Origin of the sequence: Haloarchaeobius marinus (assembly GCF_051207415.1) — an archaeon.
Classification (GTDB): Archaea; Halobacteriota; Halobacteria; order Halobacteriales; family Natrialbaceae; genus Haloarchaeobius.
In genome coordinates this window covers 111,824-167,597 of record NZ_JBPKGD010000004.1, presented here as the reverse complement: position 1 = coordinate 167,597, position 55,774 = coordinate 111,824, and the positions used below count along the sequence as shown (strand labels likewise).

Genomic DNA, 55,774 nt, shown 5'->3' with positions numbered 1-55,774 from the left:
GTGAACGTCGTCGACCGGGACTACCCGGCCGACCCGCGGTTCACGTCGCTGTTCCCCACACCACAGCTCGAACGGCTGGCAGGCTATCCGTCGTTCACCACGGCCACCGAGGCCGACGTTCGAGAGACGTTCGCGACCGAGACCGAGCTGACGACGCGGCCACTGCACGCCTACTACGCGGCGCTGAGCCGGCGGTTCCTCGGGGTCGGCGCGCGTGCGGCCACGAACCGCCTGTACTTCGGCACCTACCTGGAGGAGGCCGGCGGGACCGGGAGCAACCTCCAGCCGTCGCGGTTCCTCGCGGCGGCGGAGGACGCCTTCGGCCCGTTCGACCGACTCGAACACGACGGCGTCCACAGTCACGGGAGCGCGGTGGAGTTCGCGCTGACGCGGTCGGACCGGGCGCTGGACGAGATCCGGCGGGCGGGCGTCGTCGGCGACCCAGTCGACGTGACGTCGGTCGCGGCGGACTTCGCCACGGTACAGACCCTGCTCGACGGGGACCTCCCGCCGGAGGTCGCAGAGGCCATCCGGACGCGGGTCGACCTCGCACGTGGGGTGGTCCACCGTGAGTGACGGCGTCCGTCGCGTCTCCCCGTCGAGTCTGGCGGTGTACGCGGCCTGCCCGCGCCAGTACCAGTACGACAAGGTCTGGGACGTGGCGTCGCCGGAGGAGTCGCGGCGCTACCTCGACCGGGGCCTCGCGTACCACGGCGCGATCGAGGACACGTGCGCGTGGGCCGCCGGGCAGGACGAACCGGTGACGGACAGCGAGATACAGGAGTACGCCCGGTCCGCCATCGAGGACCGCTGGGTGACCGAGACGGACCGCGGCGAGTACGCGTCGGACGCACAGTACGCGTACGACCGGCGACTCGCGGTGGCCGCGGTCGCGGCGTACTTCCGGGAGGACGGCCTCGAACACGCCCGGAACTCGGTCGAACAGGAGGCGTGGCTCACCTGCGACCGCGGCGACGTGCACCTGCACGGTCGCGTCGACAACGTGGTCGCGACCGACGAGGGCCTGCAGATCATCGACTACAAGGGGTCGCTGACGGGCATCGTCTCCGGCCGGACCGAGGGGAAGATCGAGGAGCACCACGCTGGCGAGGCGTACCACGCCTCGATCCTCAAGAGCGTGTTCCAGGCGGCCGCCTACATCGAGGGGGCGAAGAACACCGACCACTACCGGCCCGGGATGGACGTCGAGTTCACCTTCTACGGGGTGATGCAGGACAGAGAGCGGATTCCCGAACGGGACGGCATCACCGTCGAGGTCAGCGGCCGGGGGCGCGACGTCGGCCGGATCTACGACGAACACGAGGACACCATCTGGGAACTCGTCGCGGACTGTTACCGGGGCATCGTCGACGCCGAGCACGAGCCCGTTCCCTGGGACCGCATCAGGGAGAACGCGTGCGGCGACTGTGCCTACCGCGGCATGTGCGGCGACTACCTCGGCGAGGAGGTGCGCCTGGATGACTGACGAACCGCACGCCCCGACCGACGACCCGGACCCGCGTCCGGCCCAGGAGGACATCATCACGAGCGACGAGTACCCGATGCGCGTCCTCGCGGGCGCCGGGACCGGGAAGACGTTCACGATGGTCCGGAAGATCGAGCGCCTCATCGAGAACGGGACGCCGCCGGACCGGATCCTCGCGCTGACGTTCACCAACAAGGCGGCGGACTCGATGCGCGAGAAACTCGTCGAGACGGTCGGCGACCGCGGCTACGACATCGAGGCGTACACGTACCACGCCATCTGCCACGAACTCCTCCAGGAGTTCGCCTACCACGCCGACCTCGACCCGCGCTACGACATCGCGACGGACGCCGACCGGTTCGCACTCAGCTACGACGTCCTCGACGAGATGCCGTACCGGTTCACGGACCCGGACGTGTACGACGGGGTCGAGTACGCGACCGGCGCACCAGAACGCCTGCTCCAGTTCGTCCCCGCGATGAAGCGGTCGGGCATCGGGCCAGACGACGTCGACGCGTACCTGCCGTCGGTCGACCGACTGTTCGAACTCGGCGACCTCGCCGCCCAGGTCGAGGCGGCGGCGACCGAACACCTGCGCGTCAACTGGCGGAAGATCACCGAAGAGCGACTCGACGAGCTCTGCGAGGGCCTCACAGCGATGCAGGCCGTGCTGGCGGACCTGTGCGACGGACTGGCCGACGAGGGCATGGAGGCCCACGTCCGGTCGTACCTCCAGTTGATGATCGAGACCTGTGCCGAACTCGTCGCCTTCTACCGGGCGAACGAGGCGGCGATACTCGACGGCGACCTGCCGTACACCCACAAACTGCCGGCACACCTCTTCGGACTGTACTCCAGTGCCCCGAAGGGGATGCCCGACCTCGACTACTCGCTCCCGGGCCGGCTCGACGAGTTCGTCGAGCAGTGCCAGACCGTCTCGGACCTCGTCCCCGGCTACCGTGCGTACGAGGCCAGACTCGACGAGGAGACCCTGCTCGACTTCAACGACCTCGTCCTCGAGGCGGTGTCGCTGCTGCAGGACGACGCCGTCTCGGCGTGGCTGGGCGAGCGCTACGACTACGTCTTCTGCGACGAGTACCAGGACACGGACACGGTCCAGTTCGACCTCGTTCGCCACCTCGCGGCGAACGCCGACCTGTTCGTCGTGGGCGACGACGACCAGGCCATCTACGAGTGGCGCGGCGCCAACGTCGCGAACATCGGGTCACGGCTCGAGGGGGCGTTCCCGGACCTGCACGACGCGACGCTGGAGGAGAACTTCCGGTCGAGACAGCCCATCCTCGACCTCGCGAACGAGGCCCTCTCGCGACTGGCGTCGCGGGGGAGCACCAAGGAACTCAGGGCGGTCGGCGGAGACGCCGAGGCCGAGGCCGGCGTCGTCACCGTCGAGGCCGACGAAGAACTCGAGGACGAGGCGACCCAGATCGCGAACGCTGTCACCCGACTCGTCAACGGCGAGGCCGACCTCGACGGGGAGTCGTACGGCCCCGGTGACGTCGCCGTCCTCGTCCGGAAGAAACGCCACGCGAGGCCGATACTGGACGAACTCGCCTCGGCGGGCATCCCGTACGAACTCGGCGGCGACCTCGCGTCGCAGGCGCCCGGCGTCGAGACCGTCGTCGCCGCGCTGAAGGCGCTCGCCGACCCCCGCGACGAGGTCAGCCTCAACCGCGTGCTCGCCATGCGCTACCGGCTCTGTACGGCCGACCTGGAACGGCTGAACACGTACGAGACGGCCGACGACGACGAGGACGCGTCGTTGCAGACGGCGTTGCTCCAGTTGCCACTCGACGCGTTCGACGAACCTGACCGGGTCGAGACGGCCAGGACGCAACTCGGCGACCTCTGGGGGAAGCGCGACACGTACTCGCTGTCCCGGCTGTACCAGGAACTCAAGTCGACGATGCGCATCGAGTGGTTCCTGTCCGAACAGGAGCGCCGCGACCTGCGCGCGCTCGACGAGGTCGTCTCCGCCTTCGAGGACGGTGCCGTCCAGCCCGAACTCTCCGCGGAGTTCGTCGACTTCCTCACGCATCACGACGTCATCACGGACGTCTCTGACCGGTCGATGGAGGACCAGCCCGAGACGCAGGACGCGGCGGTCTCCATCATGACCATCCACAAGAGCAAGGGCCTGGAGTTCCCCGTCGTCGTCCTCCCCCAGTTGCAGGCCGGCGAGTGGGAGCCGAACTCGCGGACGTACGACCTCCTCAACCACGTCCTCGACGGCGGGGCACCGACCGACCACGACTTCGCAGAGCGCGACGAGCACGAGGCCCGGCGACTGCTCCACGTCGCCATCACCCGGGCCGAGGACGTCTCGATACTCGTCGGGCGCGACGACGGCGACGACGGCGACGATGCCGCCGACGAGACGCTCCCGGTCGAGGTGATCGCCGACCTCCTGCCGGAGCGCGTCCCCTGGGCGATCGACGGCGTGTCCTTTCCGATCTGGGAGACGGTGCGCGAGAGCCTCCCGCCGACCGCCGTCGACGGCACCGACACGCTCGCCGCACCCGTCGACGTGACCGAACGCGTCGCCGCCGTCGACGGCGACGAATCACTCGTCCGGTCCGCGGCCCAGGAGCGCGTGCTCGACCTCGCCTCCGACTGCCTCTCGGGGGCACTCGACCCGGAACTCGCAGAGACGCTTCCGGAGGACGTCCTCGGCGAACCAGCGTCCCTCGGCGTGCACCGCAGACACAGCTACACGTCGCTCGACACCTTCGAGACGTGCGAACGACGGCACTACCTCACGCACGTCCTCCGGGCGTTCGACGACCCGGTCGAGGGGGCCCACGACGATGGCGGTTCGGGGCCCAGCCAGCGCGAGATCGGCATTCTGTTCCACGACACGGCCGAGCGCGCGGCGAACCGGGGCTACACGACCAGGGCGGAGTGGACGGAACTCGCCGGTCGCCTCGCGACGATCCGGGGCCAGGCGGACGTACTCCCCGCGGTCGAGACCTGCATCGACCGGTACTTCCAGACCGACGCGAGCGACTGGGAGATACTCGCGGCCGAGCGCGGGTTCGAACTCGAGTTCGCCTCCGAGACCGTCGTCGGCATGATCGACGCGCTCTGTCGTCGCCCGGACGGCGACCTCGTCGTCCTCGACTACAAGGCCACCCAGCGTGAGCGCTCGCTGGAGGAGAGCCTGCAACTGCCCATCTACCTGCTCGCCTGCGAGCAGCTGTTCGACGACCCCGTCCGGACGGCCGGGTACGTCTACGTCGGCGACCTCGGCCCCCGACTGGACCTGAAGACGTTCACCGACGCCGAGCTATCGGCCGTGCGGGACCGCCTCGAAGAACAGGTGGCGCTCGCGTCCGAGAGTTCCTTCGAGAACTACTCGGCCGGCGAGCACTGCCAGTGGTGCCCGCACCGGAGCCTCTCGTGCAGCGCGGAGGCCGGACTCGACGAACTGGAGTAGGTCGATGGGGGTTCCCCGCGTCGGGATCACTCCAGTTCGGCGCGCGGGCAACTCACCTCGACCCCGTTCTCTCGGGGGTCGACGGCCTCGATGGCCTGCGCCCGGAGAACGGTCTGGTCGGTGATGAAGTAGTTCGCCGCGTACACCGGTGGGTCGGAGTGGCGAGTCTCCGTCGCGTTCGGGTCAGGGTAGTAGCGGTACGCCGGCCCCCGGACCGCGAACCGTACCAGCCACCCCCCGTCCGTTCGAGTCGCACTCTCCTCCACCAGTACGTCGACCGTGTCCACGTCGATGGAGACGACTCGCTCGTAGCGCTGGAGCACGTCCCGCTCGACGATTGCCTCCTCGAACTCGATGGCAAACGCGAGCGCAGACTCGCTGGTGAACGAGTCCGGTCTCTCGGGGCACGTCGGAACCTCGACGTACGATCCGGTTCCCGTCAGTGCGGAGGTCGTCGAGGACGGCGTGGCGGTCGTCGACTGGTTCGACGGCGCCGCCTGACCGAGGCATCCGGGGAGGGCGAGGGTCCACCCGCCTGCAGCAGCGAGGAATCTCCGGCGGTTCATATCAGTCCACTAGCGTGTCGTGGGTAAGTACGTGAGGCAAGGACAAAGAACCGTTTCACCGGTCCGAGGCAACTCGGTGCGTCCCTCCTCGAGCCATTGCTCGGAGAGCATCCGGAGACGTTTGTACAGTATCGCCAGTGAATCCCCTTCCAGGGCCGCGTGCGAGCATCGGAGCGCAGGCCGAACGGGATTTCTCGCGTTACCCGTGTCGCTCGTCAACTCGTCGTTCGACCCTCGTACGCCGTCACGATCTGCAACTGGCGGTCGACCAGCGGCTCTATCTTCGGACTCCGACAGTCGACCTCGAGCAGTTCCTGCTGCCAGTCGAGTCCCGACTTCCCGTTCCAGACGCCGTAGATCGTCACCTTCGGGAGCACGAGGACGCCGAAGAGCACGCTCAGGAAGTAGAGCAGGTCGGCCACCTCGCGCCAGTTCGCCTCGACCGTCCGCGGTACCACGGGCGCGAACTGGACGTGGTGGGCGAGCAGTCCCGCGTCGTGGGCGTCGTCGACGAAGCCGTAGTCGTTGCTGAGGAGCAGCGGCGTCTTCCGTGACTCCGCCTCGTAGGTCGCGTAGCCGTCGACGATGCTCTCGTCCCCGGTGCCCGTCTCGACCTCGTCGACGTTCCGCGTGGCCATGAGTTTGCGGTACGCGTACAGGCCGAGGAAGCCCTCCCGGTTCGACCCGGCAGGCTGGTCGGACAGTCGCTCGAACTCGGGCCCGAAGGCCGCTTCGAGGGAGCTGGTGTCGTAGTGTTTGAAGTACCAGTCGAGTTCCTCCTTGACGCCCGTCGCGAGGGCGTAGCCGTTCGTCGCCCGACGGCCACTGTCGTCTTTCCGCCCCGTCCTGTGGTCGAACCCGAGGACGCTCGGGAGTTCCCAGGGGAACACGTTGGCGTCGATGCCGAGGACGAGCGGCGGGTGACCGTGTTCGAGGTCCCGGTAACCGTGGCGGTCGAGGTACCCCTCGAGGTCGTCCTGGTTCGTCGGCGGAACCAGGCCGGCGGCGGTCAGCGCCCGCACGTAGGTCGAGTGGTCGGGGAGGTCCTCGTAGGCGCTCTCGTCGCAGTCCCGGAAGACCCGCTCTCGCGTCGCCTGGTAGTCGTCGACGTCCTTCGTCAACCGCACCTCGGTCTCGTCGGGGGCGTCGAGCCGAATCTCGAGCAGTTCGCCGACGACGTCTGCCGGGTGGGAGACGGCGATCCTGTCGGTCCCGGTCCGGTGCAGTGCGTTCAACAGGGGGACGAGGTGGGACCGTGGAACCTTCATCAGAACACCTCCGAGAAGTCGACGAGTTCGGCCGCGGTCCGGGGGATGTCGGGGAGCACGGCACCGAAGTACTCGTCCGAATCGAGGTGCAGGTAGAACACGTGGTCCGCCGCGAATCGAATCCCCGCCTGGAACGCGATTGCCGACATGAACTTGCGTCCAGGCGTGACGTCGACTGCGACCGTGTCCGTCTCGGTCGCTGCCGCGATGGGCTCTCGGATGTGGTCGATGATGCCCCGGAAGTCCGTCTCGTCCGCGAGTTCGGTGACGTTGACCGTCGCCGCGCTGTTCCCGTACGCCTCGGTCGTCACCGCAATGAGCGAGGTGACCGCGTCGAGATACGGCTCGACGCCGGGATTGCTCAACAGATGGACGACGTCCGGAACGTATCCCTCGTCGCAGGCCGCGACGAGGGGATTCACCACCGATTCGACGTGTGTGCTCATCGCCGTCACCCACACTGAAACCATGTGACAATCGACGGAGGGCGGTGGGATAAAGATTGGCAGGACGCCCCGCTCTGGGTAGATATTCTCCCGAGCGGTTCGGGGTCGAGAATCAGAACGGGCACTCTCTCACCCGTTCAGCAACTGCGTCGCGAGTTCCTCTAGTTCCCGCCGCTCGTCTATCGCCGAGAGCCAGCGGTCCGGCAGGTCGTCCACGCCGAACCGGGCCCCGGCGACGGCACCGGCGATGGCACCGATGGTGTCCGCGTCGCCGCCGCGGTTGACGGCCGTGACTATCGCCTCCTCGGCGCTGTCGGCCGAGAGGGCGTCGTGCAGCGCGGTCTGGAGCGAGTGGACGACGTAGCCCGACGTCGACAGCGACCCGACGTCCTCCCTGCGAGCGAGAGGGTCGAGTGCGGTCACGAGTTCGTCGGGAGCGTCGGACCGGACGCGAGCCAGCGCCGTCGAGAGTGGGTCGGACTCGTCGCGGAGGAACCCCGCGATGGTCAGGTTCAGGACGGCACAGCCGTGGGTGCAGCGCGGGTCGGCGTGGGTTATCGTCGAGGACTGCCGACTCACCTGCACCAGCGTCTCCAGGTCGGTGGGGTACGCCAGGGCGAGCGGCGGGCACCGCATCACGCTCCCGTTCCCGGCGTTGCTCCCCTCCGCGCTCTCTCGCCAGACCTGCTGGCCGGCCTCGTCCCAGGCTTGCCCGCGCTTCAGCGCCTGGAGAGACTTGCGAGTCATGGTCCCGATGTCGAAGGGGCCGGTGTCGTACCACCCGACGAACCGGTCGGCGACGTCGGCCGGGTCGAACGCCCCCCGTTCGACGAGGCTCCGTGCGATGCACAGCGCCTGCTCCGTGTCGTCGGTTATCGTCCCGGCCGGTTGTCCCCAGGTCCCGTCGCCGCCCATGTCGGTCAGTCGGCCGTGTTCGGCGGCGATGGCGTCGGCCGACCTGAACTCGACGGGTCGGCCGAGGGCGTCTCCGCAGGCCAGTCCGAGGAGACATCCCCGTGCGCTCTCTGTCGTTAGCATCGTTCGATCCGGGCGAGCGCCCACGCTGCTCTGGTCCGTACCTCGACCGTCTCGTCCTGCCGTGCCCGTTCCTTCAGGTTCGCCGTCGCCTCGGGCGCTCGCAGGTGGCCGAGCGCCCAGCAGGCGTTCTCGCGGACGAGCGGTTCGTCGTCCGAGAGCAGGTCGAGGAACGTCGGAATCGCGTGTTCGACCGACGCCGGGAAGTCCTCGGCCACCCGGCTGAGCGTCCCGCTGGCGTTGATGCGCGTGTAGTCGTCGTCGGCCGTCAGCAACGCGGCTATCTCGTCGGCGTACGGTTCGACGACGTCGGTGTGGACGACGGCGACGTCGGCGAGGAGCGCGATGGCGTTGTTCCGGAGTTTGTGGTCGTCGGCGTCGAACAGGGGCACCACGTCGTCGACGATGTCCACCGCGACGCCCGGGTACTCGTCGACGACCTGTCCGAGGGCGCTGGTCGCGTTCAGGCGAACGCTGTCGGACAGCGACTCGTCGAGGATGGACTCGGCGAGCGTCTCGGCGACGGGTTTCACCTCCTCGGGGTACTCCCGGGCGACCCGGGAGAGCGCGTACAACGCGTACTTCAGGCCGTCGGCGTCGTCCTCGACGACGGTCGCGAGCCCCGGGACGGCGTCGACGGCGTCGGCAGGCCACTCCTCGGCGACGGCGGCGATGCACCGGGTCGCCTCGCGACGGGCCGTGACGTTGTTCGAGTCGAGGTACGGGACGAGTTCGCCGGCGAGGTGTGCGACCGCCCCCGGGTCGGCATCGGCGATGGCCCGGAGCACGACCAGCGCGTCCGCTGGGGACTGGAACGTGCCGGTCGCCAGCCCCGACCGCAGGACCGGAACCGCGGGCGTGCACTCCTCCGGTCGTGCGAACGCGACGTGGCGCAGCGCTCGCAGGGCGTTCCGCTGCAGGGTGTCCAGGGGGCCGTCGGCCTCGTGCTCGAACAGGCCGAGGAGCGTCGGGATGTGGACCGCGTCGGGGTCGACACTGGCGAGTCGCTTCAGCCCCGCTGCCGTTTCGGCCGGCGTCTCGGCGTCGGCAGTGTACCGGTCGGGGGGCGGGTCGACGACCGAGAGCAGTTCGATGTCGTCGAGTGGCACGATGAACCGGTCGCCACCGGGCGATACCGGTGTACACTGGATGGCTGGCGCTACCGACGGCCGTTCGAGCCGCACCGCGTCGAGCGAGACGCTGTGGCACAGCCGCGTTCGCTCGGTCCCGTCGTCCACGTAGGTGAGTTCGAACCCCGCCGCGTCGCCGTGCTCGTCGAGGAACGACGAGAGCATCGACGCGTCCATCGGCACGATTCCCGCAGAGGACGGGAGTCCGCCGTCGGTGACGGGTTCGCGGGCCCACGGCAGCGACGGGTCGACGTCGCCCCGTTCGACCGCCGGGACGAACTCCCAGGCGTGGTAGTGGTCCCAGCCGTCCACGTCGCCCAGGTCGAGGTCGTCGACGACGACGTAGCCGTCGGCGTCGGGGTGCAGGTCGGCGACGAGCGACAGGCGCTCGCGCCGGGTCGGGAACCGCTCGTACCGACCGTCGGGCCCCTTCTCGCCGAGCCAGTCGTCCCAGTCGTCGGCGTGGCGGCCGACGACGTCGACGACGCCGGGGATGGCCGCCTCCTCGGCGAGCGACTGGTTGCCGATGGCGTAGACGGCGTGGTCGGTCTCGTGGGCGAGGTGCCGGACCCACGTCAGCGGGACCGCCTCCCTGTTCGGGTGCGGGTTCACGTCGACCGTCCAGTCCCGGTCGAAGGCGAAGACGAGCATCAGTCCCGCACCTCCGTGGTCGACGCGGGTGCCTCCCGACACAGCGTCCCGAGCAGTTCCACCTCCTGCTGGAGCGTCTCGTCGGCGAGCGCCTCCGCCTCGGCTTCGAGGTAGCTCCGGAGGCGGTCGAACCGCTCTGCGTACTCGTCGGGGACGACCAGGGGGACGGACTCGCGCTCGTGCCGGCCGCGCTGGTCCGGGAGCAACCAGTCGTCGACGCCCGACGCCGAGTCGGCACGCTGGTGGACGTCCCTCGCCCACGCCCGGAGTTCGCGGGCGTACCGTGCCAGCGTGACGGCCTTCCGGACGCCGTCGTGAGCGAACGACTCGGGCTCGTCGGGCATCCCGACGTTCACCCGTTCCGTGTACTCGTCGCCGTCCCGTTCCGTCCACGACGCGACCAGTTCGAGGTCGGCGTCCTGGCCCGTCCGTTCCAGCCGGACGAGGACGACGCCACCGCGCGCCTCCCCGTCCTGCTTGGCCGACGGGAACAGCGTCCCGACGTGCATGAGCCGGTCGGTCGCGGCGTCGGCCGACGGTGACCCGTGGACGGCCGCGACCTCGTAGCCGTCGGCGTCGAGTTCGAGGTCCAGGTCGTACACCAGCGGCGTGACCATGTAGTCGAACTCCTCGCCCAGTCTGCGCTCGAACTCCGCCGCCGAGTGGACGAAGTAGTGGTTCGCCCCGCGGACGCCGGACAGCGCGTCGGCCAGTTCGGCGTTCGCGTCGAGGCCCATCCCGACGAACGTCGTGTGGACCCCGTGACTCGCGGCGTCGGCGAAGCGACCGACGAGTTCGTCCTCCCCCGTCGCGCCCGTGTTCGGCATCATGTCGGTCATGAAGACGACGCGCCGTTCGACCTGCGGGTCGGCCGCGTCGTCGACGAGCATGTCGACGGCCGCCTCGAAGCCGTCGGCCACGTTCGTGCTCCCGCCCGCCGCGATTTCGCGGACGTGGCGGCGGATGGCGGGCATGTCCGTCGTCGCGACGTCCCGGAGGGGCTTCGCGACGTGGGCGCGGTGGTTGTAGAGGACCACGCCCAGTCGGTCGTCCGCCCGGAGCTGCTCGGTGAGCGCACACAGCGACTGCGTGGCCGCGTCGAGCTTCGTCGTCGAATCGGACTCGGCCTCGCGCTTCCGGCCGTGTTCGTCGTAGTAGTACGCGTCGAACGGGCTGTCCATCGACCCGGAGACGTCGAGGACGGCGACGAGGTCGAGGCGCGGTCGCTCGAAGTCCGCGACGGACAGCGTCGAGTCCAGCCCGACGGACAGGTAGCGTTCGGTCTCCCCGGTGAGCGGGTGGTCGCTCACGGCGGCGGCGTAGCGGGGTGCGAACAGTGCGTCGGGTTCCGTCCGGGTCCCCGTCTCGAAGTGGTAGTCGTAGAACAGTCCCTCGTCGCTGACCGCCTCGGGCTGTGGCGTGTAGCCGTTCGCGACGTTCTCGCGGAAGTTGGCCGCGTCCTTGGCCCCGCCCGTCGCCAGGCCGACCGACTCCTCCATCGCCATGTCCGCGCTGGGCGCCGGTGACGCGTTCAGTAGCTCGACGGAGTCGGGGCTGCGGTCCGCCCCGTGGCCCGCCCGGAGTTCGTACGCGTCGAGGTGGCGCCCGCAGGACTCGCAGACGTAGTCGGGCGCGTACACCGACTCGCCGTCCTGCATCGGCGTCCAGTCGTCGACGGTGCCGTCCTCCCGGCGGACCAGGCGGACGGACGTCCTGTCGTCCACGATGCCGACCGGTTCGGTGATGCCGAGTTCGGCCTTCGCCTGCGCGAGGACCGGGCCCGCCGCGTCGATGACCTGTCCCGACCGGATGGTCCCCCCACAGTCGGGACAGTCGGCCGCGACCGATTCGCCCGAATCGATGGGCCCGGCCCCGAGCAGTCCCGACAGCCGGTACGTCTCGCCCGTCTTCAGGTCCAGCAACGGGTCGCCGTCGGGCGTGACGAAGACGGAGAACGGCGTCCCCGCCCGGTCGACGACCAGCAATCGCCGGACCCGTTCTCCCGCACAGTCCATCGGCCGCCGCGAGATGAACTCGACCGTCACGTCGAGTCGCTGGCCCTCCGTTACGTCCGCGTGTGTCGTTTCCATGAATTCTGTCTCGACTGCCGTGCCCCGGGCAGTCAACGGGTGTTCGGTGGCGGTGCAGACCAGCTCGCCGACGCGGTGTGAGAAAAAATACACCGCGGTGGGGCTTTCCCAACTCCCCCATCCATCGGATTGTCCCATACCGACATAAATCCTTCGACTAGTTGCAGGATGTAGTACGTTATCCGAACGAAAGGGACATCGGGATGGTCTTTATAGAGAAACCGGCCGCTGTCGGACGTCGGCTCCCCGGTTACCGGTCGATAACCGCCCCCGGACTGTCGTGTACGTAGTCGAAACAATCATTGCGACGGCTCTCGTTGCTGCGCCAACGAGACGATGTCCATCGACGCCGGTGATGCCCTGGTCCGAGCCCTCCACGAGCACAACCCGTGGTGGGAGCGCGGCACGGAGGCGTTCACGCTCCCCGCCCGCCAGAAGAGCGACTTCTACCACCTCGCCCGCCCCGACGACGAGGGGAGCCAGTTCGAGGACCAGCCCCTCCTCGGACTCGTCGGCCGCCGTGGCGTCGGGAAGACGACCCTCCTCCACCAGTTCGTCCACCACCGCATCGACGCCGGCGACGAGCCGGAACGGTTCCTCTACCTCCCCTTCGACGCCGACCCCCTCTACCAGCTCCAGTCGGACGAACAGCTCAGACGTGCGGTCCGGTACTACGAGAGTCGCGTCCTCGGCCGGCTCGAGACCGATACCCCCCACTTCCTGCTGCTCGACGACGTCCACTGGATCGAACACCCGAACAAGCCGACCATCGACGGCTGGGGCGTCCCGGTCGCGGAGTTGCTCGAGAACGTCCCCGACCGACACGTCGTCGTGACTGCGAGCGCCGGCGTCCAGGTCGAGCGCGAACTCGACGGCGTCGGCGTCCCCGACGAGGACTACGACGTCCAGCCCATCCTCCCCGAGAAGTTCCGCGACTACCTCTTCACCCTCTACCCCCAGCTCGAGGAGGGCGAGACGCGCGTCAGCCCGACGTCGATACGTGTCGGCGAGAACAGCCTCCCGGCCGCGATACAGAGCGGCGACGTCGACCCCCTCGTCGCGGAACTGCGACGGAAGCACGGACAGGTCGCGGCCGTCGAGCGCCGCATCCAGTCACAGGTCGTCGACTACCTCGCGATGGGGGGCACCATCAGCTACGCGCGAGACGGCGCCGTCGAGTCGGCCGCCGACCTCGACCCGGCCGACTACACGCGGCTGCGCGAGACCGTCCGCGACGCGCTGTACCAGGAGGTCCCCGGCTTCGAGTCGATACAGACCATCGCCGACCTGGAGCGCCTCTGTGCGCTGGCGGCCCGGAACCGGGCTGCGGAACCGTTCCGGTACCAGGCGCTCGTCGACCTGTTCGACGTCGACCGGCGGACCATCGCGGACAGCTACCTCCCCGCGCTCGGCCAACTGTACCTGTTGACCGGCGTCACCGAGTACGACAACAGCCGCCCGCGGTCGGTGCGCCTCTACCTCCGCGATACCGGGCTGGTGACCGCCCTCGCCGACGGCGACGCCGCGACCGTCCGGAGCGACTTCGACCGCGAGGCCGACCTCGCCCGCGTGGCCGCGTTCGACCACACGATGCGGTTCGCCTACGGCGTCAACGCCATGCAGGGAACCGAGGCCACGCCGTCGGTCCAGTACTGGCGCGGCCGAGCCGGCGAGGTGGACTACGTCTTCGAGGTGGACGACACGCCGGTCCCCATCGGGCTGGCCTACCGGTCGCGGGCCCGCGAGGACTCGATTGCGGCCGTGCGAGAGTTCAAACGGACGTACGACGCCCCCGTCGGGTTCCTCCTCGCCGGCGACACCGTCCGGGGCCGCGAACCGGTCGCGGACCTGGGCGACGGCGTCGTCCAGCTCCCGTACTGGCTGTACCTGCTGCTGTGTTAGGACCGTCGCAGGTGGCTGTTCGGGTCGGCAGTGGGTCACCGGTCCGACCAGCTGCAGACCGACTTGACGTCAGCGCACACGTGAGACCAAAGACTGATGTTGCTAGATACCAGTTAGCGGATATGTTGAGTCAGCGTGACTACGCCCTGCTCGGCGTCGTCCTGGGGACGGTCCTGCTGACTGGCTCGGTGTTCGCCTTCCCGAACGGGTTCTACCCCGAGTACCAGTACGAGGTCGAGCGCGTCACCATGGACGACGAGGTGTTCGTCTACGGTTGGGCGACCCACGCGCCCGAGGTCCGCACCTGTGACGAGACCGACGCCTCCCTGGCCTGCACGTTCGAGCGCCGCGTCAGGGACGATGGACCGGTCGTCAGCGACGAGTACGTCCGCGGGCGGTACGACCTCGTGTTCTTCAGGAACGACACGACCAGTGGCACCTACTACCTGGCGACCGCGACCGAACTCGCCAACGGTTCGTACGCACACGAACTCGAACAGCTCGGACCGCGAGAGGCGCTCTCGGTCGCCTCGCTGGACGCAGACCGTCTCCACCCCGAGTTCCGACGGCTACTCGTCCGCGGCGAGGCCAGGTCGACCACTCCGATTCCCGGCTGGAACGAGTGGGAGGTGTCCGAGTACCACATCGTGGAATACGACGGTCGGTACTACCGGCAGGATGGCTTCACGTACGACGGAACCAAGCGAGGAATCGAAGGACTCGTCCGTTCCCTCGTCGGCGTCGTCGGACTCGGCATTCTCGTGGTCAGCCTCGACCGCGCCCGGGACCCGTAACTCGCTGTACCGTTCCCGTGTGGTCGGCGAGTTCGGACAGGTCGAAGTCGAACGAGCGTGACCGGGTATCGATGGGCCGGACTGGCGACGCTCGGTCGAGATGTGACCGCGAATCTCACGTCCGCCTCCCTGCCCACCGACACAACTGTTAGTACGAGTGCAGTGGTACCATGACACATGGACGCGACCACGCGGCCGACCGAGTCGCCAGTCGACGTGGAGTTTCGGGTCCGTGACCGGGACTGCTTCTTCGTCGAGGCGTCGGACGCCGTCGAGCGCCGAGTGAGCCTCGAACACTTCGTCAATCGGTCGGACGGACAGCTGATGGAGTACTGTACGGTCGAGGACGCGGCCCCCGACCGGGTGCGGTCGATGGCGGCCGACGCGGACACCGTCGCCGACGCCAGACTCGTCAGCCGTGGCGTCGACGGGGTGCTGTTCGAGTTCGAGGTCTCGGGACCGTGCGTCACGACCACGCTCGCCGACGCGGGGGCCATCGTGCAGTCGGTCACGGCGGCGGACGGCGTCGGTCGCGTCGTCGCCAGCGTCCCGCCCCACGTCGAGGTTCGACAGGTGGTCGAGACGTTCCGTCGGCGACACCCACACACCGACCTCGTCGCGCGGCACGACTCCGGGGGGACGTTCCCCGTCCAGACCGAGCAGGGGGTGCAGGTGGCGCTGCTGGACCGACTCACGGAGAAGCAGGCGGAGGTGCTCCGGACCGCCTATCGTGCCGGCTACTTCTCCTGGCCGAGGACGTGTACGGCGACGGACTGTGCCGACGCGCTCGGCATCGCCCAGCCGACCTTCAGCCAGCACGTCCGGGTCGCACAGGAGAAGGTCTTCGGCGGCCTGTTCGACGGGTCCAGCCGGAACCAGTGACCGCTCACCTCGTCACGGCGGCGTGATGACGGCCCGGCCCTCTATCTCCCGGTGTTCGAGTCGCTCGGCGACCGTGTTGATGTCGTCGAGGTCGTACCGCGACGTCCGCAGTTCGACGTCGCCACGGTCGACCAGCGCGACGAGTTCCTGGAGTTCGGAGTACTTGCCGACCAGCGTCCCCCGGTAGGAGAACTCGCCGTTGACGAGCGCCTGGGCGGGCTGGTGGACGTGCCCGCCGTAGCCGACGACGTGGTGGTCGCCCCCGGCGGCGACGATGTCGGGTGCGTACCCGGTCGTGGCGTCGGCACCGACGAAGTCGAGCACCTGGGCGGCGCCCGTCTCGTCGGTCAGTTCCGCGACTCGCTGGCGCAGGTCCTCCTCGTCCGAATTGACCGTGTAGTGTGCCCCGAGGTCGGCCGCCAGGTCGAGCGCCTCGTCCTTGACGTCCACCGCGGTGATGGTCGCGGCGCTCATCGCGTTCAGGCACTGGAGCCCGATGTGGCCGAGTCCGCCGATGCCGATGACGACCGCGTGGTCGCCGGGGTTGAGCTCTCTCGCGGCCTTCTTGACCGCGTGGTACGCCGTGATTCCGGCGTCGGCGTGGGGTGCGATGTCGGTCGGGTCGACGCCCCCCGGGAGTGGGATGACGGCGCGTTCGTTCGTGAGCAGGTACTCCGCGAAGCCGCCGTCCGTGGTGAGGCCGTTGAACGCGTTGTTCTCGCAGTACATGTCCTCCCCCAGCCGACAGGGGCGGCACGTCCCGCAGGTCTGTACCGGGTGGCAGATGACGGGGTCGCCGACGTCCACCAGAGACACCTGGGCACCGGTTTCGGCGACGACGCCCGCGTTCTCGTGCCCGAGCGTCATCGGGAGTTCCTGCGGGACGTACTCGGCCCACATCCCCTCGATGATGTGGTTGTCCGTCTGGCACCACCCTGCGCCCGAGACCTCGACGACCACGTCGTCCGGCTGTGTCGCCACCGGCCGGTCGACGTCCTCGATCTGGAGCGCGTGACTCATGTCGTCCGTGTACTCGTGAAGTCTGGCTGCCTGCATGCTATCTGGTAACACATCGTTGGCCCGGAGAGTAAGCGACGTGCCTATAATCATCGGTACAACCGATATTGCCCATTGTTACCATTGTACATGCACGATGTACACACACGACGGCGAAGAGGTGTTCGTCATCGATAGCCACGTCCACCTCTGGGACGCCAGCGAGGAGAACATCACGCACGACGGGGGAGAACAGTTCATCCAGTGCTTCTACGACTACCACACGGCGTTCACGCCCGAGGAGGAGCAGTGGGACATGGAGACGTACCGGAAGTACGGCCAGGAGAAGATGGTCGAGGACCTGTTCCGCGACGGGTTCGTCGACATGGGCATCTTCCAGCCGACGTACCTCTCGGACTTCTACGACGAGGGGTTCAACACGACCGAACAGAACGCAGAACTCGCCGAACGGTATCCCGAGCGGTTCGTGCTGAACGGGGCCTTCGACCCACGCGACGGCGAGGAGGGCCTCGAGTACCTCGAAGCCCTCGACGACGAGTACGACCTGCAGGGGGTGAAGCTCTACACCGCCGAGTGGCGCGGCGATTCCAAGGGCTGGCGACTCGACAGCGAGGAGTCCTTCGAGTTCCTCGAGAAGTGTGCGGAACTCGGCATCGAGAACATCCATCCCCACAAGGGGCCGACGATTCGGCCGCTGAACAAGGACGCCTTCGACGTCGGCGACGTCGACGACGCGGCCACCTCGTTCCCCGAACTCAACTTCGTCGTGGAACACGTCGGCCTCCCGCGACTGGACGACTTCTGCTGGATCGCTGCCCAGGAGCCGAACGTGTACGGCGGCCTCGCTGTCGCCGCACCCCTCGCGCAGAACCGGCCCCGGAAGTTCGGCGAGATACTCGGCGAACTCCTGTTCTGGCTCGGCGAGGACCGCATCCTGTTCGGCTCCGACTACGCCATCTGGGAACCGGACTGGCTCATCCCGACGGTGATGGAGGCCGAGTTGACCCCCGACCAGCGCGACGAGTACGGCGTCGAACTCACGACCGAGATAAAGAAGAAGTTCATGGGGGAGAACGCCGCGGAACTCTACGACATCGACATCGAGGCGAAGAAGTCGCAGTTCGAGGACGACCAGCTCAGCCAGGAGTTCGGGCTCGGTGCACAGTACGAATCGTCGGCGGCCGACTGACCCATGTCGACGGACCACCCGAACGGCACGGTCGAGGGAGGCCCCGACCGGGACGCCATCACCGAGCGACTGCGCCGCGTCGACGACCCCGAACTGGACCGCTCCATCGTCGAACTGGACTACGTCGAGGCGGTCGCGGTCGACGGCGGCCACGTCCGGGTCTCGTTCGTCTTGCCGACGGCGTGGTGCTCCCCGGCGTTCGCGTGGATGATGGCGACCGGCATCCGGGACGAGGTCGGGTCGCTCCCGGGCGTCGCCGACGTGACGGTCGACCTGCGCGAGCACATGCACGCCGAGGAGATAACCGAGGGCGTCAACGAACGGCGACCGTTCCCGGCCGCGTTCCCCGACTCCGAGGCCGGCGTCGACGCCGTCCGTCGCAAACTCGACGAGAAGGCGCGGCTCGCCCGCCAGTACACCGCCGTCGAGGCCCTGAAGGACGCCGGTCTGGACCCGGAACAGATAGCCGCCCTCAGCCGTGCCCAGGTCGAACGCGACCCCGACGCGAACCGGTCGACCGTCTCGCTCCACGACGGGTCCGTGTTCGTCGTGGTCGACGACGAACCCCTGGCCGACTACCTGGAGAAGGCGCGAGCGACCGGCGTCGTGACGGGCCCGGACGACCCGCTGTTCGCCGACCCCGACGGCGACCCCATCGACCCCGGGGCGTTCGACCTGGTCCAGGCCCGGGCACGGTCCGCGAACGTGAACGTCGGCGGCCAGGGCAGCGTCTGTGCCGCCCTGCACGAATCGCGCAACGGGCCGACGGACGACGACTGATGGGTCGGAGAGCGCCGCCCCGACCCGTCTCGACCGACGGTGGAACAGCCGTCTCTCGCGGTGGCCGGAACGTGGTAGCGTGAAGATAGCCGTCGTCGGTGCGGGGGCGCTCGGGTGTCTGTTCGGCGGCCGACTCGCCGCCGCCGACCACGAGGTCTGGCTCCTCCACCACCGGGAGGAGGTCGCCCGCGTCCTCTCGAACGAGGGGGTGACGGTCCGACGACCCGGGGAAGCACCGCTGACGGTCGCGGTCGACGCGACGACCGACGCCTCCGACGTCGGGCCGGCCGACCTGGTCCTCGTCCTCGTCAGGGCACACCAGACCGGGACGGCACTCGCCGACCACGCCGCCTGCATCGGACCGGACACGCGGGTGCTGTCGGTGCAGAACGGCCTCCGGACCGACGACCACCTCCGCGACGCGGTCGGACGCGACCGGGCCTACTGCGGAGTCACGTACGAGGCGGCGACTGCGGCGGGACCGGGGACCGTCACCCACACCGCGGCGGGACTGACGACGTTCGGCGGCGGAACTGCCCGTGGCCGGTCCGCGATTCGGGACGCGCTGACGGACGCGGGCTTCGACGTCGAGTCGGTCGCCGACCCCCGACCGGTCGTCTGGGAGAAGGGCGTCCTGGTGCTGGCGACGGCACCCGTCCTCACGCTGACTGGCTGTCCCGTCGGACGGCTCACGACCGACCCACTGGCGGGCGTGGTCACCCAACTCCTGACGGAGGCGGCCCACGTCGCCGCCAGCCAAGGGGTCGACGTCGACGTCGCGGAGCGACGGGAGACCGTCGCGTCGATGGCCCGGTCCCACGGCGACCACACGGTGAGCATGGCACAGGACGTTGCCCAGGGCCGACGGACCGAGATAGACGAGTTGAACGGGGTGGTCCTCGACCTGGCCGAGGACGCGGACGTCGACGTCCCCGCGAACGCCCTCGTGACGGCACTCGTCCACGGGCTCGAACGGTGTTCGTGACGCCGTTCCGAGGTCATCGCACGTTCACGCGGGGTCGTCACCGTCGGGACCCGGAGCCGACGGCGATGGCGACGCCGGGAGACGACGTGACCAAACGTCGCCAACTGGACGCAACGGTTTACGACCTGCCTACGGACTGATGTACTACATGTCCTCCTCCAGGCGCTGGGTAGGTCTCGTCCTCGTGCTCGTACTCCTGACGCCGGTGGCGAGTGCCGCCGTTACGACGGCGGAATCGCGTGCAACCGTCGGGCAGGGTCACGCTCCGGCGGTCGTGCAGTCGGGAGCCGAGACGACAGAGACGACGGCAGGGCCGTCGGAAGCGACGACCACGACGACGGAGGAACCGGAGGCGACCACGACGGAGGCGCCGGCGGGACCGGAGGCAGAGACGACGACCGAGTCGACGCCCACGTCGACGGAGACGCCGACGGAACCGACAGCAGATACGACGCCCACGTCGACGGAGACCCCGACCGAGCCGACTGACTCGACCGACACCGTCACCGAACTGGACTCCTGCCAGGTGATTCGGGACCCCGGTCGGTACGAACTCACGACAGACGTCACCGGTGGCCAGGCCGGCATCTGCATCCACGTCCGGGCGAGCGACGTCGTCCTCGACGGGAACGGCAACGCGGTGACGGGTGCGGGCGCGTCCGACTCCGTCGGCGTCTTCGTGTACAACGGCTCCGCCGGGGAGGAAGTCGACAGGGAGGACAGCCTCTCGAACGTCACCGTCCGGGACGTCCGGGTCACGAACTGGGACGACGGCGTGGTCGTCGGCGACATGAACGGCATCGGGACCGAGGTCACTCTCCGGAACGTCGAGGCCCGGAACAACGCGAACGTCGGCGTCTCGTTGACCGAGGTCGGGGGTGCCGAACTCGTGGCCGTCACCGCCTCGGAGAACAGGTTCGGGATGTACCTCTGGGAGACCCACGACAGCACTGCCAGGGGCGTCACCGTCGCCGACAACGACGAGGTGGGACTGTACCTCGCCCAGGAGATTCACGACAACGTCTTCCGGGACGTTCGCGCGACCGGCAACGGACCGGGCGGCCGCGCCGCGGGCATCTACCTGTCGACCGACGTCGAGAACAACAGCCTCTCCGACGTCTACGCGGCGAACAACGCCCACGCCGGCATCCGGTTCTCCGACAGCTACGAGAACACGGTCCGAGACGCCGTCTCCGAGGCGAACGGCGGGCCGGGCATCCTCGGGATTCCGGCGAACGGGGACCGCCTGCAGAACGTGACCGTCCGTGACAACGACGGGCCAGTTCTCTCACAGCGCCGGGGGGGCATGGTCGCGGACGGCCTGCACGTCGGGTCGACGGCGACCCTCTCGTTCGACGAGCAACCGGTCGAGGTCGGGACGGTCGACAGGAACGCACTCCCCGGTGACCTGCCCGGTGACGTGGTTTCCGACCGCGCGATAAACGTGACCGGCGTCCAGACGCAGGTCGACCTCGCCCTCTCCTACGGTGGTGAGGGGTCGACCGTCGAACTCTGGCGCTTCGACGGCAGTTCGTGGCTGCAGGTCGAGGGCGCGACCGTCGACGAGGCGTCGAACGAGGTCTCGGCGACGGTGACCGGGGACGGCATCTTCGTCGCGGTTCGGCAGACGGCGGACGGACAGCCAACGGACGGGACCGGGAGGACTGCGACCGGGCCGACCGCGACGACTTCCACCGAACGGTCCACGTCGACCGGGACGTCCTCGACTGCCACGTCGACCCAGGTCGGGACTGGAGATACCACCGGGACGGCGACGGGTTCAGAACCGACCGCTGCCCCGGGAACGGCGACCGAGGTGGCCGCCCCGACCGGGACGGACGAGGTCGACCCGGCGGACACGACGACGCCGGGGCCGGCGGGTCCGGGAGACGGTGAGCCGGTTCCCACGCCGTCGCTCGTCGTCGTCGCCCTCGTCGTCGGCCTGACGATGTTCGTGGCCGCCCGGGTCGGCGGCGACCGGTAGCGACGCGGGACCATGTCGCTCCGGGAACGTACGCTCCGTCCGCTCCAGTGGCGGGCGGTCGCCCTCGGAAGTGCGGTGGAGGTCGTCGCCGTTGCGGTCGGTCTGTTCGTACCCCTCGCGCCCGGCGTCCTCGATACGGGCGTCGTGCTCCTCCTGAGCATGGGACTCCCCGGCGGGTTCGTGGCCGGCCAGCGCGCCGGGGACGGCTGGCGACGGGGTGCCGTCCACGGTGGTCTCGTCGGCGTCGTCGGTGGCCTCGTCTTCGCGCCGGCCCTCTGGGCGACCTTGTACGGACTGGTCCCCCGGGCCAGGGACAGCGCCTTCTGGGGGCTCAACTACGTCCTCGCCACGAGCGGGGTGGTCCCACCCGGACTCGTCGAGACGTACGGTCGTCTCGTCGTCGTCCTGCTGGCCGCACTCGGAGCGCTCCTCGTCGTCGTCGAGGGGGTCGTCGCCGGCGTCGCTGCCACGCGGTACCCCGCCGTCGTGTTCGAGCGCCGAGGGTGACTCCCGGTTCGGAACGGCCGCGTCACTCGTCGCGCTCGGAATCCGAACCGGGTTTCACGCCCTCGATGGTGGCGGAGACGAGGTACTCGCTCAGGTCGCGCTCGTCGTCCCACTCGCTGATGAACTCCTCGCTCTCGTCCTTCGGCGCGATGTCGACCGAGACGAACCCGACGTCCTCGAGCATCGATTCGAGCCGGTCGACGGTCGACGCGCCGGAGACGCACGCAGCCAGGGATTCCGGGTCGGTGCGGACGTCATCGGGGAACGGTGCCGTCTGTACCACGTCGGAGATGGCGAGTCGTCCGCCCGGTTCGAGCACCCGGAACGCCTCGGCGAACACCTGGCGCTTCTCGGGCGACAGGTTGACCACGCAGTTCGAGATGACGACGTCGACGGTCTCGTCGGCGACCGGGAGGTGTTCGATCTCGCCGAGTCGGAACTCGACGTTCGAGGCGTCGTTCTTCGCGACGTTCTCGCGGGCCTTCGTGACCATCTCCGGGGTCATGTCGACGCCGACGACGGTCCCCGATTCGCCCACCTCGGCCGCGGCGAGGAAGCAGTCGAACCCGGCGCCCGACCCGAGGTCGAGCACCGACTCGCCGGGAGACAGGTCGGCGATGGCCCTGGGGTTGCCACAGCCGAGTCCGAGGTCGGCACCGTCGGCGACCGCGCTCACGTCGTCGGCGTCGTACCCGAGTTGCTCGCTCTCGGTCCCGGAGTCGTCGCAGCAGGAGTCGTCGTCGGAACCGCTACAGCAGGCATCGTCGTCGTCGGCAGTCGCAATCTGGGCGTACCGGTCGCGGACGATGCGTCGGGTCTCGTCCGGGGTTCGCTCCTCCGGCGTGCGCCCGGACCGCGATTCCTCGCTCATCGTTCCCCCCGCAGGGCGTCGAGCGTCGAGAGCATCGCCTCGGCCGGGGTCGTCGTCTCGTAGTACCGCCACGACCCCTCCTTGCGACGCGAGACGAGTCCGGCCGAGTAGAGGCGGGACAGCGCCTGGCTGACCGCGCTCTGGCTCACGCCGACCGCCTCGTGGAGGTCACAGACGCAGACCCCGCCGTCGGCGTTCGCGACCCGCCGGAGCAGTTCGTACCTGGTGTCGTTGCCCATCGCCGAGAGCAACTGCAGGTCCTCGACCAGTGCGTCCTCGTCCACCGGTGGGGACCCGACGCAGCAGGAGTCTGCGGCCGTCTCCTCCGCGTCGGTCGGCGTCTCGGTAGCGTCCGGAGTCATTTCAGCTATTGCTTATACAAGCAGTTACTAATACGTTTTCCTCTGCGACCGACGGCACTCGTTTCGAGGCCGTCCGAGACTGCTGCGTCGACGTCGGCGACGTCCGCCGAATCCAGTCGGACGGGACGAGGCCGAAACGTACAGGACGCGTCCCGGTTCAGGGTACCTATGGCACCGACCGTCGACGACCTCCGGAACGAGATTCGACAGGCAGTGGGGAGATACGAGCGCATCGAGTCGACAGCCTTCACGAAGGAGGCCCTCGCTGCCATCTGTGAGGCCCTGAACTACGACGTCGACACGAACCGGTTGCCCGCCAAATCGCAGATGCGGGCCGGCATCCTCTGGAAGGTCGGCGTGCTGGACGACGACGACCCGGACGACGCCGGGGGTGCCTTCCGGAAGGCAGAACTCGAGGCCATCGCGGCCGCCCTTCGAGACGCGGCGTGAACGCTCTCTCCCTCGACGACTGACCGTCGCCGCCGGGTCCCGGCCGGCGGTACAGTAATACATCCCGCTGCCCTACCAGAGGGATATGTCTGACGGGTTGCAAAAGAATCGGATGGGGTCCCACCTGACCTTGAGCATCTGGCACCCAGACTGCTGGACGCTCCAGGTCACGGAGGACGCCGACGGGGGCATCTTCGGTCACGGCGTGTACAACGTCGACGACGCGGTGAAGGGGCGGTTCACCGTCTACGGCGAGTCCACGGCGGACCTCGAATCGCTGGTCGAGGACATCGAGGCGTCGGAGCTGACCGACTCGGTGTGGCTCCTCGACAACCACTTCGAGTTCGACAAGCGCGTCCCCACGCCGGGGAACGTGTCCCAGAGCCTGCTCGTGATGTACAGCCACGACCGAAGCATCAACGACGCACTCGTCTCGAACGGGTTCATCCCAGACAAGGCCGTCTGGATACACGACGGCCGCGAGTACTGGAACGTCGTCATCGAGGAGGACCGGTCGAGCATCCAGGACAGACTCGACGTCGTCCGCGACGAGATGGACGCCGAGATAGACGTCCAGCACATCACGTCGGACAACCGCGAGACGGGCGGACTCCTCCAGCGTGGCATCCTCTCCGAGCGCCAGCGCGAGGTGTTCGAACTCGCCCGGGAACGCGGCTACTACACGTGGCCCCGCGAGGTGAGCGCGACCGAGATCGCGGACGAACTCGGCGTCTCGAAGGCGACGACGCTGGAGCACCTCCGGAAGGCCGAGGCCAAGGTCATCGACGCACTGCCCTGAGGTCGGGGCCTCGTCGCCCACCCGAACCCGTCTTCTCGTCACCACGTCGTTCGTCACCACGTCGTCCGTCGGCCCCAGAGCCCGTCACGACGCGTCACTGCCTGCCATGCTAGGGGCGGGGATTAGGGTCTCGTCAGGGGTTGAGTAACCTGTACTAGCGAGCCGTCGAACCGCCGGACGTCGACGGCACAGCACCCGGAGACCTAGCATGAACGACGACACATCCACGACCGGTGCGACAGGTGACGCGACCAGGGTGGCGGAGCACGTCGACGAGGACGAGACGGTCGACCTCCTCCGGTCTCTCGTCCAGATAGAGAGCCCGTACTTCCACGAGGACGAGGTCGTCGAGTTCGTCCACGGCTGGCTCGACGACCGCGGTCTCGACCCCGAGTACCACGAGGTCAGCGAACCGGACGTCACCGGGTACGAGGGTCGGAACGTCCTGGCTCGACTCGAGGGGTCCGACCCCGACGCGCCGACGCTCGTGCTGAACGGGCACGTGGACACCGTCGAACTCGTCGACGGCTGGACCGAGGACCCGCTCTCCGGTCGCGTCGAGGACGGGCGGCTCTACGGCCAGGGGGCGGCGGACATGAAGGCCGGGGTCGCGGCGGCGATGGTCGCGTTCGCCGCGCTCGCCGACGCCGACGCGGACCTCGCGGGCGACGTCCTCCTCACCGTCGTCGTCGACGAGGAGGGGCCGTACGGACTCGGCACCGACCAGTTGCTCCTCGACGGCATCGTCGACGAGTGCGACATGGCGGTCGTCACCGAACCCGGCCCGATACTCGACGCCGAGGGCGGCGAGAACCCCGCGCTCTACCTCGGCGCTCGCGGTCGCTTCCTCTACGACATCGAGGTCCGGGGCACCGCCGCGCACGCCTCGGTCCCCGATTCCGGCCGGAACGCGGTCGTCGCGGCCGGACTGCTCGCGGACGCGCTGTCGGACATGCCCGTCGGCTCGCACCCGCGTCTCGGCGAGGGGTCGGTGTGTCCGCTCGCCATCGAGGGCGGGAGCGAGACGCTGTCGGTCCCCGAGTCGTGTCGACTCGTCGTCGACCGGCACGTCGTCCCCGGGGAGACGGCGGAGTCCGTCGTCGCGGACGCCGAGGCCGTCGTCGAGGACCTCGGACTGGACGCCGACGTCTCGGTCGGGCTCAGGGAGACGCCCCACCCCGATGCGCGCTACGGGCCGTACGTGTTCGACGAGACCGAACCGCTCGTGGAGGGACTGGCGTCGGCGACGCGGGCGGTCACGGGCGAGTCGCCGTCGGTCGGCTACTGCCGGAGCGTCGGGGACTTCAACTACCTCGGTCACCGCGCCGAGGTACCGACGGTCATCCTCGGCCCGGACGGCGACAACATCCACGGCGCCGGCGAGTGGGTCGACCTCGACGAGACGGTCGACGTGGCGCGAATCGTCGCCGCGGGCGCGGTCGAACTCCTCTCGTGAGGATGGCGCCGGCACCCACCTGCGGCGTCGACGCACCGACCGTCCACGTCGACCTCGACGCCATCCGGGAGAACGCCAGGGCGGTCTGTGCGCGCTTCGACGGTCGCGTCGTCGGCGTCACGAAGGCCGTCACGGGCGACCCGGCGGTCGCACGGGCGATGCTCGACGGGGGAGTCGACGGCATCGGCGACTCGCGACTGCTGAACCTCGCACGCGTCGGCGGGCACGTGGACGCCGAGTCGACGCTCCTCGTGTCGCCGATGAGCGAGCACGAGGACGTCGTTGCGACCGCCGACCGGTCGCTCCACAGCGAGGTCGCCGTCGTCGAGGCGGTGGCGGCGAGCGCCCGGGACCGCGGCGTCACGCACGACGTGGTCCTCATGGTCGACACCGGCGACCGGCGCGAGGGCGTGCTCCCGGGGGACGTCCTGCCGACGCTCCGGCGTGTGGTCGACCTGGACGGGGTCCGCGTCGTCGGCGTCGGGACGAACGCCGGGTGCTTCGGCGGCGTCCTCCCGATGCCGGAGGCGATGGCGGAGTTCGTCGAACTCGTCGAGGACGCCGAGCAGGCCCTGGACCGCACCTTCCCCGTCGTCTCCGGGGGCAGCTCCGTCACCCTCCCGCTCGTCGAGGACGGGACTCTCCCCGACCGCGTGAACGAACTCCGGGTCGGGGAGGCCATCCTGCTCGGGACCGACGTCACGAGGGACCGCGAGATTCCCTACCTCAGGGGGGACGCGTTCACCCTGCGCGCCGAGGTCGTCGAGTGCAGACGGAAGCCGTCGACGCCGGACGGCCCGACCGGGCACGACGTCGACGGGAACCGCCCCGACTTCGAGGACCGCGGCGTCCGGGAGCGAGCGATCCTCGCCCTCGGCAGGCAGGACGCCGTCATCGAGGACCTCGTCCCCCTCGCGGCGGGCGTGGAGGTCCTCGGCGCGAGCAGCGACCACACCGTCTGCGACGTCACCGACGCGGCCGACACCGTGACGGTCGGCGACACCCTCGAGTTCCGCATGGGCTATCGCGCACTCGTCCAGGCGTTCACGTCCGAGTACGTCGGGCGCACGCTACGCGAGGGAACGGGGGACGACGAGGGGGCGGTGACGGAGTGACCGACGACACCGACCGCGTCGTCGTCGTGGGTGCCGGTATCGCGGGGGCGAGCGCGGCCGACCACCTCGCCCGGGAGACGGCGACCGACGTCGTCGTCCTCGAACGCGGTCGAAACCCACCGGGCGAGACGACGGCGAAGTCGGGTGCGTTCGTCGGTTTCTGGGGGCACGAGTCGCCCGCCTGCGTCCCGCTGCTCCGGTACGGCATCCGTTACTACCAGCGCCTGCTCTCGACGGGGGCGACGCCGGCGCGGTTCGTCCACGGCGGCCGACTGCGACTCGCCACGACGGCGGCCGGCGACGACGCCATCCGGGCGGACTTCGAAGCCACCTTCGACCGGGCGGTCGAGGACGCGACGGCGACGGGGACGAAAGGTGCGCCCGTCCAGTACCTCGCGGGCGACGCCCTCGGCGAGACGCTGGTCCTGCCCGGACTCGCCACCGACGACGTGACCGGCGCGCTCTACAGTCCCGGCGTCGGCTACGTCGACGACCCGGCGGCGCTCGCGCGAGCGCTCCTCGACCGGGCACGGGCGGCGGGCGCGACGGTCGAGACGGACACGACGGTCACGGACGTCCTGACCGAAGACGGACGGGTGACCGGTGTCCGCACCGGTGACGACCGGATAGACGCCGACGCGGTCGTCGCCGCGGCGGGCCCGTGGAACCGCCGTCTCCTCGCGACCGCAGGCGTCGACCTCCCCGTCCGGAACACTCGCGGTCCCATCCTCGTCCTCGACGGCGACGGACACGGCCTGCCCGCGCTCTACCACGAGGAGAGCGACGTGTACACCCGGCAGAACCGCGACGGGAGCCTGTTCGTCGGTCACTTCCCCGGCCAGTACGACGACGCGGCCGTGCTCGACCCGGACGCGATACCCGACGCGGTCCCCCCTGCACGCCGGGAGTCCTGTCTCGACGCCGTGGAGCGCCTCTGTCCCGGCACCCGGGAGCGACACGTCTCGGACGAGTGGGTCGGCGTCCGCACCGTCACGCCCGACGGCGACCCCATCGTCGGCCCGACCGACGTCGACGGCCTCTCGGTCCTCGCGTTCAACGCGAACGGCATCCAGTACGCCCCCGCCGCGGGGCACGTCGTCGCCGCAGCGGTCGGCGGGTCGACGCTCGACCTGCCGACGGCCGGCGTCGCGTTCGACCGGTTCGCGTGAGCCACGACGGGGCCACGAGGGCGGTCAGAGTCGGATCCCGAACTCGCGGGCGAGGACGGCGTGCCACTCGTCGGGAGCGACGTCGGTCGTCGTCGTCTCCGCACCGACGGTACGGGCGAGTGCGTCGGCGTCGAGGCCCACTGAGCCGTCGGCCGTCGACCGCTTGACGATGGGGCCGGAGGTGAACGTGCCGTCAGGCTGGTTGGCGAGGAACTCGCAGGTGGCCTCGAAGAAGGTGAGTTTGCGGGGCGTGGTCTGGAAGCGGTACCGGACGGTCCAGTCCTCGCCGGGTTCGCGCAGTCGAAGGGTGTAGTCCGAGAGCGGCCCGTCGTCGGGCACGACGCGCCAGCGGACGCCGGCAGCGTCCTCGACGACGACGCCGTCGAGGGGGACCGGGGTGCGCAACTGGGGCGTGCCGGTGCCGACGTCCACGAGGAACCGCCGGTCGAGGTGGACGACGTTCGTGTGGTGGTTGGCGGGCGGGCGGCCGATGCTCTCGTCGTCGCCGACGACGCGGGCAGCACAGCGGTCGACGTCGTAGCCGAGTTCGGAGAGCAGCCAGTCGAACAGGCCGTTGACCTCGAAGCAGAAGCCACCGCGTCGCCCCTCGACGAGTTTCTCGTAGAGGTCCGGCAGGAACAGCGAGACGCCGTCGCCCGTGGCTGTCCCGTTCGGGTCGCCGACGATGGCGAGGTTCTCGAAGGGGACGCTCGTGACGTGAGCCGAGACCACGCGACGGAGCGTCTCACGGTCCGGCGTCGCGTCGGCGGCCTGCAGGTTCACGAGGCCGATGCGGTCGAGGTAGGCGTCGGCGTTCATCGGGTCACCATCGATACGGAGGGATTGTGACCCCTTAACCGCACGCTGAACCGTATTTTTGTTCGAGAACGGACCATACGAGGTGGCGGGGCGACGGCGGCCGACGCGCCCCGGTTCGGAAGCCCCCGGTCAGGTGTTCGACAGCCACCGCCGGATGCCGAGGACGAGGAGCGGGACGGCGATGGTCACGACGAGCATCACCGTCGCGAGCGCGTCTATCTGCGGGCTGATGCTCGTCCGGAGCATCGAGAAGATGACGACCGGGACGGTCGTCGTGGTCCGTTTCACCCAGAACTGCGTCGCCGTGAACTCGCCGAACGAGATGACGAAGACGATGACCATCGCGGTGATTATCGAGGGCGAGATGAGCGGCAGGGTGACCTCGCGGAACGTCGTCACCCGGTCGGCACCGAGGGTCTGTGCGGCCTCCTCCAGCGTCTCGTCGAACAGGTAGAGCTGGCTGCGGATGATGAGGAACGCGTAGGGGAGTCCCAGCAGCGTGTGCATCACGATGAGCCACCCGAGCGACCGGCTGATGCCGATCTGGCTGAAGAAGATGGTCGCCGCGACGCCGACGATGATGGGCGGGATGAGCAGCGGCGACAGCAGGACGATGACGAGCGCGTCCTGCATGCGGAAGTCGTTGCGGACGAACCCCATCGCCGTGAGCGTCCCGACGAGGCCGGCCCCGAACGCGGCGGCGATTCCGACCTGGAGGCTGTTCCAGAGCGCCCGGAGCATCCGGGTGTCCGACAGCAGCGCCTCGTACCACGTGAGGCTGAGCGACGACGGCGGGAAGTTCCCGAGCCGCGACGGGTTGAACGAGTTGATGACGATGACCACGAGTGGCAGGAGCATCAGCACGTACACGACGACCGTGACCGCGCGGATGAGGTTCCACTTGGTCTGCGTCCCGAGGGTGATGCCGAAGTAGCCGCGTTCGGCGTCGACGTCCGTCTCGCCCCGGGTCACGGGGTCGGTGTCGGTCGCCACGTCAGGCCACCCCCGTCTCGAGCGCCTCCTCGAGGTCGACGCGTCGCGTGAACAGGTACAGCAGGACGCCGATGATGCCGAAGTAGATGATGGACAGCGCGGCGGCGAACGGCCAGTTGAAGTCGAGAATGAACACCGTCTCGATGACCGGTGCGATCATCCGCGTGCCGGGACCGCCCAGGAGCGTCGGCGCGAGGAACGCGCCCGCAGAGATGATGAACACGAACAGGACCCCGGAGACGATGCCGGGGAGCGACTGCGGGAGCGTTATCTCGCGGAACGCACGGAAGTCCGTCGCCCCGAGCGTCTTCGCCGCGTGTATCTGGTCCTCCTCGATGGTGCTGACGGAGACGTACACGGGCAGTATCATGAACGGCAGGAGGCTCACGGTCAGGCCGAGTATCATGCTGTAGTCCGTGTACATGATGTCCAGTGGCGCAGAGATGAGGCCGAGTTCGAGGAGGAACTGGTTCACGACGCCGTTGTTCGAGAGGATGATTATCCACGCGTAGGTCCGGATGATGAACGGGACCCAGTACTGGAGGACGACGAGGCCGAGGAGGATCCACTTCCAGTCGGTCTTCGACCGCCCGAGGAAGTACCCCACCGTGTACCCCAGGGGGAGCGTCAGGAGCGTCACGACGACGCCGTACACGAGCGACTCGAAGATGATGTTCTTGTAGACGTCGGCGCTCCAGAACCGCTCGTAGTTCGCCAGCGTGAACTCGTAGATGACGTTCCCGAAGTCGCCCGGCACGGAGAAACTGATGACGAGGATGACCGTCATCGGCAGGAACAGGAAGAAGAGGACCCAGCCGATGCCCAGGCCCGGCGAGACGAGGAACCGGAGCCAGTCGTTCTCCATCACCTGGTCTTTCACCTCGGCGAGACGGGCGCGTTCCGCACTCATGGCTCACTTCGCTCCTGGGCCTGCCCGTCGCCGGCCGGCAGGCACGTGACGTTCTCGGGTTCGATGTGCATCGACACCTGGTCGCCGAGTTCGTGGAAGGTCTCCGTGCTGTGGTCCGCGATGTGGCTCACCTGCAGGGTCTGGTCCAGTTCGGGGACGCGGATGAAGTAGTTGATGTCGCGGCCCCGGTAGTCGACGGACTCGATGGTACCCCTGATGACGTTGACGCTCGGCTCGGTCCCGTCGACGAGTTTCAGTTTCTCGTCGCGGAGGAACAGCGACACGTCGTCGCCCGCCGCGAGCGTCTCGTCGTCGGGGACCTGCAGTTCGATGCCGTCCCCGAGCTCCGCGACGGCGTCGCCGTTCCGGCGCCGGTACGTGCCGGAGACCTCCGTCGACCGGCCGAGGAAGTCCGCGACGAACCGCGTCTGTGGCTCTCGATACACCGTCTCGGGGTCGTCGTACTGCTCGAGTCTCCCGTCGTTCATGACGGCGATCCTGTCGCCCAGCGACAGCGCCTCGTTCTGGTTGTGCGTGACGTAGATGGTCGTCACGCCCGTCTCGTTCTGGATGCGACGGAGTTCGCTCCGGATGCTCGTCCGGAGGTTCTTGTCGAGGTTCGACAGCGGTTCGTCCATCAGGACGAGGTCCGGGTCGAACGCGATGGCGCGTGCGACCGCGATTCGCTGCTGTTCGCCGCCGCTGCACTCGTTCGGGTACTTCTCCTCGTACCCCTCGAGGTTAACCATCCGGAGCATCTCCTCGACGCGCTCGCGCTGCTCGTCCTCGGGGGCGTTACGCATCTTCAGGCCGAACGCGACGTTCTCGAAGACGGTCTTGTGCGGGAACAGCGCGTAGTCCTGGAACACCAGCCCGATGTTGCGCCGGTACGGCGGCAGTTCGGTGATGTCCTCGCCCTCCAGCCGTATCTCGCCGTCCGTCAGCGTCTCCAGCCCCGTGATGGACCGGAGTATCGTCGACTTGCCGCACCCGCTCGGGCCGACGATGGTCACGAACTGTCCCTCCTCGATGTCCAGCGACACGCCGTCGACCGCGACGAGGTCGCCGAACTCCTTTCGCATGTTGTCTAGCTCCAGAAATGCCATGAGTGTACGTCCCCCCTGTTTCGGGCGGCCTTAGTTGCCACGCACCTGCTCCCACCGCTGGGACCACTCGTCGTTGTGCTCGTTGATGTACTCCACGTCGGGGAACTTCAGGCCCTCGCCACCGGACGGGTCGTAGTCGTAGAGGTTCGTGATAGCCTCGGACGTGACCGACGTCGACGGCGGCAGTCCGAGCGCCTCGACGACCGGCTGGAGGATCTCGTCCCGCAGGAGGAAGTTGATGAACTCCAGGCAGGCCTCGCGCCGTTCGTCGGGGATGCCCTTCACGAGGGCGTGGTTCTGCGTGTACCCGTACGCCCCCTCGTCGGGGATGACGTAGCTGAGGTGGTCGTTCCCGTCCTGGACCGCGCCGAAGATGACGTTCCCCCAGGCCTCGCCGACCCAGGCGTCACGCGACGTGAACAGGCGCGCCTGCTCGTCGCCACTCGTCCAGTTCGTGACGACGAGGTCCTGTTGCTCCTCGACGCGGCTCCATATCTGCTCGATGGCCTCGTCGTACGAGCTGTCCGCTCCGATGTCGTTGGGGTCCATCCCCATCTCGAGGGCGGTCGTGAAGACGCGGATGAAGCCGAAGCCCTCGGGGGCGACGTGGCCGCTGTACGCCTCGTCCCACATCGCGCTCCAGGACGTGGGGTCGTCGAGTTCCTCGTTGTTGTACGCCATCCCGACGGTCCCGTAGGCGTGGGGGATGCCGTGAATCTGCTCGCCGGGGTCGAAGATGGGGTTCTTCAGCGGGTCGAGGACGTTGCTCTGGTAGTTCGGAATCTCCTCCGGGTCGACCGGTTCCCAGACGTCGTCCTTGGTGCCGTTGTACAGCGTGAACGGCGGGACGCTCGCCATGTCCACCTCGGCCTGGCCGGCCTTTATCTTCGCGTAACCGCTCTGCTGGCTGCTCCGGAGCGCGACCTCGACGGTCGTCCCGAACTCCTCCTCGAACGGCACGAACGCCTCGGATTCGAGGGCGTCCAGCATGGTCCCGCCCTCCATCTGGAGGACGATCTTGTCCGCGAGCCCGTTCCCACCGCCACCGAACACGTTGAGACACCCTGCCAGCGAGGTCGCGCCGGCCCCGGCCGCGAAGCCGAGTAGTTGGCGTCTACTGGTTCCACCACGACCAGACTCACCTGCACCCGTGTTGATACGTGACATGGCGAACTAGTGCATACTCGGGGCCATAACGATACGACCTTCCATGAGAGGGTCGGGCCGTGTGTCGGTCTCGGAGTGCCCTGACTGCGGTGGTCGGTCCCGTTCGCTCAGGGGAGGACGCCCGCGGGGAAGGTGAGCACCCCGGCGTAGACGAGTCCGAGAACGAGCAGCGTGTATCCGACCGACGCGAGCAGGTCGCGAGCGACCGCTCGCCGTCCGTAGGACCGCCGCTCCCCCGAAATGACCTCGGCACCCCCGACGTGAAGCAACACGAACCCGAGGACGTTCGTCAGCCAGTACCCGACGACGAGCGCTGGCACGAACAGGGGACGAGAGAAGAGTCCGACCACCGTCGCGAACCCGTAGGCGAGTGGGACGTTCACCAGCAGGTCGTTCCACCACGACAGAGGAGACAGAACGTAGCCTACCGTCGCGATGACCCCGCCCTCGATTCGCCGTCTGTCGAGTCGAATCTGTCTTCTACCGGTGTATACTCTGGGTCGCGAAGCATATATTCCTGGCTCGCGGTCCTGTTGGGCTGCCGTGTTCGCCCGTTCTCAGGTCGTGACCGAGTGGAACTCGGCGAGCACTTCCTCGGGAACGGGGTTCGTGTACTCGAACGGTTCGTCCTCACAGAGTTCCTCGAAATCACGGTCCGTCGTCAGGAGGACGTCCGCGTTCGCGTCCCGGGCGAGCGCAATGTAGAAGCAGTCGTAAACGTCGTGGTTCTTCTCCGCACTGACGTCGTAGGCGTCGAGGACAGTTGCTGGCGTCACCTGGACGGACTCCATCGGGTACTGGAGGAGCGAGCAGACCGCGTTCCTCGCGTCGACCGTCGCGGTGTCGAGGTCCTCCAGTACCCACTGGACGCGAAGCGGCAGGTATCCGAACATCAGGAGCGTGTGTTCGCCCTGGAGTGCTGGTACGAGGTGTTCTGCGACGTACGGATGTCCGGGGTGGTCGTCGACCAGCTGGATGGCGAGGGCGTTTATGTCGGGGAGGACGCGCATTCAGCGCCCCCCGAAGGTCGTCTCTCCTGCGTCCCGGAACGCCTCGTCTCCCCACTCGTCCCGGGACTTCCCCGAGGAGACAGTTTGTAACTCCGGGAGCTGCCGCACGAGGCGGATGTCGCTCCCCTCTCTGATGACCCTGAACTCGGTGCCGCCTTCGAGGTGGAGGTCGTCTCTGAGCCCTTTCGGAATCGTCAATCGTCCGCGGTCGTTGAGTTCTGCCGTTCCGTACTCCTCTTCCTCGCCGGACGGGTCGGTCGTGCTCATCGAATCACCCTCGTACAATCAAACGCAGACAATCACCATAAATCCTGGTGATTGGCCGACTCGGATAGGCGTGGCTCTCGGTGGGCCTACAGTACGAGTCCGGCGCGATACCGGCTCTCGAGCGGGTCGGGACGTCCTGCGCACGGTTGCGATAGACGGTACCTCCTCCAGGTCCGGCCCCGCACATTCATGTTCCCCTGTCTGGATTAGGGCTACATGGCACGTGCGGCGTCTCCCCTGACCGAACCGCAGGTCCTCGCGCACACGAAGCGCCGCCTCTTCCCGGACGACGCCGACGAGAGCTACGTCGTCGCCGACACGCAGTTCTCCACCGACCGGTGGCTCGCGACCGGGACCATCGACCCGGACGTCAAGGAACGGCTCGCGCCATTCAACCACGTCAAGGTCGGCTCCGGCTATCCGGACCTCGTCGGAGTTCGGGTCCTGGGGGACGACCTGCTGGCCGTGGACCGCCTGGGCACCGAACCGCCGCTCGTGGCGGTCGAGGCGAAGGGCTACACGGACCGCGGTGCGGTCGACGTCGAGCGTGGAATCGTGCAGGCGTACGACCGCCTCGACGAGGCGAACGTCGTCTACGTCGCTGCACCCGGAACGGCCATCTCGCAGTCGGCCCGGACGCTCGCCCGGGAACTCAACGTCGGCGTCCTCGGCGTCGAGTCGGACGGCACCGTCGAACCGTTCGAGGTGCCACGTCTCGTCGGCAACCGAGCGACGTCGGAGACCGACGCGATTCGGTTCCAGGCGAGCGCACAGGGCGTCGCGAACAAATCCTTCGGCCTCAACCACCCCAAGAACTACCTCGCGTACCCGCTCGCGGTCTTCCACCCCGACGAGACGGAGCAGGTACTTTCGGAACGGGTCGTCGGCGCCGTCGACGACGCCCGGACGGGAGCCACGTTCCTCGACCTCGTCGACGAACGCCACGGTCGCGTTCGACTGACGCCGCTGGGGCGGGAGGTCGTCAGGTTCGCGCTCCGTGAGTGCGGGTCCGTGGACGCCGCCCTCGACGCGTTCGACGGGTGGAGACGGTCCCGGAAGCGGTTCTGCGACCTCACGCCGAAGTGGGGGCTGCTCACCCGCAGGGTCGTGTACGCGTACCCGGCGACGCAGTTACTCGTCGAGGAACTCCAGCACATGCACGAGGACGGGTTCCCGGAACCGACGCTCCCGATGGTCGTCGAGTACCTCCACGAGTTGCATCCGTCCTTCACGGTCGAGTTGTTCGTTCGCGGCGACGAAGCGGTCCGGAGCCGCGTGCTCGGGGCCGACGGTGAACTGCAGCGCGAGGCCCTGACGGACGGGAACGTGTATCACTCGCCCACCGTGTTCCAGCTCAAGGCGATGCTGTACCACGCTGGAATCCTGACGTCGCGGGGTGCCGAACCCTCGAACCTGCACCCGGAGTCGGACGTCTGGGCGCTCCGCGAACCGGTGCTCTGACCGGGTCTCCGAAGGGGTGACTGGGACACGTCCCTCACCGACGGTCTCCGAACCCCACTCCCTACGACAGCACCGTCCCGTCGGCGGACGTCTGCCCCCGGTTGAACGAGAGTATCTTCACGCGAACGACGTCGCCGACCGACGCGCCCGGCGGGACGTCGTCCGCGAAGACGACGAAGCCCTCGACCTTCCCGACGGCGACCCGCTGGCCGGAGTGGTGGTCGGTGAACTCGGTGATGCCGAACTCGACCGTGTCGCCGATGTCGACCGGTGGGGCCCGACCCTGTGCCGCCTCGTGCGCACGCCGTGACGCCCGGGCGCCGGAGGTCCGTCGTCGCCAGAGGACGAGCACGACGAGGAACAGGACCGCGACGCCACCGCCAGCGATGTAGAGTTGCTGCATGGACTCGGTGTCTCGACGGACCAAGATATAGGTTGGAGGTCGAATCCGACGCGTACCTCGGGCAGTGACGGCCCCACCGACGGCAGGTTCGGGGTCGACGTAAGCCGCGTATTCTTTTCTACCTGCGTGCCGTTGACTAGCACATGTCACACGTCCCAGAAGTCCCGGAACTGTTCGTCTGTGCCGATTGCTACGTCGTGCACGCCGGCATCCACGACGAGGCACACCACTTCCGGCCACCGGACAGTTGTTCTGTCTGCGAGAGCGAGTCGTTCTACGAGATGTCGAAGTACCCGAAACACCCCAACAAGTGAGTCACGGGGCCGGGACGTGGCTTCGTCGTCGAAGCTCGTCCCGTGCCCGTCCGTTCGGGTGGGCCGTCAGCGACCGCCTCCGTACCAACAGCCAAGCGGGTCGACGCACTAGAGACGAGCATGGAGGTCACGGTGTACGGCCCGTTGCGGGGCGCGACCGGCGGGAAGCGCGTCACGGTGGCGTTCGACGGGGGCACGGTCCGGGAGGCGCTCGACGCGCTCGTCGAACAGTATCCACGCGCCGAACAGCACCTCTTCCGGGACGACGGGCGACTCGCGCCGAGCGTCCGGGTCTCGGTCGACGGGGAGTCGGTCGACCCGGACGACCGCTGTCCGCCCGACGCCACGGTCGGCGTCCACCCGGCGATGCGAGGCGGGTAGGCCGGACCGACTCGGCCGGTACTCAGAGCCCGTACTGCTCGCGGACCAGATGGTCGATGCCGCGCTCCTCGAGTTTCGCCATCGGCGCGAGCATGGTGAGTTGCACGAGTCCGGGCAGGCGGCCGATCTCGACGCCGCCGGTGAACGTACACCGGGTCCGGACCTCGCCCTCGCTCATGTCGAGCAGGTCGCCAGCGCGGGCGAACGCGTTCTCGGTTGCGTCGTTGACCGTCGCGCCGGAGCCGATGACCTGGATGGGACCCATGTCGGTCTCGACGTCGACGCCGTACTGCTCGCCGAGTTGCCGGCCGCGCTCGACGTCCTCGTCGCTGTAGGGCTTGCTGATGTGTGGCAGGTCCTCCTCGTTGGGCAGGAGGAGGGGGCCGTCGATGTCGAGGCCCTCGACGAGTTCGACCTCGAACTCGGTGTACCCGCTCACGTCGGTCGTGTGCAGGGCGAGTTCGCCGTCGCCCTGGTTGGCGTGCATGTCGCCGACGTAGATGCCGCCGCCGTCGACCTTCACCGGACAGACGAGGACGGCGCCCTCGCGCACGGCGTTGACGTCCATGTGCCCGTCGGTCCGCTGGGCGAGTTCGTCCTCGCTCTCCAGGCCCCAGTCGTGCCCGGCACCGATGAGGAACTGCCCGAAGTCGCCGGCGTTGTGCGAGTCGGGCATCTCGATAGGCGGCGTCGTGCCGATGTTCCCGACGAACGGCCGGAGGTGGCCGAGCGTCCCGGGCATCTCCGACGGTTCGTACAGCAGGATGGGGTGCTGGCGGGAGTTCTCGGGCAGTGCGCTGGCCTCGACCGCACGCTCTGCGAGGCCGTGGGCCGCGTCGTGGTCGACGGTGAGACCGACCTCGTAGTCGTCGTCGAAGACCGCGGTGATGCCGTACTCGAAGGCGAACGACGAGGCGTTGGCGCCACACTCGGCGCACCGGATGGCCTCCTCGCCGGTGCCCTCGACGACGCTCTCGGGCCACTCGGCGCCACAGCCGGGACACCTGTGGTCGACGAACGGGTCGTCGCCGAAGGCGTCCTCGCGCTCCGCCATCGACCCGGTGCTGGTCGCGACGCTGGTCACCTCGACGTCGCGGAGCTTGATGGCGATGGCGTCGCCGACCTCGGCACCTTCGACGGCGATGGGTTTCGTGACCTCGTGGCCGCCGCGGAACTTCGGCGTTATCATCGGCCCCCAGCAGGCCGGTGGGGTGTGGGTCCGGACGGTGCCGCCGTCGGCGACCGTCCCCGCCCACTCTTGCTCGGGTCCGACCAGCCCGAGTGTGTACTCGTCGACCTCCAGCTCGCGGACTACCTGTTGGGACATATCTATCGTAAATATTCGTGAGGGACTCTCTTAATGGTTCGCGCGGTGGCGTCGCCGTCGCTCCTGGTCGTCCCGTCTCGCCCCCGGGCGGCCGGCGCCTGTCACGCGCCGTCGGTGCCCGACCCGGCGGGAAGCGTCAGCCCCGGGATCTCGCCGCCGCGCGTGACGTACACCTTCTCGACGCCGTCGTCGTGGAGGTCGGTCCCGCAGTCGCCGGCGAGGACCCCCTCCCGGACGCCGTCGGGGTCGGTGACGCGAGCGCCGGCGACGAGGTCGACCCCGGCGTCGAACGCCGGTTCGGGCCAGTGCGACGCGGTCGCGCCGACGAGGACGACGGGCGAGACGTCGGCGTCCGCGAGGGCCGCGAGGTAGCGGTCGATGCCGCCGTAGACCAGCACCGACCCGGTGACGAAGCAGACGTCGGCGTCGGCGAAGGCCCCGGCGCAGTCCGACGGCGCGTACGTCGTGACCGTCACGCCCGGCGGTGCGTCGACCGTCGCGGGCGGGTCGCGCTCGACCACCCGCACCGTCACGTCGTGGAACTTCCGGAGCGCCGGCCGGAACAGGCCGACCGTGGCCACGACGTCGACGTCGGGCGAGAGTGCGGCCATCGGGTCGCCGACGCGCCAGTCCACGTCCGGTGCGGACAGCGCGTTCAGGGTCGCGATGCCGACGGCCCGCGGGAGGGGGTCGTCGGCACCGGTCGACAGCGCGGCCAGTTCGGCCACCGACGCCGGCCAGGCGTCGGGCGGTTTGCCGTCCGGTCTGTGGGCCAGTCCGGCCGTCCGTCCGTGGGCAGGGTGCCTGCACTCGACGAGGAGCGCCCGGTCACCGACGGTCACGCGGGGGTCGGTCGCCCCGGCCGCCGGGTCTCGAAGCCGGTCGTGGACCCGTCCGAGCAGGTCGGTCGTCATCCGGTCGAGACACCTCGCCGGTCCCGGAAGTCGTGCTGGTAGCCGACCGACCCGCCCGGGCCGTAGCGCTCCAGTTGGCGCGCGACCTCGGCGACGTCGGCCGGTCCACCGAACGCGAACAGTCCGTCGACGTAGGGGAGCGCCGCGTCCATGCCGCGACAGGTCGGCTCGTACCTGACCGACGCGGCGAGGGGGTTCAGCCAGAGCACCGACCCGGAGTGGCTGGCGAGCCACGACATCCCGGCCTCTAGGTCCGCGACGTCGCCGACGTCCAGTCCGTCGCTGACGACGAGTGTGACCGTCCGTCGGTCGACGGCGTGCGGCCACCGCTCGCGGAGCGTCGCCAGCGACGACCCGATGCGCGTGCCGCCGCCCCAGGCGACCTCGGCGCGTTCGAGCGCCGTCGCGGGGTCGCCGCGCGTGCTCTCGAACACGTCCGTCACCTCCTGGATGTCGGTGTCGAAGAAGAACACCCGGACGGACCGCCCCTCCGCGACCAGCGCGTCGAGGAACGACAGGAGGAACCCGCGGTCGATGGCGTCGAGCACGGACCGGCTCACGTCCACGAGGACGCAGGTCCGGAACGCCGACAGGTCGCGCTCCCGTCGCGGCAACGAGAGCACGACGCCGCCCGTGTCGAGGCTGCCCCGGAGCGCGCGCCGTGCATCGACGGTCGTGCCCGTGCGCGACCGCGCCCACCGCCGTCCCGGGAGCGTCGCCAGGACGCGCTCGAACCGCCGCATCGTGGCACGGTCGACCGACTCGCCGACGGTCTCGTCGCGCACCGGTGCCCGGTCGCTGGCCGCGCTGTACGTCCCGGGTCGCCGGTCGGTCTCGGTGACGTCGGCGGCGTCGGCGTCTGTCTCCGCGATGCGTCGGGACGCCACCTCCCCCTCGCCCTCGGCAAGTTCGTCGGTCTCGTCGAGCGTCGTCGCGAGCGACGCGTCGGCGAGCGCGCCCTCGACGTCGGGGCCGGCGAGTCCCTCGCCATCGGCCGCATCGTCGGCCCGGTCGCCGACCCCGTCGTGGGCCGCCGCCGCCTCGAGGCCGGTCCGGAGGCGGTACCAGAACCCGGGGAACAGTTCGTCGAACGTCTCGCTGTCTCTCGGGTCGGTGACGAGAGTCGCGTGCATCGCCGCCCGGACGCGCTCCCGGTCGTCGAGGCCGACCTGGGCCAGCGCCTCCGTCGCGGGGAGGCCGGCGTTGGCCGGGACCGAGACCCCCTCGGCCCGGAGTCGCCGGGCGAAGTCGACGACCTGCTGGACGACGTGGTCCCGGGCGGCGACGAAGTCCGGGGGGTCACCCGCCATGGTCAGGCGTCGACAGCCCCCCGCGCCTCGCTCGCCGCGGCCACGAGGCGTTCGAGCAGTTCGGTGTCGACGCGCTGGACGTCCTCGGCCTCCTTGAGCAACGTGCCGAGGGTGCGTTCGACCTCGGCCGGGGTGATGGTCGATTCGTCGCCGTCTGTCCGGAGCCTTGCGACGGCGCGCGCCCAGTCGAGCGTCTCGGAGACGCCCGGCCGCTTGAGGAACGCCTCCTCCCTGAGTTCCTGGACGATGCCACACACCTCGGCGGCGACCACGGCGTCGAGTTCGGGCACCTTCCGCCGGACGATTTCGAACTCCTGCTCGAAGCCGGGCGGTTCGACGTGCAGGTAGAGACACCGCCGTTTCAGCGCGTCGCTCAGCGCACGGGTCCGGTTCGAGGTGACGACGACGACCGGCGGCTGGCGCGCCGAGACGGTCCCGAGTTCCGGGACGGTCACCTGGAAGTCCGACAGCACCTCCAGCAGGAACGCCTCGAACTCCTCGTCGGCGCGGTCCACCTCGTCGACGAGGAGCACTGGCGGCGTCTCGCCCTCGTACCGCAGCGCCCGCAACAGCGGCCGTTCGTGCAGGTACGCGTCGGAGAACACCGACTCCTCGGCTCCCGACCCGTCGTCCGCCTGCACGGCGAGCAACTGCTTCGTGTAGTTCCACTCGTAGAGGGCGTGCTCGGCCGACAGCCCCTCGTAGCACTGGAGCCTGACGAGTTCGGTGTCGAACCCCTCGGCGAGCACCTTCGCGAGTTCCGTCTTGCCCGCGCCGGGTTCGCCCTCGACGAGCAGCGGTTTGCCCAGCGTGAGCGCGAGGTAGACGGTCGCCGTCAGGTCGTCGCCGGCGACGTAGTCGGCCTCGTCGAACGCCTGTCTGAGGTCGTCCTCGGTGAGGTCCTCGAACGCCCCTGCCGGACCCTCACCCACGCGCCGGCACCTCCTCGTCGCGGTAGCGCTCCGGGTCGTCCCGGAACGCCTCGGCACAGCCCTCGCCGCAGAAGTGGAACGTCTCGCCGTCGAGGGTCATCGTCGGGGCGTCGCCGACCGTCACGTCCATGCCACACACGGGGTCGACGGCGGTCTCGGCGTCGTCGTCGGACGTCTCGTCGCGGTCGTGCCGGGCGTCTGCACCGCCCTCGACGGCCGCCGTCTCTCCCCCGTCGCGCCGGACGGCGACGAGTTCGGCCAGGATGCTCACCGCTATCTCCTCCGGCGTCTCGGCGCCCACGTCGAGTCCGGCGGGCGTCGTCACGGCGTCGGCGACCGCGTCGGGGTCGAGGCCCAGTTCGGTGGCCACGTCGTCGAGCAGTTCCCGCCCGCGAACCGGACTCGCGACCAGTCCCACGTACTGCACGTCCGCGTCGAGTGCGACCGCCAGCCCCGCCTCGTCGTACGCGCCGACCGACGCGACGACGACGGCCGCCGCACCGTCGATGGCTGCGGACACGGCCTCGGCGTCGTCCACCGACAGCACCTCGTCGGCACCGTCGACGTCCGGGTCGGTGTCGGGGCCGGTCACGACCGTCACGTCGTACTCCACGGTCGCTGCGAGTCGGGCGAGCGTCCTCGCGATGGCGCTGTCGCCGACCACGACCAGCCGCGGCGTCGGGAGTACCGGTTCGACGAACAGTTCGATGGTCCCCCCGCTGTGGCAGGTCATCGGGTAGGCCGTCAGCCCCGGGCGTGCCACGTCGTCGGGGTCGGGAGCCAGGCCAACCAGCGTCGGTTCGCCGCGGTCGAGTGCGGCGAGGGCCTCGTCGACGGCGACGGACTGCGCGCAGGACGCGCCGCCGACCCACCCGTAGAGGTCGCCGTCTTCGGTGACGACGGCCCGGTCGCCGACGGTCGCCGAGACGGGTGCCTCCCGCCGGACGACGGTCACGCGGGCGAACGGTCGCCCGTCGCTCCGGAGGTCCGATTCGAGTCGGTCGACCTGCTCGCGGGACGCCGCGTCGGCGCGGTCGTCGGCGCCTTCGTCGCCGGCACCGGTCGTGTGGTCTGGCATGTGGTGGTCAGTCGTCGTCGTCGGCCGTTGCCCCCTCGTCGGCGTCGAACTCGAAGTCGAACCGGTCGGCCGGGTCACGGGACAGGCCGGCGTCGTCCAGGACGTCCCAGACGCGGTCGGGCGTCATGGGCATGTCGACGTGCGTGACGCCGGCGTGGGACATCGCGTCGACGACGGCGTTGACGATGGCCGGGGGCGACCCGACGGTCGGCGACTCCCCGACACCCTTCGCGCCGATGGGGTGGTGCGGCGATGGCGTGACCGTGTAGTCGGTCTCCATCTCGGGAATCTCCATGGCGGTGGGCAGCAGGTAGTTCATGAAGTCCCCGCCGGTCACGTTGCCGTTGTCGTCGTAGGTGACGTGTTCGAGCATCGCGGTGCCGATGCCCTGGGCGACGCCACCGTGGACCTGCCCCTCGATTATCATCGGGTTGATGCGGTTGCCGCAGTCGTCCAGCGCGTAGAACTTCCGGATGTCGACCTCGCCGGTCTCGCGGTCTATCTCGACGACGCAGACGTACGCGCCGAACGGGAACGTCATGTTCGGCGGGTCGTAGTAGTCGACCGCCTCGAGCCCCGGTTCCTCGTCGGCAGGCGAGTTCATGTAGGACGCGCCGGCGACCTCCTCGATGGTGATGGTCCGGTCCGGCGCCCCCTCGACGTGGAACCCGCCGCTCTGGCGGTCCCAGACGATGTCCTCCTTCGCGACCTCGAGTTCGTTCGCGGCGATGCTCTTTGCCTTGTCCCGGACCTTGCGGGCGGCGACGGCGGTCGCCGCGCCGCCGACCGGCGTACTCCGGGACGCGTAGGTGCCGAGTCCGTAGGGTTCGGTGTCGGTGTCGCCGTGTTCGACCTCCACGTCCTGCACGTCGAGGCCGAGTTCCTCGGCGACTATCTGTGCGAACGTCGTCTCGTGGCCCTGTCCCTGCGTCTGGACGCCGATGCGGACGGTCGCCTTGCCGGTCGGGTGGACCCGGATCTCGGCGGAGTCGAACATCTCGATGCCGGCGATGTCGCACTGCTTGCCGGGGCCGGCGCCGACGATCTCGGTGAACGTCGAGAGGCCGATGCCGAGGAGTCTGTCGTCGTCGTTCTCGATGCGCTCTCTCTGTTCCTCGCGCAGTCCCTCGTAGTCGACGGCGTCGAGCGCCCTGTCGAGGGCACGTTCGTAGTCGCCGGAGTCGTAGGTCCAGCCGGTCGAACTCTCGTAGGGGAACGCCTCCTTCGGGATGAAGTTCTTCCGACGGACCTCGGCCGGGTCCACGTCGAGTTCGTCGGCCAGGACCTTCACCAGCCGTTCGACGAGGTAGACGGCCTCGGTGACGCGGAACGAACACCGGTAGGCGATGCCGCCCGGTGCGGTGTTCGTGTAGTACGCGTCGAGTTTCCCGTAGGCGGCGTCGATGTCGTACGAGCCGGTGAATATCTTGAAGAAGCCGGCGGGGAACTTCGACGGCTGTGCCGCGGCGTTGTACGCGCCGTGGTTCGCCAGCACGTCGACGTCGATGGCCTGTATCTCGCCGTCCTCGGTGGCGGCGACCCGCCCGGTCATGTCGTAGTCGCGTGCGAACGCCGTCGTCTGGATGTTCTCCGAGCGCTCCTCGACCCACTTCACCGGCTGGCCGATGACGTAGGAGGCGGCCGCCGCGACGACGTACCCGGGGTAGATGGGCACCTTGTTGCCGAAGCCACCGCCGACGTCGGGCGAGACGATCCTGACCTTGTGCTCGGGGATGCCCGAGACCATCGAGAACAGCGTCCGGTGTGCGTGGGGCGCCTGCGAGGTCATGTGGACGGTCATCTGCTCGTTGTCCTCGTCCCAGTCGGCCACGCACCCGCAGGTCTCGATGGGGGCCGGGTGGAGCCGCTGGTAGTACATCGTCTCCTCGACGGTGACGTCGGCCGACTCGAACGCCTCCCTGGTCGCCTCCTCGTCGCCGGTCTCCCAGGTGAAGATGTGGTTGGTCTCCTCCGCCAGGTCCTCGCGGACGACCGGCGCGTCGTCCGCCTTCGCGTCCGCGGCGTCGACGACGGGGTCGAGCGTCTCGTACTGGACGCTGACGCGCTCTGCGCCGTCCTTCGCGACGTAGCGGTCGGTGGCGATGACTGCGGCGACCTCCTGGGACTGGAACTTCACCTTGTCGCGGACGAGCACCTCCTGGGTGTCCTCCATCAGCGTGGGCATCGTCGCGAGGTCGTACGCCGCCAGGTCCTCGGCGGTCAGGACGGCGACCACGCCGTCCATCTTCTCGGCCCGCTCGGTGTCGATGCTCTCGACGCGGGCGTGGGCGTGCGGGCTGCGAACGACCTCGCAGTGGAGCATACCGTCTTTCTTGATGTCGTCGACGTAGTTGCCCCGGCCGGTGACGAACCGGCGGTCCTCCTTGCGCTTGACGTCGTCGCCCATGCCACCGCGACCGTGTCCGCAGTGCTTCTCGGGGTCGGGTCCGCCGTCCTCGTCGTGTCGATACTGTTCGTCGGGTTTCTCGCGGGTCTCGCTACTCATCGGTGTCACCTCCGTCCGTCGGGTAGTCGTGGTCCGGTGCTGGTCCGCAGCCACAGTCGCCGCAGCCGTCGGTCCTCGGCTCCCCGCCGTCCGCCGCGGCCTCGACCTCCGACTCCTCGCTCTCCAGCGGGGATTCGGGCGGTTCGCGTCCGTTGTACACGTCGGCGGCGTACTCGATGGACTTGACGATGTTCTGGTAGCCGGTACACCGACAGAGGTTGCCGCTGATGTTCTCGCGAATCTCCGCCTCGGTGGGGTCGTCGTTCTCCTCCAGCAGGGCCTTCCCGGCCATTATCATCCCGGGGGTGCAGTAGCCACACTGCAGGCCGTGCATCTGCTTGAAGCCCTCCTGGAGCGGGTGGAGGTCGCTCTCGCCCATGCCCGCCTCGGGCTGGTCCTCCATCCCCTCGACCGTCACCACCTCGCTGCCGTCGGCCTGCACGGCGAACATGAGACACGACTTCACCGCCTCGCCGTCCCTGTAGACGGTGCAGGCCCCGCAGTTCCCGGTGTCGCAGCCGATGTGTGTCCCTGTCAGGTCCAGTTCCTCCCGGATGGCGTGGACCAGCAGCGTCCGCGGTTCGACCGTCAGTTCGCGTTCGGTGCCGTTGACCGTCAGTGATATCTCTTTCTCGGACATCCTCAGTCTCCCTCCCCGAGTGCGTGCGGACTGCTGCCGACACTCGCGGCCGGTCCGTCGCCCCTGGCGCGCTCGACCGCGTCGGCCAGCGCACGCTGCGTCAGGACGCGTACCATGTTGCGTTTGTACTCCGCGCTCCCGTGCTCGTCCGACTCCGGATTGGACGCCTCGGCGGCCAGTTCGCCGGCCTCCCTGAACAGGTCGCCCGAGGGACGTTCGCCCTCGAGGTGCGCTGCGGCGTCGGGTGCCGTCAGGTTCGTGATGTCGACGGCCGTCAGCGCGACCGTCGCGTCGGTGATGGTGGCGCCGTCGAGGACGACGCGGGCCGCCGCGCCGGCCATCGCGTAGTCGCCGACCTTCCGCTTGAGCTTGTGGTAGGCGCTCCCCTCGTCGTCGCCCGACGCGGGCACGCGGACCTCGGTGACGAGTTCGGTCTCCTCCAGGGTGTTGTCGTACGGGAGCAGGAAGAACTCGTCCGCGGGGATGGTGCGTTCGCCGTCCGGTCCCCGTGCGATCACCTCGCCCTCGTGCGCCAGGAGCACCGTGCCCCAGTCGCCCTTCGGGTCGGACTGCGTGATGGAGCCGACGACGGTGCCCCGGTTCCGTATCTGTGGGTCGGCGACCAGCGGGGCGGTGTCGGCGAAGCTCCCGTATCGCTCGTCGACGACCGACGAGGTCTCGACGTCGACGTGTCGCGCCAGCGCGCCGAGTTCGAGGAAGCCGTCCGCCTCCTCGAGGTAGTCGAGGGAGTCGATGCCGTTCAGGTCGACGACCGTCTCGGGGACGGCGAGCCGGAACCGCATCATCGGGACGAGGCTCTGCCCACCCGCGAGGATGGTCGGTTCGTCCAGACTCTCCAGCAGGCTCACCGCCTCGTCGACGGTCGTCGGTTCGTGGTGTTCGAATTGTGCTGCTTTCATGGTCAGAGTATGTTGCGCAGTTTGCTGGTGATGCCCTCGTCGTCGCTCTCCTCGACCTCGGTCAGCTGCTGCTCGATGTTGCTGAAGAACTTGTTCACGATCTTGTCGGCGACCGGGTCGATGACGCGACCGCCGAGTTGTGCGATGCGGCCGGCGACGTCGGCCTCGGTCTCCCACTCGATGCGCGACCCCGTCTCGGTCCCGGTTATCTCCATCTGGGAGCGCATCTCGAAGGTGCTATCGCTGGCGTCCCCGTGGCCGGTCGCCACCATCCGGTGCTCGTCGGGGTCGCGTTCCTCGATGGTGATGCGGGACTCGAATCGGGGTTTGACGCTCCCGACGCCGACCTGCATCAACGCGGCGTACTCCTGTCCCTCCACGAACACCCGTTCGGCGACGACGTCCGGGTCCGCTTCGGGGAGTGTCTCTACGTCCGCCTCCGGCTCGTACGTGTCGAAACTGAAGTCCTCGGTGTACGGGGTGATGTACTTGCACCCCGGCAGCGCGTTCCGGATTGCGATGGGGTCTGATAACATCACCCATACGTCGTCCGGTTCGGCGCCCTCCAGTTCGAACACACCACTGAAATCCATTTTTAATCCCTCGCCTATGTGAGTTCTAAGACTCACCGTGAACATTGTGAACACTGTGCAATAAAACTAGGCCGAACGAGGCGTCAACGACCGCGAAACCGGAGAGACGGACTGCCCTGGTGTCACTCGTCGGGGGCGGCGACCTTGACGATGATGTCGCCGTCCACGACGTGCCACTCGACCGTGTCCCCCTCGTCCAGGTCGAGGAAGTTCCGCACTGGCTTTGGAATCGTCGTCAGATACTTCTCGGATACTTTGGTCTCGGTGAGACGTCCCATAGATTCTACCTAGGTCGCTCTAAGTCGACCCCAGAAATCAACGTTTGGTTCCGACGCCCCGGCGACGGCTCATCCCCACTGGTGGGTCGCGCGCCTGGAGAGTTTGTCGATGGCGGCGGCGGAGGGTGCCGACCGGTGGAGGACTGGACCGACGTGGTAGCGACCGGACTCCTCGAAGTCGGGGGCCGGGACGAGCATGTCTCGGCCGGCCATCGTGTCGAGGACGTCCTCGACGGTCCGGTGCGTGTCGGGGCGGAGGTTGGCCTCCTCGATGACCCCGTCGACGGTCACCTCGCCCTGCGTGAACGCGAGGCGGATCGCGCCGACCCAGGCAGGTTCGCGGTTCAGCTCCCGACACATCCGTCGGCATCCGATATCGCGCCTGCACTATTCAAACTTCGTGTCCCGGGCGCCAGTCCGAATTGCTGCCCCGGCAGGCGCATCAGAGCTCTCGTAGCCCCGAACGCGGGACGGAGGGCCGAGCCACCCCTCCCGTGGTCGAATTGTAATCACCGTCGGTAGTGGTTGATAACTATTTCGACGGTTCGTACGTTCAATTTTGTCGATAGCACCCGGCTTACAATGTCGTTCGTCGCCGAATGCTGGACCGGACCGTACCATGTACTCGACACGGCGGACGCTGCTCAAACTGCTGGGTGGCACGGCCGCAATCGGTAGCATCGGCACGACTGCAGCGCGCGACCGTCCGGCGAACGGACGGATCGAGAAACTCGGCCACTCGCTGCTCTCGGACCCACCCGGCGGCTACACCGAGGGTGACGTCCGCGACGACGGACAGTACGCCCTCACGGGGAGCTTCTTCGGGACCGGCGGCAGCTTCCTCGTCGACATCAGCAACCCGACCGACCCGACGGAGGTACACCGGGTACCGTCGTCCGAGACCGTCCGGAACGCGGACGTGAAGTTCGGCCCCCGGGACGGGCTCTACTACCGTTCGCAGGAACCCAACACCGGCGACGCCGAGTTCGACGGCGTCGAGATAATCGACTACGGCTACGCGGACGGCACGCCGGAGGACCCGACCATCGTCGGGACCCTCGACTCGGGGTCGACCCACAACGTCTTCCCACACCCGACCGAGCCGTACGTCTACACGACCGAACATCACGGGATGGGCGTCTTCGACGTGAGCGACCCGACCGACACCTCGTTCGTCGGGACGTTCGGTCCCGAGGCCGACCTGCACGACGTCGTCGTCGACCCCGAGAGCGACCTCGCACACCTCGCGTTCATCGGCGGCGGCTTCGACGGGTACGTCGTCATGGACGTGAGCGACCCCGCCAGTCCGACGACGGCCGGGAGCTTCAGCTACGAGGGGCTCCCGGACTACGCGGACGTCCCGCTCGGCGAGGAGGCCTTCCAGAACTGCCACTACGCGAACTACGACCCCGACCGGGGCATCGCCGTCGTCGGCGACGAGATCGGCTTCGGCAAGCCCGGCGGCAAGCACGTCTTCGACATCGGCTGGGGCGACGGCTCCGTCTCCGACCCGCAACCGGTCGGCTACACGCCGTCCCCGAACGCGCAGGTGATGGACGAACCCACGGAGCTCTACGACTGGACGACGCACAACCACGACGTCATCTCGAAGGGGAACGGCTCCTTGCTCGTCGACGGTGCGTACCACGAGGGACTGGTCGTCTGGGACATCGGCGACCCGGCCAAACCTGTTTTTGTCGACCGGTACGAGACCGACGACATGGCCGACCAGGCCCAGAGTCCCGATTGGATAGGTGACGCCCCCATGGCGTGGGGTGCGAACTACAACGCGGAGCGCGACCTCACCGTCGTCTCCGACATGGCGACCGGCGTCTACGTCTTCAAGGTCACGCCTGCCGCCGAACAGGGGGTGAACTGACGATGGAGCATCCACGACGGCGGGACGTCCTGAAGGCGACCGGCGCACTGTGTCTCACCGGCGTCGCTGGCGTCGGGAGCGCCCAGGGACCCGGAAACGGAGGCGACGACGTGCTTCGACTCTTCAGCGAGGTCGCGGTCGGCGGTTCGCTGGAGGTCTCCACCCAGGGCGACCACGCGTACGTCGCCACCGGGAACGGCCTCGCGGTCGTCGACTGGCGGAACCCGACCGACCCCCAGGTCGTCGGGTCGATGACGGCCGCGGACCCCGCGGGTGGCATCCTCGACGCGAAGGTCGAGGGCGACCTCGTCAGCCTCGCGAGCAACGGCGGGCCCGGCATCACGCTCGTGGACGTGAGCGACCCGACCGACCCGACCGAGGTCGGGTTCGTCGACGTCGGCCACCACATCCACAACAACTTCCTCGCGGACGGCTACGCCTACCTCACCGTCAACGAGTCGGGGGACTCCGCGTTCAGCGAGGCGCGGACCACCATCGTCGACGTGCGAGACCCGTCGGACCCGGCCGTCGTCGGCGAGTACCGGCTCGCCGACGACTTCCCGGCGTTCGCGTCCGGCGGCGTCAACCCGTGCCACGACGTCTACGTCCAGGACGACCTGCTGTACCAGGCGTTCTGGGACGCGGGCGTCGTGGTCGCGGACGTGAGCGACCCGACCGACCCCCAGCTGGTGACCCAGTTCGGGGACGCGCCGGGGGCAGACGTGCCGGGATTCGACGTCGAGGACTACCTCACGCTGCCCGGGAACGCCCACTACGTCCAGCCGTCGCCCGACGGCGACCTGGTCTACGTGGGTGCCGAGACGTTCCCCGGGAGCTTCGTCGAGAACCCCGACGGCGACGACTACGGCGGCATCAGGGTCTTCGACGTCTCCGACCACGCCGACCCGCAGCAAGTGGCACGCATCGACCCGCCGAACGTCGACGCGTTCCGGACGTCGCACAACTTCGACGTCACGGCGAACCGCCTCCACGCGTCGTGGTACGACGGCGGCGTGACGGTCCACGACGTGAGCGACCCCTCGACCCCCGAGACGGTCGCCGGCTACCACACCGGCGACACGTCGTTCTGGGTCGCGGAGTCCGCCCGCGGCTTCACCGTCGCGAGCGACATCGGCGGCGGACTCGTGTTCCTCCACGAGGACAGCGGTCAGGTAGGCTCGCCCGGGTTCGAGGGTACCGGTCGCCCCGACTCGCCCGGCGTGCAGTGAGGTCCGGCGGGTAACTGGCCCGCAGACCCCGTCCCCCGAACGCCGGGGGAGTTTGCTGCGACGACCGGGAGCGCCCGGTCGACGTGTCCGGGCCGTCGATGAAATCATAAGGAGGTATAGAAGTAGTGTCTCGGTTTCGTTACTATTGAACGCCGAATCCGACGATGTTCCTGCCGGGTCCGAGTGGCGAGACGACGAAGGCCCGGCCGTGGACCCGGCGCACACAGGGGGTGGAACCGCCGGCAGTATTGCAATCAAAACCCACTACTACTGGTCTCCCCCGATACGTACCTCTATAGTCCCCTCGACGTGGAGTTGACGGCTTCTACAGGCTGGCAATTCGACTTCGAGGATTCGAACCGGAGGGTGTCCCGGACACGTCGGAGAACGAGCACACCGTCGACGGATGGCCTCGATTGCCCGGTGGCTTTTCGCTGCTGCCTTCGAGATACCGAGCAGGTGTGTCCCCGCCACTCACCTCTCGACGTTTCGACAACGGGGACTCACGCCGACCGATAGAATTGTGGGTTCTGGGGACTACTATCGGCGTCGCGTCCACCCCCGACTGCGTCGGTCGTGGCACATCTCGACGGCTCGAACGCGGCTCGTACGAACACATCTGAATCTAGCCACGTCCAATGACGAACGCATGTCACTTCTGACGTCGAGAGCGTCGAGACAGGAGCGACGTCGGCGTCGGAACTCTGTCCAGACGAGGCGTAGATTGCCGCCCGGTCCCGTTCAGGGACCGGTTCGCGGCGGGTCCTCCGACTCGCCGACGGGGTCGGACAGTTCGTCGGGGGAGAGGTGACACGAGACGTGGTGCCCCTCGCCGATGTCCTCGAGGGCCGGGTCGTCGGTCTCACATACCTCGCCGAGTTTCTTCGGACAGCGCGTCCGGAACGCACAGCCCGACGGCGGGTCGATGGGACTCGGGACCGTCCCCTCCAGCAACACGCGGTTCGTCCGCCGGGACGGGTCGGCGTGTGGCACCGCGGACAGCAGCGCCTCGGTGTAGGGGTGGTGCGGCGGGTCGAACACCTGCTCGACCGTCCCGAACTCGGCTATCTCCCCGAGGTACATCACGGCGAGGCGGTCGCAGATGTGCCGGACGACCCCGATGTTGTGCGAGATGAACAGGTACGCGATGTTCTCCTCGGCCTGTATCTCGTCGAGCAGGTTCAGTATCTGGGCCTGCACGCTCACGTCGAGCGCCGAGACCGGTTCGTCACAGACGATGAGTTTCGGTTCGACGGCGAGTGCGTGCGCGATGGCGACGCGCTGTTGCTGGCCGCCGGAGAACTCGTGTGGGTACTTGCCGGCCGCGCTGGCCGACAGTCCCACGCGTTCGAGGAGTGCTTCGACGCGGCGTTCCTTCTCCTCGCCCGTCGCCACGCCGTGCGTTTGCATCGCGCGACCGACGATGTGCCCGACGGTCTTGCGCGGGTTGAGCGACGACCCGGGGTCCTGGAATATCATCTGCATCTCGCGGCGGAGGCTGCGGATCTCGCTCCCACCGAGTTCGTGCAGCGGCACGTCGTCGAAGTACACCTCGCCGTCGGTCGGTTCCAGCAACTGCAACACCGTCCGGGCGACGGTCGACTTCCCGCACCCGGACTCGCCGACGAGGCCGACCGTCTCCCCTGGGTAGATGTCGAAGTCGACCCCGTCGACGGCTTTGACCGTCCGCTTCGTGAGCGTCGGGAGGCCACCGTCCGTCGACAGCGAGAGCGACTCGAAGAGACCGTCCCCGGCGTCGAAGTGCTTCTTCAGTCCCTCGACGCGAAGCAGGGGGTCGCCGGAGCGGTCCACCGTCTTTCGCGTCACCGGCCCCTGCCCGGGGCCAGCGGCCTCGGAGAGGTCGAGTTCGTCGGCGTGGAGACACGCGGCGGCGGAGGCCGTCCCGGCGACCTGTTCGATGTCGGGGTCGTCGCCCGTCCGGCACGCCTCCGTGGCGTGTGGACAGCGCGGGGCGAAGTTACACCCCTCGGGGAGTTCCGTCAGGTCGGGCATCGACCCGTCCAGGGTCGGGAGTTCGTCGTACTCCTGGTCCGTCTGCGGGATGGAGTCGATGAGTCCCCGCGTGTAGGGGTGGGTCGGACGCTCGAAGATGTCTTCGAGGGTCGCTCGCTCGACCATGTGGCCGGCGTACATCACGCCGACCGTGTCGCAGGTCTGGGCGACGACGCCGAGGTTGTGGGTTATCATGAGGATGCCCATCCCCTTCTCCGCCTGGAGTTCGTTCAGGAGGTCGAGTATCTTCGCCTGGGTCGTCACGTCGAGCGCCGTCGACGGTTCGTCCGCGATGATGAGGTCGGGTTCGCAGGCCAGGCCGATGGCGATGAGGACGCGCTGGCGCATCCCGCCGGAGAACTCGTGAGGGTAGTCCCCGAACCGCTCGGCGGCGTCTGGGATGCCGACCTCGTCCATCGAGTCGATGGCGATGCGTCTCGCCGCCTCCTTCGTGACGTCCTGGTGGCGACGGACCGTCTCGACGATCTGGCTCCCCACGGTGAGGACCGGGTTGAGCGAGCGCATCGGGTCCTGCGGGACGAGCGCGATGCGGTTCCCGCGGACGTCGCGCATCTCCTCGTCGGTCTTGCTGACGAGGTCCTCGCCCTGGAACCGGACCTCGCCACCGACGACCTCGCCGGGCCAGTCGACGAGGCCCATGATGGAGCGAGCGGTGACGGACTTGCCGGCGCCGGATTCGCCCACGATGCCCATGGTCTCGCCGCGTTCGAGGGTGAACGATACGTCGTTGACGGCGACGACCGGGTCCGCGTCGGTGTGGAACTGCGTGCGGAGGTCCCGGACGTCGAGGAGTGACTCGGTACTCATGATTCCACCGTGTCGACCTTCGGGTCGAGGACGTCGCGCAGGCCGTCACCGAGCATGTTGAACCCGATGACCGCCACGGCGATGGCGAGGCCGGGGAACAGCACCATCCACGGTGCGCTCTCCATGACGCCACGACCCGAGTCTATCATCAGCCCCCAGGACGGCTTCGGCGGTTGCGCACCGAGGCCGAGGAACGACAGCGAGGCCTCCGAGAGCATCGCGAACGCGATGTTGATGGAGGCCTGCACCAGCAAGGGGGCGAGGCAGTTCGGCAACACCTCGCGGAAGACGATGTGTGGACTCGTCTCCCCGCGCGCGACGGCGGCCTCGACGTACGCCTCGTTGCGTTCCGAGAGCGCCGCCGAACGCCCGACGCGGGCGATGTAGGGCGTGTAGACGAACGCCAGCGCGAGGACGACGTTCGTCAGGTTCGGCCCGAGGACGACCATCACCGTCAACGCGAGCAGGATAGGTGGGAACGACATCGCGGCGTCCATCACGCGCATCAGGAGTTCGTCGACGAACCCCCCGTAGTAGCCCGCGGTGACGCCGATGGTCGTCCCGACGAGCAACGCGCCGAGGATGGACCCGAAGCCCACCCGGAGCGAGATCCGGGTGCCGATGAGCACGCGACTGAAGATGTCCCGTCCGAGTTCGTCCGTCCCGAACGGGTGCTCGGCGGAGGGGGCCTCCGACCGGTCGTCGAGGTTCGTCTCCGAGACGGAGTACGGCACGACGTACGGCGCGACCAGCGCGACGAGTATCAGCGATATCACGATGGTCAGCCCGACCATCGCCTTCGTGTTGTGGCGGAACTGGCGGGCGAGGCGGCCGTACCGCTCGCGCCTGGCGTGGGAGACGTGGAATCGCGAGCCCTCGTCGGTGCCGGTCTCTGCAGCCATCACTCCTCACCCCCGTAGCGGATTCGCGGGTCGAAGTAGGCGTACAGTACGTCGGCCGCGAGGTTCGAGAGCATGTACATGAGCGCGACGACGATGATGCACCCCTGCAGCAGTGGGATGTCCTGGGACTGGATGGCAGACAGCGTCAGTCGGCCGATGCCCGGCCAGTAGAACACCTCCTCGAGCACGACGACGCCGCCGAAGGCGTACGCGAACTGGAAGGCGATGACCGTGATTACCGGGATGACCGCGTTCCGGAAGGCGTGTCTGAGGACGACGACGCGCTCCGACATCCCCTTCGCGCGAGCGAGTTTGATGTACTCCTCGCCGAGTTCTTCGAGCATCGACGACCGGGTCATCCGCATCACGTAGGCGGTGAGCGCAAAGCCCATCGCGGACGCGGGCAACACCAGGTGGTGCAGGGACCTCACGAGGTCCTCGGTCGGCGAGACGTACTGTCCCGTGGGGAAGAGGTCCAGCCAGACCGCGAAGACGAGGATGAACACCAGCCCCCACAGGAAGATGGGGATGGAGATGCCGACGAACCCGAACATCGACGCCGCGGTGTCGGCGGGTTCGTTCTGCTTGACCGCCGCGACGATGCCGAGTGGAATCGACAGTACGACGGCGATGAGCGTCGCTGCCACCGCGAGCATGATGGACCGCGGGAGTTTCTCGGCGATGAGGTCTATCACGGGCTCGTTGAAGAGGAGCGACCGCCCGAGGTCGCCCTGGAGCAACCCGACCAGCCAGTCGACGTACTGCACGTAGAGGGGCTGGTTCAGTCCGAGTTGTTCGCGGAGCGCCGCCAGACTCTCGGGACTCGCGTTCGGCCCGAGGATGAGCAACGCGACGTCGCCCGGGAGGACGTTGGTCACGGCGAACGTGATGAGCGTCACGAACAGCAGCGTGACTGTCAGGAACGCGAGCCGCCGGACGAGATAACTGAGCATCGACATGTCGTGGACTCAGTTGTCGTCGAAGTAGTTGTCGTGGAAGCGGAGCGTGGAGCCGTCGGGTGCGCCCTTCCGGCCCTTGTAGTTCGGCTGGGAGCCGTAGAGGTTCGCCTGCCAGAACAGCATGAGGTGGCCGGCGCGCTCCTCGTGGAGGATCTCGGTCGCGCGCTGGTACTTCTCGGCGCGAGCCTGCGTGTCGTACATGTGGCGGGCATCCTCGACGAGCTGGTTGTACTCGTCGTTGCTCCAG

Annotated in this window: 54 protein-coding genes (2 of these 54 cut by a window edge); 21 read left to right on the top strand and 33 right to left on the bottom strand. The window is 68.5% G+C overall.

The features are described 5' to 3' along the window. The 3 genes in view from ACSC1W_RS15770 to ACSC1W_RS15760 are tightly spaced (each overlapping or abutting the next) and all read left to right on the top strand, a layout consistent with a single transcriptional unit that may run on beyond the window. Positions 1-576: the end of a PD-(D/E)XK nuclease family protein gene (locus tag ACSC1W_RS15770; protein WP_435348532.1), read on the top strand. It extends 1,545 nt beyond the left edge of the window; the window shows 576 of its 2,121 coding nt (coding positions 1,546-2,121); its start codon lies off the left edge, out of view; it ends in the stop codon at positions 574-576. Then, positions 569-1,486, top strand: a complete 918-nt coding sequence (locus tag ACSC1W_RS15765) for a PD-(D/E)XK nuclease family protein (protein ID WP_435348531.1) — start codon at positions 569-571, stop codon at positions 1,484-1,486. The genes ACSC1W_RS15770 and ACSC1W_RS15765 overlap by 8 nt, the downstream gene beginning before the upstream one ends. Further along, entirely contained in the window at positions 1,479-4,940 is a 3,462-nt protein-coding gene (locus ACSC1W_RS15760) for an ATP-dependent helicase (protein ID WP_435348530.1), read from the top strand. Before ACSC1W_RS15765 ends, ACSC1W_RS15760 begins: the two co-directional genes overlap by 8 nt. 26 nt (positions 4,941-4,966) lie before the next feature. Here the strand turns inward: ACSC1W_RS15760 and ACSC1W_RS15755 are convergent, their stop codons facing one another. From ACSC1W_RS15755 to ACSC1W_RS15730, 6 genes are all read right to left on the bottom strand, one after another. After that, positions 4,967-5,506, bottom strand: coding sequence for a hypothetical protein (locus ACSC1W_RS15755; protein WP_435348529.1), 540 nt, complete (start codon positions 5,504-5,506; stop codon positions 4,967-4,969). 215 nt (positions 5,507-5,721) lie between these two features. Beyond that, complete coding sequence (locus ACSC1W_RS15750; RefSeq protein ID WP_435348528.1) at positions 5,722-6,774, bottom strand: hypothetical protein; 1,053 nt, start codon at positions 6,772-6,774, stop codon at positions 5,722-5,724. Beyond that, complete coding sequence (locus tag ACSC1W_RS15745) at positions 6,774-7,244, bottom strand: PDDEXK family nuclease (protein WP_435348527.1); 471 nt, start codon at positions 7,242-7,244, stop codon at positions 6,774-6,776. Before ACSC1W_RS15745 ends, ACSC1W_RS15750 begins: the two co-directional genes overlap by 1 nt. 105 nt (positions 7,245-7,349) lie before the next feature. Further along, positions 7,350-8,258, bottom strand: a complete 909-nt coding sequence (locus ACSC1W_RS15740) for an ADP-ribosylglycohydrolase family protein (RefSeq protein ID WP_435348525.1) — start codon at positions 8,256-8,258, stop codon at positions 7,350-7,352. After that, positions 8,252-10,036 carry a HEAT repeat domain-containing protein gene (locus ACSC1W_RS15735; RefSeq protein WP_435348524.1) on the bottom strand — a complete coding sequence of 595 codons (1,785 nt, stop codon included), beginning with the start codon at positions 10,034-10,036 and terminating at the stop codon, positions 8,252-8,254. Before ACSC1W_RS15735 ends, ACSC1W_RS15740 begins: the two co-directional genes overlap by 7 nt. Then, entirely contained in the window at positions 10,036-12,126 is a 2,091-nt protein-coding gene (locus ACSC1W_RS15730) for a vWA domain-containing protein (protein WP_435348523.1), read from the bottom strand. The genes ACSC1W_RS15735 and ACSC1W_RS15730 overlap by 1 nt, the downstream gene beginning before the upstream one ends. Before the next feature lie 336 nt (positions 12,127-12,462). Between ACSC1W_RS15730 and ACSC1W_RS15725 the strand changes: the two genes are divergently transcribed. From ACSC1W_RS15725 to ACSC1W_RS15715, 3 genes are all read left to right on the top strand, one after another. Then, complete coding sequence (locus ACSC1W_RS15725) at positions 12,463-14,028, top strand: ATP-binding protein (RefSeq protein WP_435348522.1); 1,566 nt, start codon at positions 12,463-12,465, stop codon at positions 14,026-14,028. A gap of 122 nt (positions 14,029-14,150) precedes the next feature. Beyond that, on the top strand, positions 14,151-14,822 hold the full coding sequence (locus ACSC1W_RS15720) for a hypothetical protein (RefSeq protein WP_435348521.1): 672 nt from the start codon (positions 14,151-14,153) through the stop codon (positions 14,820-14,822). A gap of 177 nt (positions 14,823-14,999) precedes the next feature. Further along, the gene (locus tag ACSC1W_RS15715; RefSeq protein WP_435348520.1) at positions 15,000-15,704 is read left to right on the top strand and encodes a helix-turn-helix domain-containing protein; all 705 of its coding nucleotides are present in this window, start codon (positions 15,000-15,002) and stop codon (positions 15,702-15,704) included. A 12-nt stretch (positions 15,705-15,716) separates the two neighbouring features. Here the strand turns inward: ACSC1W_RS15715 and ACSC1W_RS15710 are convergent, their stop codons facing one another. Beyond that, positions 15,717-16,760 (bottom strand): NAD(P)-dependent alcohol dehydrogenase, encoded by a 1,044-nt coding sequence (locus ACSC1W_RS15710; RefSeq protein ID WP_435348519.1) that lies wholly within the window; start codon positions 16,758-16,760, stop codon positions 15,717-15,719. 97 nt (positions 16,761-16,857) lie between these two features. Between ACSC1W_RS15710 and ACSC1W_RS15705 the strand changes: the two genes are divergently transcribed. The 5 genes from ACSC1W_RS15705 (at position 16,858) to ACSC1W_RS15685 (ending at position 22,166) form a co-directional block, all read left to right on the top strand. Continuing rightward, entirely contained in the window at positions 16,858-17,910 is a 1,053-nt protein-coding gene (locus tag ACSC1W_RS15705) for an amidohydrolase family protein (protein WP_435348518.1), read from the top strand. A gap of 3 nt (positions 17,911-17,913) precedes the next feature. After that, positions 17,914-18,690 (top strand): iron-sulfur cluster assembly protein, encoded by a 777-nt coding sequence (locus ACSC1W_RS15700; protein ID WP_435348517.1) that lies wholly within the window; start codon positions 17,914-17,916, stop codon positions 18,688-18,690. Positions 18,691-18,769: 79 nt separating this feature from the next. Continuing rightward, positions 18,770-19,675 (top strand): ketopantoate reductase family protein, encoded by a 906-nt coding sequence (locus ACSC1W_RS15695; RefSeq protein ID WP_435348516.1) that lies wholly within the window; start codon positions 18,770-18,772, stop codon positions 19,673-19,675. 148 nt (positions 19,676-19,823) lie between these two features. Then, entirely contained in the window at positions 19,824-21,659 is a 1,836-nt protein-coding gene (locus ACSC1W_RS15690; RefSeq protein WP_435348515.1) for a right-handed parallel beta-helix repeat-containing protein, read from the top strand. A 12-nt stretch (positions 21,660-21,671) separates the two neighbouring features. After that, on the top strand, positions 21,672-22,166 hold the full coding sequence (locus ACSC1W_RS15685) for a hypothetical protein (protein ID WP_435348514.1): 495 nt from the start codon (positions 21,672-21,674) through the stop codon (positions 22,164-22,166). Positions 22,167-22,188: 22 nt separating this feature from the next. Here the strand turns inward: ACSC1W_RS15685 and arsM are convergent, their stop codons facing one another. Both arsM and ACSC1W_RS15675 read right to left on the bottom strand, forming a co-directional pair. Then, a complete protein-coding gene (gene arsM / locus ACSC1W_RS15680; protein WP_435348513.1) occupies positions 22,189-23,037 on the bottom strand; it encodes an arsenite methyltransferase in 849 nt (282 codons plus the stop codon). Then, positions 23,034-23,399, bottom strand: a complete 366-nt coding sequence (locus ACSC1W_RS15675; protein ID WP_435348512.1) for an ArsR/SmtB family transcription factor — start codon at positions 23,397-23,399, stop codon at positions 23,034-23,036. Before ACSC1W_RS15675 ends, arsM begins: the two co-directional genes overlap by 4 nt. 168 nt (positions 23,400-23,567) lie before the next feature. Here ACSC1W_RS15675 and ACSC1W_RS15670 point away from each other — a divergent pair, with 168 nt between their 5' ends. The 5 genes from ACSC1W_RS15670 to ACSC1W_RS15650 all read left to right on the top strand — a co-directional run bounded on the left by ACSC1W_RS15670 (position 23,568) and on the right by ACSC1W_RS15650 (position 28,388). After that, on the top strand, positions 23,568-23,849 hold the full coding sequence (locus tag ACSC1W_RS15670; RefSeq protein WP_435348510.1) for a hypothetical protein: 282 nt from the start codon (positions 23,568-23,570) through the stop codon (positions 23,847-23,849). Between the two features lie 112 nt (positions 23,850-23,961). Beyond that, complete coding sequence (locus ACSC1W_RS15665) at positions 23,962-24,648, top strand: helix-turn-helix domain-containing protein (RefSeq protein ID WP_435348508.1); 687 nt, start codon at positions 23,962-23,964, stop codon at positions 24,646-24,648. Between the two features lie 208 nt (positions 24,649-24,856). Next, complete coding sequence (locus ACSC1W_RS15660; protein WP_435348507.1) at positions 24,857-26,104, top strand: M20 family metallopeptidase; 1,248 nt, start codon at positions 24,857-24,859, stop codon at positions 26,102-26,104. A gap of 2 nt (positions 26,105-26,106) precedes the next feature. Next, entirely contained in the window at positions 26,107-27,219 is a 1,113-nt protein-coding gene (locus ACSC1W_RS15655) for an alanine/ornithine racemase family PLP-dependent enzyme (protein WP_435348505.1), read from the top strand. Next, positions 27,216-28,388, top strand: a complete 1,173-nt coding sequence (locus tag ACSC1W_RS15650) for an NAD(P)/FAD-dependent oxidoreductase (RefSeq protein ID WP_435348504.1) — start codon at positions 27,216-27,218, stop codon at positions 28,386-28,388. The genes ACSC1W_RS15655 and ACSC1W_RS15650 overlap by 4 nt, the downstream gene beginning before the upstream one ends. A gap of 24 nt (positions 28,389-28,412) precedes the next feature. Here ACSC1W_RS15650 and ACSC1W_RS15645 read toward each other — a convergent pair whose 3' ends face one another. The 8 genes from ACSC1W_RS15645 to ACSC1W_RS15610 all read right to left on the bottom strand — a co-directional run bounded on the left by ACSC1W_RS15645 (position 28,413) and on the right by ACSC1W_RS15610 (position 34,660). Continuing rightward, entirely contained in the window at positions 28,413-29,207 is a 795-nt protein-coding gene (locus tag ACSC1W_RS15645) for an arylamine N-acetyltransferase family protein (RefSeq protein WP_435348503.1), read from the bottom strand. A gap of 129 nt (positions 29,208-29,336) precedes the next feature. Beyond that, positions 29,337-30,200, bottom strand: coding sequence for an ABC transporter permease (locus tag ACSC1W_RS15640; protein ID WP_435348502.1), 864 nt, complete (start codon positions 30,198-30,200; stop codon positions 29,337-29,339). Between the two features lies 1 nt (position 30,201). Beyond that, positions 30,202-31,110: an ABC transporter permease gene (locus tag ACSC1W_RS15635; protein WP_435348501.1), complete on the bottom strand. Its 909-nt coding sequence runs from the start codon at positions 31,108-31,110 to the stop codon at positions 30,202-30,204. Continuing rightward, the gene (locus ACSC1W_RS15630; RefSeq protein ID WP_435348500.1) at positions 31,107-32,216 is read right to left on the bottom strand and encodes an ABC transporter ATP-binding protein; all 1,110 of its coding nucleotides are present in this window, start codon (positions 32,214-32,216) and stop codon (positions 31,107-31,109) included. Before ACSC1W_RS15630 ends, ACSC1W_RS15635 begins: the two co-directional genes overlap by 4 nt. A gap of 30 nt (positions 32,217-32,246) precedes the next feature. Beyond that, a complete protein-coding gene (locus ACSC1W_RS15625; RefSeq protein WP_435348499.1) occupies positions 32,247-33,383 on the bottom strand; it encodes an ABC transporter substrate-binding protein in 1,137 nt (378 codons plus the stop codon). Between the two features lie 107 nt (positions 33,384-33,490). Next, complete coding sequence (locus ACSC1W_RS15620) at positions 33,491-33,835, bottom strand: DUF7980 family protein (RefSeq protein WP_492764726.1); 345 nt, start codon at positions 33,833-33,835, stop codon at positions 33,491-33,493. A 105-nt stretch (positions 33,836-33,940) separates the two neighbouring features. Continuing rightward, a complete protein-coding gene (locus tag ACSC1W_RS15615; protein ID WP_435348497.1) occupies positions 33,941-34,393 on the bottom strand; it encodes a type II toxin-antitoxin system VapC family toxin in 453 nt (150 codons plus the stop codon). Next, positions 34,394-34,660 (bottom strand): AbrB/MazE/SpoVT family DNA-binding domain-containing protein, encoded by a 267-nt coding sequence (locus tag ACSC1W_RS15610; protein ID WP_435348496.1) that lies wholly within the window; start codon positions 34,658-34,660, stop codon positions 34,394-34,396. Positions 34,661-34,876: 216 nt separating this feature from the next. Here ACSC1W_RS15610 and ACSC1W_RS15605 point away from each other — a divergent pair, with 216 nt between their 5' ends. After that, positions 34,877-36,121, top strand: a complete 1,245-nt coding sequence (locus tag ACSC1W_RS15605) for a hypothetical protein (RefSeq protein WP_435348495.1) — start codon at positions 34,877-34,879, stop codon at positions 36,119-36,121. Positions 36,122-36,182: 61 nt separating this feature from the next. Here the strand turns inward: ACSC1W_RS15605 and ACSC1W_RS15600 are convergent, their stop codons facing one another. Then, positions 36,183-36,524 (bottom strand): TRAM domain-containing protein, encoded by a 342-nt coding sequence (locus tag ACSC1W_RS15600; RefSeq protein WP_435348494.1) that lies wholly within the window; start codon positions 36,522-36,524, stop codon positions 36,183-36,185. Between the two features lie 143 nt (positions 36,525-36,667). Here ACSC1W_RS15600 and ACSC1W_RS15595 point away from each other — a divergent pair, with 143 nt between their 5' ends. After that, a complete protein-coding gene (locus tag ACSC1W_RS15595) occupies positions 36,668-36,838 on the top strand; it encodes a hypothetical protein (RefSeq protein WP_435348493.1) in 171 nt (56 codons plus the stop codon). A gap of 120 nt (positions 36,839-36,958) precedes the next feature. Next, on the top strand, positions 36,959-37,219 hold the full coding sequence (locus ACSC1W_RS15590; protein WP_435348492.1) for a ubiquitin-like small modifier protein 1: 261 nt from the start codon (positions 36,959-36,961) through the stop codon (positions 37,217-37,219). 22 nt (positions 37,220-37,241) lie between these two features. Here ACSC1W_RS15590 and ACSC1W_RS15585 read toward each other — a convergent pair whose 3' ends face one another. The 11 genes from ACSC1W_RS15585 to ACSC1W_RS15535 form a co-directional block, all read right to left on the bottom strand. Then, positions 37,242-38,546: an acetamidase/formamidase family protein gene (locus tag ACSC1W_RS15585; protein WP_435348491.1), complete on the bottom strand. Its 1,305-nt coding sequence runs from the start codon at positions 38,544-38,546 to the stop codon at positions 37,242-37,244. 101 nt (positions 38,547-38,647) lie between these two features. Continuing rightward, on the bottom strand, positions 38,648-39,460 hold the full coding sequence (locus ACSC1W_RS15580) for a Rossmann-like domain-containing protein (RefSeq protein WP_435348490.1): 813 nt from the start codon (positions 39,458-39,460) through the stop codon (positions 38,648-38,650). Continuing rightward, positions 39,457-40,770 (bottom strand): vWA domain-containing protein, encoded by a 1,314-nt coding sequence (locus ACSC1W_RS15575; protein WP_435348489.1) that lies wholly within the window; start codon positions 40,768-40,770, stop codon positions 39,457-39,459. Before ACSC1W_RS15575 ends, ACSC1W_RS15580 begins: the two co-directional genes overlap by 4 nt. A gap of 2 nt (positions 40,771-40,772) precedes the next feature. Further along, positions 40,773-41,702, bottom strand: a complete 930-nt coding sequence (locus ACSC1W_RS15570; protein ID WP_435348488.1) for an AAA family ATPase — start codon at positions 41,700-41,702, stop codon at positions 40,773-40,775. Beyond that, positions 41,695-42,780, bottom strand: coding sequence for an XdhC family protein (locus tag ACSC1W_RS15565; protein ID WP_435348486.1), 1,086 nt, complete (start codon positions 42,778-42,780; stop codon positions 41,695-41,697). The genes ACSC1W_RS15570 and ACSC1W_RS15565 overlap by 8 nt, the downstream gene beginning before the upstream one ends. A gap of 7 nt (positions 42,781-42,787) precedes the next feature. After that, entirely contained in the window at positions 42,788-45,286 is a 2,499-nt protein-coding gene (locus ACSC1W_RS15560) for an aerobic carbon-monoxide dehydrogenase large subunit (protein WP_435348485.1), read from the bottom strand. After that, positions 45,279-45,926 carry a (2Fe-2S)-binding protein gene (locus ACSC1W_RS15555; RefSeq protein ID WP_435348484.1) on the bottom strand — a complete coding sequence of 216 codons (648 nt, stop codon included), beginning with the start codon at positions 45,924-45,926 and terminating at the stop codon, positions 45,279-45,281. The genes ACSC1W_RS15560 and ACSC1W_RS15555 overlap by 8 nt, the downstream gene beginning before the upstream one ends. A gap of 2 nt (positions 45,927-45,928) precedes the next feature. Beyond that, on the bottom strand, positions 45,929-46,846 hold the full coding sequence (locus ACSC1W_RS15550; RefSeq protein ID WP_435348483.1) for an FAD binding domain-containing protein: 918 nt from the start codon (positions 46,844-46,846) through the stop codon (positions 45,929-45,931). A 2-nt stretch (positions 46,847-46,848) separates the two neighbouring features. Beyond that, positions 46,849-47,439, bottom strand: a complete 591-nt coding sequence (locus tag ACSC1W_RS15545; RefSeq protein ID WP_435348481.1) for an SRPBCC family protein — start codon at positions 47,437-47,439, stop codon at positions 46,849-46,851. Positions 47,440-47,561: 122 nt separating this feature from the next. Then, the gene (locus ACSC1W_RS15540) at positions 47,562-47,717 is read right to left on the bottom strand and encodes an AbrB/MazE/SpoVT family DNA-binding domain-containing protein (RefSeq protein ID WP_435348480.1); all 156 of its coding nucleotides are present in this window, start codon (positions 47,715-47,717) and stop codon (positions 47,562-47,564) included. A 69-nt stretch (positions 47,718-47,786) separates the two neighbouring features. Continuing rightward, positions 47,787-48,077: a hypothetical protein gene (locus ACSC1W_RS15535; RefSeq protein WP_435348478.1), complete on the bottom strand. Its 291-nt coding sequence runs from the start codon at positions 48,075-48,077 to the stop codon at positions 47,787-47,789. A gap of 259 nt (positions 48,078-48,336) precedes the next feature. Here ACSC1W_RS15535 and ACSC1W_RS15530 point away from each other — a divergent pair, with 259 nt between their 5' ends. Then, positions 48,337-49,596, top strand: coding sequence for an LVIVD repeat-containing protein (locus ACSC1W_RS15530; RefSeq protein WP_435348476.1), 1,260 nt, complete (start codon positions 48,337-48,339; stop codon positions 49,594-49,596). A 2-nt stretch (positions 49,597-49,598) separates the two neighbouring features. Then, complete coding sequence (locus ACSC1W_RS15525) at positions 49,599-50,825, top strand: LVIVD repeat-containing protein (protein WP_435348475.1); 1,227 nt, start codon at positions 49,599-49,601, stop codon at positions 50,823-50,825. A gap of 741 nt (positions 50,826-51,566) precedes the next feature. Here the strand turns inward: ACSC1W_RS15525 and ACSC1W_RS15520 are convergent. The 4 genes in view from ACSC1W_RS15520 to ACSC1W_RS15505 are tightly spaced (at most 9 nt apart) and all read right to left on the bottom strand, a layout consistent with a single transcriptional unit that may run on beyond the window. Continuing rightward, on the bottom strand, positions 51,567-53,666 hold the full coding sequence (locus tag ACSC1W_RS15520; RefSeq protein WP_435348474.1) for a dipeptide ABC transporter ATP-binding protein: 2,100 nt from the start codon (positions 53,664-53,666) through the stop codon (positions 51,567-51,569). Further along, complete coding sequence (locus ACSC1W_RS15515) at positions 53,663-54,568, bottom strand: ABC transporter permease (protein ID WP_435348473.1); 906 nt, start codon at positions 54,566-54,568, stop codon at positions 53,663-53,665. Before ACSC1W_RS15515 ends, ACSC1W_RS15520 begins: the two co-directional genes overlap by 4 nt. After that, on the bottom strand, positions 54,568-55,527 hold the full coding sequence (locus tag ACSC1W_RS15510; RefSeq protein WP_435348471.1) for an ABC transporter permease: 960 nt from the start codon (positions 55,525-55,527) through the stop codon (positions 54,568-54,570). Before ACSC1W_RS15510 ends, ACSC1W_RS15515 begins: the two co-directional genes overlap by 1 nt. Positions 55,528-55,536: 9 nt before the next feature. Continuing rightward, positions 55,537-55,774, bottom strand: the end of a protein-coding gene (locus tag ACSC1W_RS15505; RefSeq protein WP_435348470.1) for an ABC transporter substrate-binding protein. The gene runs 1,433 nt beyond the window's last position; 238 of the gene's 1,671 nt are visible here — the last part of the coding sequence; the start codon falls outside the window, past its right edge; it ends in the stop codon at positions 55,537-55,539.

Excerpts from the sequence above, each read along its gene's own strand:
- ACSC1W_RS15760 (WP_435348530.1), top strand. The coding sequence starts at position 1,479 with ATGACTGACGAACCGCACGCCCCGACCGACGACCCGGACCCGCGTCCG.
- ACSC1W_RS15755 (WP_435348529.1), bottom strand. The coding sequence starts at position 5,506 with ATGAACCGCCGGAGATTCCTCGCTGCTGCAGGCGGGTGGACCCTCGCC.
- ACSC1W_RS15750 (WP_435348528.1), bottom strand. The coding sequence starts at position 6,774 with ATGAAGGTTCCACGGTCCCACCTCGTCCCCCTGTTGAACGCACTGCAC.
- ACSC1W_RS15745 (WP_435348527.1), bottom strand. The coding sequence starts at position 7,244 with ATGGTTTCAGTGTGGGTGACGGCGATGAGCACACACGTCGAATCGGTG.
- ACSC1W_RS15740 (WP_435348525.1), bottom strand. The coding sequence starts at position 8,258 with ATGCTAACGACAGAGAGCGCACGGGGATGTCTCCTCGGACTGGCCTGC.
- ACSC1W_RS15735 (WP_435348524.1), bottom strand. The coding sequence starts at position 10,036 with ATGCTCGTCTTCGCCTTCGACCGGGACTGGACGGTCGACGTGAACCCG.
- ACSC1W_RS15730 (WP_435348523.1), bottom strand. The coding sequence starts at position 12,126 with ATGGAAACGACACACGCGGACGTAACGGAGGGCCAGCGACTCGACGTG.
- ACSC1W_RS15725 (WP_435348522.1), top strand. The coding sequence starts at position 12,463 with ATGTCCATCGACGCCGGTGATGCCCTGGTCCGAGCCCTCCACGAGCAC.
- ACSC1W_RS15720 (WP_435348521.1), top strand. The coding sequence starts at position 14,151 with ATGTTGAGTCAGCGTGACTACGCCCTGCTCGGCGTCGTCCTGGGGACG.
- ACSC1W_RS15715 (WP_435348520.1), top strand. The coding sequence starts at position 15,000 with ATGGACGCGACCACGCGGCCGACCGAGTCGCCAGTCGACGTGGAGTTT.
- ACSC1W_RS15710 (WP_435348519.1), bottom strand. The coding sequence starts at position 16,760 with ATGCAGGCAGCCAGACTTCACGAGTACACGGACGACATGAGTCACGCG.
- ACSC1W_RS15705 (WP_435348518.1), top strand. The coding sequence starts at position 16,858 with ATGTACACACACGACGGCGAAGAGGTGTTCGTCATCGATAGCCACGTC.
- ACSC1W_RS15700 (WP_435348517.1), top strand. The coding sequence starts at position 17,914 with ATGTCGACGGACCACCCGAACGGCACGGTCGAGGGAGGCCCCGACCGG.
- ACSC1W_RS15690 (WP_435348515.1), top strand. The coding sequence starts at position 19,824 with ATGTCCTCCTCCAGGCGCTGGGTAGGTCTCGTCCTCGTGCTCGTACTC.
- ACSC1W_RS15685 (WP_435348514.1), top strand. The coding sequence starts at position 21,672 with ATGTCGCTCCGGGAACGTACGCTCCGTCCGCTCCAGTGGCGGGCGGTC.
- arsM (WP_435348513.1), bottom strand. The coding sequence starts at position 23,037 with ATGAGCGAGGAATCGCGGTCCGGGCGCACGCCGGAGGAGCGAACCCCG.
- ACSC1W_RS15675 (WP_435348512.1), bottom strand. The coding sequence starts at position 23,399 with ATGACTCCGGACGCTACCGAGACGCCGACCGACGCGGAGGAGACGGCC.
- ACSC1W_RS15670 (WP_435348510.1), top strand. The coding sequence starts at position 23,568 with ATGGCACCGACCGTCGACGACCTCCGGAACGAGATTCGACAGGCAGTG.
- ACSC1W_RS15665 (WP_435348508.1), top strand. The coding sequence starts at position 23,962 with ATGGGGTCCCACCTGACCTTGAGCATCTGGCACCCAGACTGCTGGACG.
- ACSC1W_RS15660 (WP_435348507.1), top strand. The coding sequence starts at position 24,857 with ATGAACGACGACACATCCACGACCGGTGCGACAGGTGACGCGACCAGG.
- ACSC1W_RS15655 (WP_435348505.1), top strand. The coding sequence starts at position 26,107 with ATGGCGCCGGCACCCACCTGCGGCGTCGACGCACCGACCGTCCACGTC.
- ACSC1W_RS15645 (WP_435348503.1), bottom strand. The coding sequence starts at position 29,207 with ATGAACGCCGACGCCTACCTCGACCGCATCGGCCTCGTGAACCTGCAG.
- ACSC1W_RS15635 (WP_435348501.1), bottom strand. The coding sequence starts at position 31,110 with ATGAGTGCGGAACGCGCCCGTCTCGCCGAGGTGAAAGACCAGGTGATG.
- ACSC1W_RS15630 (WP_435348500.1), bottom strand. The coding sequence starts at position 32,216 with ATGGCATTTCTGGAGCTAGACAACATGCGAAAGGAGTTCGGCGACCTC.
- ACSC1W_RS15625 (WP_435348499.1), bottom strand. The coding sequence starts at position 33,383 with ATGTCACGTATCAACACGGGTGCAGGTGAGTCTGGTCGTGGTGGAACC.
- ACSC1W_RS15615 (WP_435348497.1), bottom strand. The coding sequence starts at position 34,393 with ATGCGCGTCCTCCCCGACATAAACGCCCTCGCCATCCAGCTGGTCGAC.
- ACSC1W_RS15610 (WP_435348496.1), bottom strand. The coding sequence starts at position 34,660 with ATGAGCACGACCGACCCGTCCGGCGAGGAAGAGGAGTACGGAACGGCA.
- ACSC1W_RS15605 (WP_435348495.1), top strand. The coding sequence starts at position 34,877 with ATGGCACGTGCGGCGTCTCCCCTGACCGAACCGCAGGTCCTCGCGCAC.
- ACSC1W_RS15600 (WP_435348494.1), bottom strand. The coding sequence starts at position 36,524 with ATGCAGCAACTCTACATCGCTGGCGGTGGCGTCGCGGTCCTGTTCCTC.
- ACSC1W_RS15595 (WP_435348493.1), top strand. The coding sequence starts at position 36,668 with ATGTCACACGTCCCAGAAGTCCCGGAACTGTTCGTCTGTGCCGATTGC.
- ACSC1W_RS15590 (WP_435348492.1), top strand. The coding sequence starts at position 36,959 with ATGGAGGTCACGGTGTACGGCCCGTTGCGGGGCGCGACCGGCGGGAAG.
- ACSC1W_RS15585 (WP_435348491.1), bottom strand. The coding sequence starts at position 38,546 with ATGTCCCAACAGGTAGTCCGCGAGCTGGAGGTCGACGAGTACACACTC.
- ACSC1W_RS15580 (WP_435348490.1), bottom strand. The coding sequence starts at position 39,460 with ATGACGACCGACCTGCTCGGACGGGTCCACGACCGGCTTCGAGACCCG.
- ACSC1W_RS15575 (WP_435348489.1), bottom strand. The coding sequence starts at position 40,770 with ATGGCGGGTGACCCCCCGGACTTCGTCGCCGCCCGGGACCACGTCGTC.
- ACSC1W_RS15565 (WP_435348486.1), bottom strand. The coding sequence starts at position 42,780 with ATGCCAGACCACACGACCGGTGCCGGCGACGAAGGCGCCGACGACCGC.
- ACSC1W_RS15560 (WP_435348485.1), bottom strand. The coding sequence starts at position 45,286 with ATGAGTAGCGAGACCCGCGAGAAACCCGACGAACAGTATCGACACGAC.
- ACSC1W_RS15555 (WP_435348484.1), bottom strand. The coding sequence starts at position 45,926 with ATGTCCGAGAAAGAGATATCACTGACGGTCAACGGCACCGAACGCGAA.
- ACSC1W_RS15550 (WP_435348483.1), bottom strand. The coding sequence starts at position 46,846 with ATGAAAGCAGCACAATTCGAACACCACGAACCGACGACCGTCGACGAG.
- ACSC1W_RS15545 (WP_435348481.1), bottom strand. The coding sequence starts at position 47,439 with ATGGATTTCAGTGGTGTGTTCGAACTGGAGGGCGCCGAACCGGACGAC.
- ACSC1W_RS15540 (WP_435348480.1), bottom strand. The coding sequence starts at position 47,717 with ATGGGACGTCTCACCGAGACCAAAGTATCCGAGAAGTATCTGACGACG.
- ACSC1W_RS15535 (WP_435348478.1), bottom strand. The coding sequence starts at position 48,077 with ATGTGTCGGGAGCTGAACCGCGAACCTGCCTGGGTCGGCGCGATCCGC.
- ACSC1W_RS15530 (WP_435348476.1), top strand. The coding sequence starts at position 48,337 with ATGTACTCGACACGGCGGACGCTGCTCAAACTGCTGGGTGGCACGGCC.
- ACSC1W_RS15525 (WP_435348475.1), top strand. The coding sequence starts at position 49,599 with ATGGAGCATCCACGACGGCGGGACGTCCTGAAGGCGACCGGCGCACTG.
- ACSC1W_RS15520 (WP_435348474.1), bottom strand. The coding sequence starts at position 53,666 with ATGAGTACCGAGTCACTCCTCGACGTCCGGGACCTCCGCACGCAGTTC.
- ACSC1W_RS15515 (WP_435348473.1), bottom strand. The coding sequence starts at position 54,568 with ATGGCTGCAGAGACCGGCACCGACGAGGGCTCGCGATTCCACGTCTCC.
- ACSC1W_RS15510 (WP_435348471.1), bottom strand. The coding sequence starts at position 55,527 with ATGTCGATGCTCAGTTATCTCGTCCGGCGGCTCGCGTTCCTGACAGTC.